The sequence below is a fragment of the Streptomyces sp. NPDC006208 genome (genome assembly GCF_040613775.1).
In the GTDB taxonomy this organism is placed as follows: Bacteria; Actinomycetota; Actinomycetes; order Streptomycetales; family Streptomycetaceae; genus Streptomyces.
The window spans coordinates 115344-171416 of record NZ_JBEXSW010000009.1; the positions used below are offsets into that span (position 1 = coordinate 115344).

54 protein-coding genes and 2 riboswitches (2 of these 56 running past the window's edge) are annotated in these 56073 nt (G+C 70.2%); of the genes, 19 read left to right on the forward strand and 35 right to left on the reverse strand.

What is annotated here, in order from left to right:
• Positions 1-342, reverse strand: the 5' portion of a protein-coding gene (locus ABZ208_RS09540; protein ID WP_328401630.1) for an Rv2175c family DNA-binding protein. It extends 24 nt beyond the left edge of the window; only the first 342 of its 366 coding nucleotides appear in the window; its start codon is at positions 340-342; its stop codon lies beyond the left edge, outside the window.
• 43 nt (positions 343-385) lie between these two features.
• Positions 386-1561 carry an FAD-dependent oxidoreductase gene (locus tag ABZ208_RS09545; protein ID WP_356909016.1) on the reverse strand — a complete coding sequence of 392 codons (1176 nt, stop codon included), beginning with the start codon at positions 1559-1561 and terminating at the stop codon, positions 386-388.
• 312 nt (positions 1562-1873) lie between these two features.
• Positions 1874-1986: riboswitch (TPP riboswitch) on the forward strand.
• Here ABZ208_RS09545 and thiO point away from each other — a divergent pair.
• The 6 genes from thiO (at position 1984) to ABZ208_RS09575 (ending at position 7665) form a co-directional block, all read left to right on the forward strand.
• Positions 1984-3141, forward strand: coding sequence for a glycine oxidase ThiO (gene thiO, locus ABZ208_RS09550; protein WP_356908937.1), 1158 nt, complete (start codon positions 1984-1986; stop codon positions 3139-3141). It overlaps the preceding riboswitch by 3 nt.
• Positions 3138-3353, forward strand: coding sequence for a sulfur carrier protein ThiS (gene thiS, locus ABZ208_RS09555; protein ID WP_356908938.1), 216 nt, complete (start codon positions 3138-3140; stop codon positions 3351-3353). The genes thiO and thiS overlap by 4 nt, the downstream gene beginning before the upstream one ends.
• A 4-nt stretch (positions 3354-3357) precedes the next feature.
• A complete protein-coding gene (locus ABZ208_RS09560) occupies positions 3358-4152 on the forward strand; it encodes a thiazole synthase (protein ID WP_328401624.1) in 795 nt (264 codons plus the stop codon).
• Positions 4153-4291: 139 nt separating this feature from the next.
• Positions 4292-6223 carry a Stk1 family PASTA domain-containing Ser/Thr kinase gene (gene pknB / locus ABZ208_RS09565; protein ID WP_356908940.1) on the forward strand — a complete coding sequence of 644 codons (1932 nt, stop codon included), beginning with the start codon at positions 4292-4294 and terminating at the stop codon, positions 6221-6223.
• A 4-nt stretch (positions 6224-6227) separates the two neighbouring features.
• A complete protein-coding gene (locus ABZ208_RS09570; RefSeq protein WP_356908941.1) occupies positions 6228-7076 on the forward strand; it encodes a deoxyribonuclease IV in 849 nt (282 codons plus the stop codon).
• A gap of 85 nt (positions 7077-7161) precedes the next feature.
• On the forward strand, positions 7162-7665 hold the full coding sequence (locus ABZ208_RS09575) for a DUF4396 domain-containing protein (RefSeq protein ID WP_356908942.1): 504 nt from the start codon (positions 7162-7164) through the stop codon (positions 7663-7665).
• Between the two features lie 44 nt (positions 7666-7709).
• Here the strand turns inward: ABZ208_RS09575 and ABZ208_RS09580 are convergent, their stop codons facing one another.
• The gene (locus ABZ208_RS09580; protein ID WP_356908943.1) at positions 7710-8342 is read right to left on the reverse strand and encodes a sulfite oxidase-like oxidoreductase; all 633 of its coding nucleotides are present in this window, start codon (positions 8340-8342) and stop codon (positions 7710-7712) included.
• Between the two features lie 154 nt (positions 8343-8496).
• Between ABZ208_RS09580 and bfr the strand changes: the two genes are divergently transcribed.
• Positions 8497-8976 (forward strand): bacterioferritin, encoded by a 480-nt coding sequence (gene bfr, locus ABZ208_RS09585; protein ID WP_328401614.1) that lies wholly within the window; start codon positions 8497-8499, stop codon positions 8974-8976.
• Between the two features lie 33 nt (positions 8977-9009).
• On the opposite strand, the gene ABZ208_RS09590 is transcribed toward bfr, so the two are convergent.
• Positions 9010-9270: a (2Fe-2S)-binding protein gene (locus ABZ208_RS09590; RefSeq protein ID WP_356908944.1), complete on the reverse strand. Its 261-nt coding sequence runs from the start codon at positions 9268-9270 to the stop codon at positions 9010-9012.
• Positions 9271-9437: 167 nt separating this feature from the next.
• Positions 9438-10787: a class II 3-deoxy-7-phosphoheptulonate synthase gene (locus tag ABZ208_RS09595; protein ID WP_356909017.1), complete on the reverse strand. Its 1350-nt coding sequence runs from the start codon at positions 10785-10787 to the stop codon at positions 9438-9440.
• Positions 10788-11095: 308 nt separating this feature from the next.
• Here ABZ208_RS09595 and ABZ208_RS09600 point away from each other — a divergent pair, with 308 nt between their 5' ends.
• Positions 11096-12970: an anthranilate synthase family protein gene (locus tag ABZ208_RS09600; protein ID WP_356908945.1), complete on the forward strand. Its 1875-nt coding sequence runs from the start codon at positions 11096-11098 to the stop codon at positions 12968-12970.
• A 17-nt stretch (positions 12971-12987) separates the two neighbouring features.
• On the opposite strand, the gene ABZ208_RS09605 is transcribed toward ABZ208_RS09600, so the two are convergent.
• From ABZ208_RS09605 to ABZ208_RS09625, 5 genes are all read right to left on the reverse strand, one after another.
• A complete protein-coding gene (locus ABZ208_RS09605) occupies positions 12988-13986 on the reverse strand; it encodes a 2-hydroxyacid dehydrogenase (protein WP_356908946.1) in 999 nt (332 codons plus the stop codon).
• A 109-nt stretch (positions 13987-14095) separates the two neighbouring features.
• A complete protein-coding gene (locus ABZ208_RS09610) occupies positions 14096-15124 on the reverse strand; it encodes a 6-phosphofructokinase (RefSeq protein ID WP_356908947.1) in 1029 nt (342 codons plus the stop codon).
• Between the two features lie 183 nt (positions 15125-15307).
• Positions 15308-15982, reverse strand: coding sequence for a response regulator transcription factor (locus ABZ208_RS09615; RefSeq protein WP_356908948.1), 675 nt, complete (start codon positions 15980-15982; stop codon positions 15308-15310).
• Complete coding sequence (locus ABZ208_RS09620; protein ID WP_356908949.1) at positions 15979-17187, reverse strand: DUF5931 domain-containing protein; 1209 nt, start codon at positions 17185-17187, stop codon at positions 15979-15981. Before ABZ208_RS09620 ends, ABZ208_RS09615 begins: the two co-directional genes overlap by 4 nt.
• Before the next feature lie 31 nt (positions 17188-17218).
• Positions 17219-17974 carry a lysophospholipid acyltransferase family protein gene (locus ABZ208_RS09625; RefSeq protein WP_356908950.1) on the reverse strand — a complete coding sequence of 252 codons (756 nt, stop codon included), beginning with the start codon at positions 17972-17974 and terminating at the stop codon, positions 17219-17221.
• A gap of 172 nt (positions 17975-18146) precedes the next feature.
• On the opposite strand from ABZ208_RS09625, the gene ABZ208_RS09630 reads away from it, so the two are divergent.
• A complete protein-coding gene (locus ABZ208_RS09630) occupies positions 18147-18953 on the forward strand; it encodes an alpha/beta fold hydrolase (protein ID WP_356908951.1) in 807 nt (268 codons plus the stop codon).
• Positions 18946-19491: a hypothetical protein gene (locus tag ABZ208_RS09635; protein ID WP_356908952.1), complete on the forward strand. Its 546-nt coding sequence runs from the start codon at positions 18946-18948 to the stop codon at positions 19489-19491. Before ABZ208_RS09630 ends, ABZ208_RS09635 begins: the two co-directional genes overlap by 8 nt.
• Positions 19492-19566: 75 nt before the next feature.
• Here ABZ208_RS09635 and ABZ208_RS09640 read toward each other — a convergent pair whose 3' ends face one another.
• The 6 genes from ABZ208_RS09640 to ABZ208_RS09665 form a co-directional block, all read right to left on the reverse strand.
• Positions 19567-20325, reverse strand: coding sequence for an endonuclease/exonuclease/phosphatase family protein (locus ABZ208_RS09640; RefSeq protein WP_356909018.1), 759 nt, complete (start codon positions 20323-20325; stop codon positions 19567-19569).
• A 79-nt stretch (positions 20326-20404) separates the two neighbouring features.
• Entirely contained in the window at positions 20405-21346 is a 942-nt protein-coding gene (locus ABZ208_RS09645) for an ROK family glucokinase (protein ID WP_328401596.1), read from the reverse strand.
• A gap of 65 nt (positions 21347-21411) precedes the next feature.
• Positions 21412-21852, reverse strand: coding sequence for a DUF5304 domain-containing protein (locus ABZ208_RS09650; protein ID WP_356908953.1), 441 nt, complete (start codon positions 21850-21852; stop codon positions 21412-21414).
• A gap of 65 nt (positions 21853-21917) precedes the next feature.
• Complete coding sequence (locus ABZ208_RS09655; RefSeq protein ID WP_356908954.1) at positions 21918-23276, reverse strand: ArsA-related P-loop ATPase; 1359 nt, start codon at positions 23274-23276, stop codon at positions 21918-21920.
• Positions 23276-23725, reverse strand: a complete 450-nt coding sequence (locus tag ABZ208_RS09660) for an SRPBCC family protein (RefSeq protein ID WP_356908955.1) — start codon at positions 23723-23725, stop codon at positions 23276-23278. Before ABZ208_RS09660 ends, ABZ208_RS09655 begins: the two co-directional genes overlap by 1 nt.
• A gap of 91 nt (positions 23726-23816) precedes the next feature.
• Positions 23817-24584, reverse strand: coding sequence for a metallophosphoesterase (locus tag ABZ208_RS09665; RefSeq protein WP_356909019.1), 768 nt, complete (start codon positions 24582-24584; stop codon positions 23817-23819).
• A 293-nt stretch (positions 24585-24877) separates the two neighbouring features.
• Between ABZ208_RS09665 and ABZ208_RS09670 the strand changes: the two genes are divergently transcribed.
• Entirely contained in the window at positions 24878-26674 is a 1797-nt protein-coding gene (locus ABZ208_RS09670) for an AMP-dependent synthetase/ligase (RefSeq protein WP_356908956.1), read from the forward strand.
• Between the two features lie 238 nt (positions 26675-26912).
• Here the strand turns inward: ABZ208_RS09670 and ABZ208_RS09675 are convergent, their stop codons facing one another.
• Positions 26913-28526, reverse strand: coding sequence for a GMC oxidoreductase (locus ABZ208_RS09675; RefSeq protein WP_356908957.1), 1614 nt, complete (start codon positions 28524-28526; stop codon positions 26913-26915).
• A 122-nt stretch (positions 28527-28648) separates the two neighbouring features.
• On the reverse strand, positions 28649-29791 hold the full coding sequence (locus tag ABZ208_RS09680; protein ID WP_356908958.1) for a glycosyltransferase family 4 protein: 1143 nt from the start codon (positions 29789-29791) through the stop codon (positions 28649-28651).
• A 101-nt stretch (positions 29792-29892) separates the two neighbouring features.
• Here ABZ208_RS09680 and ABZ208_RS09685 point away from each other — a divergent pair, with 101 nt between their 5' ends.
• Positions 29893-31131 carry a glycosyltransferase 87 family protein gene (locus tag ABZ208_RS09685; RefSeq protein WP_356908959.1) on the forward strand — a complete coding sequence of 413 codons (1239 nt, stop codon included), beginning with the start codon at positions 29893-29895 and terminating at the stop codon, positions 31129-31131.
• Here the strand turns inward: ABZ208_RS09685 and ABZ208_RS09690 are convergent.
• The 5 genes from ABZ208_RS09690 to ABZ208_RS09710 form a co-directional block, all read right to left on the reverse strand.
• Positions 31088-32329, reverse strand: coding sequence for a hypothetical protein (locus tag ABZ208_RS09690; protein ID WP_356908960.1), 1242 nt, complete (start codon positions 32327-32329; stop codon positions 31088-31090). The two genes, ABZ208_RS09685 and ABZ208_RS09690, sit on opposite strands and share 44 nt — an antisense overlap.
• Positions 32330-32398: 69 nt before the next feature.
• Positions 32399-33430, reverse strand: a complete 1032-nt coding sequence (locus ABZ208_RS09695) for an NlpC/P60 family protein (RefSeq protein ID WP_356908961.1) — start codon at positions 33428-33430, stop codon at positions 32399-32401.
• A gap of 200 nt (positions 33431-33630) precedes the next feature.
• The gene (locus ABZ208_RS09700) at positions 33631-34656 is read right to left on the reverse strand and encodes an NlpC/P60 family protein (protein ID WP_356908962.1); all 1026 of its coding nucleotides are present in this window, start codon (positions 34654-34656) and stop codon (positions 33631-33633) included.
• A gap of 321 nt (positions 34657-34977) precedes the next feature.
• The gene (locus ABZ208_RS09705) at positions 34978-36342 is read right to left on the reverse strand and encodes an NYN domain-containing protein (RefSeq protein ID WP_356909020.1); all 1365 of its coding nucleotides are present in this window, start codon (positions 36340-36342) and stop codon (positions 34978-34980) included.
• 49 nt (positions 36343-36391) lie between these two features.
• Complete coding sequence (locus tag ABZ208_RS09710; protein WP_328401574.1) at positions 36392-36634, reverse strand: hypothetical protein; 243 nt, start codon at positions 36632-36634, stop codon at positions 36392-36394.
• A 150-nt stretch (positions 36635-36784) separates the two neighbouring features.
• Here ABZ208_RS09710 and ABZ208_RS09715 point away from each other — a divergent pair, with 150 nt between their 5' ends.
• The gene (locus ABZ208_RS09715; protein ID WP_356908963.1) at positions 36785-37507 is read left to right on the forward strand and encodes a rhomboid family intramembrane serine protease; all 723 of its coding nucleotides are present in this window, start codon (positions 36785-36787) and stop codon (positions 37505-37507) included.
• Entirely contained in the window at positions 37504-37785 is a 282-nt protein-coding gene (locus ABZ208_RS09720) for an Lrp/AsnC ligand binding domain-containing protein (protein ID WP_328401570.1), read from the forward strand. The genes ABZ208_RS09715 and ABZ208_RS09720 overlap by 4 nt, the downstream gene beginning before the upstream one ends.
• A gap of 114 nt (positions 37786-37899) precedes the next feature.
• Here ABZ208_RS09720 and ABZ208_RS09725 read toward each other — a convergent pair whose 3' ends face one another.
• The 6 genes from ABZ208_RS09725 to ABZ208_RS09750 form a co-directional block, all read right to left on the reverse strand.
• Positions 37900-39297 carry an aminotransferase class V-fold PLP-dependent enzyme gene (locus tag ABZ208_RS09725; RefSeq protein WP_356908964.1) on the reverse strand — a complete coding sequence of 466 codons (1398 nt, stop codon included), beginning with the start codon at positions 39295-39297 and terminating at the stop codon, positions 37900-37902.
• A gap of 195 nt (positions 39298-39492) precedes the next feature.
• A riboswitch (SAM riboswitch) is annotated at positions 39493-39609 on the reverse strand.
• A gap of 321 nt (positions 39610-39930) precedes the next feature.
• Positions 39931-40995 carry an anthranilate phosphoribosyltransferase gene (trpD, locus tag ABZ208_RS09730; RefSeq protein ID WP_356908965.1) on the reverse strand — a complete coding sequence of 355 codons (1065 nt, stop codon included), beginning with the start codon at positions 40993-40995 and terminating at the stop codon, positions 39931-39933.
• Between the two features lie 122 nt (positions 40996-41117).
• Positions 41118-42743, reverse strand: coding sequence for a cytochrome bc complex cytochrome b subunit (locus ABZ208_RS09735; RefSeq protein WP_356908966.1), 1626 nt, complete (start codon positions 42741-42743; stop codon positions 41118-41120).
• Positions 42740-43816, reverse strand: a complete 1077-nt coding sequence (locus tag ABZ208_RS09740; protein WP_356908967.1) for a Rieske 2Fe-2S domain-containing protein — start codon at positions 43814-43816, stop codon at positions 42740-42742. Before ABZ208_RS09740 ends, ABZ208_RS09735 begins: the two co-directional genes overlap by 4 nt.
• A complete protein-coding gene (locus ABZ208_RS09745; protein WP_356908968.1) occupies positions 43813-44622 on the reverse strand; it encodes a c-type cytochrome in 810 nt (269 codons plus the stop codon). Before ABZ208_RS09745 ends, ABZ208_RS09740 begins: the two co-directional genes overlap by 4 nt.
• Before the next feature lie 81 nt (positions 44623-44703).
• On the reverse strand, positions 44704-45324 hold the full coding sequence (locus ABZ208_RS09750) for a heme-copper oxidase subunit III (RefSeq protein ID WP_328401558.1): 621 nt from the start codon (positions 45322-45324) through the stop codon (positions 44704-44706).
• A 181-nt stretch (positions 45325-45505) separates the two neighbouring features.
• Here ABZ208_RS09750 and ABZ208_RS09755 point away from each other — a divergent pair, with 181 nt between their 5' ends.
• Positions 45506-45907, forward strand: coding sequence for a hypothetical protein (locus tag ABZ208_RS09755; protein WP_356908969.1), 402 nt, complete (start codon positions 45506-45508; stop codon positions 45905-45907).
• Positions 45908-45976: 69 nt separating this feature from the next.
• Here ABZ208_RS09755 and ABZ208_RS09760 read toward each other — a convergent pair whose 3' ends face one another.
• The 4 genes from ABZ208_RS09760 to coxB form a co-directional block, all read right to left on the reverse strand.
• Positions 45977-47230 (reverse strand): Ig-like domain-containing protein, encoded by a 1254-nt coding sequence (locus ABZ208_RS09760; protein ID WP_356908970.1) that lies wholly within the window; start codon positions 47228-47230, stop codon positions 45977-45979.
• 119 nt (positions 47231-47349) lie between these two features.
• A complete protein-coding gene (locus ABZ208_RS09765; protein WP_356908971.1) occupies positions 47350-47748 on the reverse strand; it encodes a cytochrome c oxidase subunit 4 in 399 nt (132 codons plus the stop codon).
• Positions 47745-49484 carry a cytochrome c oxidase subunit I gene (gene ctaD, locus ABZ208_RS09770; RefSeq protein WP_356908972.1) on the reverse strand — a complete coding sequence of 580 codons (1740 nt, stop codon included), beginning with the start codon at positions 49482-49484 and terminating at the stop codon, positions 47745-47747. Before ctaD ends, ABZ208_RS09765 begins: the two co-directional genes overlap by 4 nt.
• Positions 49481-50452 carry a cytochrome c oxidase subunit II gene (coxB, locus tag ABZ208_RS09775; protein ID WP_356908973.1) on the reverse strand — a complete coding sequence of 324 codons (972 nt, stop codon included), beginning with the start codon at positions 50450-50452 and terminating at the stop codon, positions 49481-49483. The genes ctaD and coxB overlap by 4 nt, the downstream gene beginning before the upstream one ends.
• A 271-nt stretch (positions 50453-50723) precedes the next feature.
• Between coxB and ABZ208_RS09780 the strand changes: the two genes are divergently transcribed.
• Positions 50724-52103, forward strand: a complete 1380-nt coding sequence (locus ABZ208_RS09780; RefSeq protein ID WP_356908974.1) for an aminotransferase class V-fold PLP-dependent enzyme — start codon at positions 50724-50726, stop codon at positions 52101-52103.
• Between the two features lie 127 nt (positions 52104-52230).
• Here the strand turns inward: ABZ208_RS09780 and ABZ208_RS09785 are convergent, their stop codons facing one another.
• A complete protein-coding gene (locus ABZ208_RS09785) occupies positions 52231-53205 on the reverse strand; it encodes a carbohydrate kinase family protein (RefSeq protein WP_356908975.1) in 975 nt (324 codons plus the stop codon).
• A gap of 130 nt (positions 53206-53335) precedes the next feature.
• On the opposite strand from ABZ208_RS09785, the gene ABZ208_RS09790 reads away from it, so the two are divergent.
• Both ABZ208_RS09790 and ABZ208_RS09795 read left to right on the forward strand, forming a co-directional pair.
• A complete protein-coding gene (locus tag ABZ208_RS09790) occupies positions 53336-53542 on the forward strand; it encodes a hypothetical protein (RefSeq protein ID WP_356908976.1) in 207 nt (68 codons plus the stop codon).
• Between the two features lie 126 nt (positions 53543-53668).
• Positions 53669-55180: a hypothetical protein gene (locus tag ABZ208_RS09795; protein WP_356908977.1), complete on the forward strand. Its 1512-nt coding sequence runs from the start codon at positions 53669-53671 to the stop codon at positions 55178-55180.
• A 69-nt stretch (positions 55181-55249) separates the two neighbouring features.
• Here the strand turns inward: ABZ208_RS09795 and ABZ208_RS09800 are convergent, their stop codons facing one another.
• Positions 55250-55606, reverse strand: coding sequence for an iron-sulfur cluster assembly accessory protein (locus ABZ208_RS09800; protein ID WP_356908978.1), 357 nt, complete (start codon positions 55604-55606; stop codon positions 55250-55252).
• A 242-nt stretch (positions 55607-55848) separates the two neighbouring features.
• Between ABZ208_RS09800 and nadA the strand changes: the two genes are divergently transcribed.
• Positions 55849-56073: the 5' portion of a quinolinate synthase NadA gene (gene nadA, locus ABZ208_RS09805; RefSeq protein WP_356908979.1), read on the forward strand. Its footprint extends 966 nt past the window's final position; the window shows 225 of its 1191 coding nt (coding positions 1-225); its start codon is at positions 55849-55851; its stop codon lies off the right edge, out of view.

Sequence of the window (56073 nt, forward strand, 5' to 3'; positions counted from 1 at the left end):
GCGCTTCACCTCCGTGCCGCGATTCTCGCCGAGCGCCTGCGCGGGGGTGCCCGGCAGGGTCGGGTCCGGAGTGAAGAGCCACTCCAGCATTTCTTCGTCGGAGAAGCCGTCGTCCCGCAGGAGCGTCAAGGTCCCGGAGAGGCCCTTGACGACCTTCGTGCCGTCGATGAAGGCGGCCGGCACCTGCAGGGTCCGGTTCTCACCGCGGCGCACGGCGATCAGCTGGCCCTCCTTGACCAGCTGCCGCACGCGCGTCACCTCGACATCGAGCATTTCCGCGATGTCCGGCAGGTGAAGCCAGGCGGGGACGAGGGCATCGATCTTTGCGTCAATCTCGGTCACAGGACAAGCCTGCCATCCGGGACTGACAGTCGGTAGCCGGAAGCTATCCGACAGCCGCCTTCAGAGGGACGGACGGGTCCGCGGCCCGCCCCGCGTCGAGGCGCGCGCCGGACTGGATGAGCTTGCGGCCCTGCGCCAGGTCGCGGGCCCTGCCGACGGCCAGCAGGGCGACCAGCGCGCCGTCGCGCAGCCACAGCACCGACCAGGTGTCCTGGGCCCGGTCGCCACGCCACAGCAAGGCGTCGGCCGCGGCGTGATGACCGGCGTACTGCACGAAGCGCCCGAACTGCTCGGACCAGAAGTACGGCACCGGGTCGTAGACCTCCGGCTCCGCGCCGCGGGCGTCGGCCATGACATTGGCGGCGACGGTACGCGGACCCTGGAGCGCGTTGTCCCAGTGGTGCACCAGCAGCCGTTCGCCGTAGCGCCCCGAGGGGAAGGAGGCGCAGTCCCCGACGGCGTACACGTCGGGCACGGAAGTGCGCAGATACCGGTCGGCCTCGACTGCGCCGTCCGCGCCGAGAGTGATTCCCGAACCAGCGAGGATGCCGGTGGCGGGCCGGGCGCCGACGCCGACGACGACCGCACCGGCCGGGATGCGGCGCCCGTCGGCCAGGGCGACGCTGCCCTCCTCGATCGCGGCCACGCGAGCGCCGGTGACCAGGTCGACGCCGTAATCGGCGTACCACTCGGCCATCGGGGCGGCCACCTGCGCGGGAAGCGCACCGGCCAGCGGCCGGTCGGCGGCCTCGAGAACGGTGACCGCGCAGCCTGCCTCGCGGGCGGCCGTCGCGAACTCGGCACCGATCCAGCCCGCGCCCACGACCACGATCCGGTGCTGCTCCGCCAGGACCGGGCGCAGCCGCGCCGCGTCGTCGAGGGTGCGCAGCAGATGCACCCCGGGCACCCCCTCGGTGCCGGGGAGGGTGATGGGCTCCGCGCCCGTCGCCAGCACCAGGACGTCGTACGGAACGGGCCCGGCGGCCGTGTCCAGTTCATGTGCCGCGGGGCGCACGCCGGTCACCTCCACACCCAGCCTCAGCTCGACCTCGAGCGCCTCGAAGTCGACGTCGAAGGCCGAGCCCTCGGCCTTGCCGAGCAGGACCGCCTTGGAGAGCGGGGGCCTGTCGTACGGCTGATGGGGTTCGGCACCGATGAGGGTGACGGGGCCGGTGAAGCCCGCCTCGCGCAGGGCCACCGCGGTCTGCACGCCGGCCATGCCCGCGCCGACGACCACCACTCGCCGTACGCCCTGTGCTGTCTGCTGCTCGCTCACCCGACAACCTTACGTACCTGACGGTTCGTCAGGAGGGTTCTTGCTCCAGGACCTGCTGGACGGCGCTCCTCACGCCGCCCTTCCGGGCCGGCCCGGATCAGGCCCTCTTCCTCGTGGTAGGTGACCCTGGTCCGGGTTCGGGGCACGGCCCGAGGACCGGTCCGCCACGGGTGCCGGCAGGAGTCCGCGGAGCGGCCTTGCCGGGCCTTCGGCTCCCTTACTTCGCTTCGGGGCGTGGGGCTATGGTGGCCACCGTAAAGCACTCGCGGGAGCCCGGACGGACCGGGCTGAGAGGGAGGCTGGCCGGCCTCCGACCGTACGAACCTGATCCGGGTCATGCCGGCGAAGGGAGGGGCTGGACGCCCATGTCTCGTTCACCAGACGTCCTTGTCATCGGGGGCGGAATCATCGGTCTGGTCACGGCCTGGCGGGCGGCGCAGCGCGGACTGCGTGTGACCGTCGCCGATCCGCAGCCCGGCCGCGGCGCCGCGCAGGTCGCGGCCGGCATGCTCGCCGCCGTCACCGAACTCCACTACGGCGAGCAGACCCTGCTCGCCCTCAACCTCGAATCCGCGCGCCGCTACCCCGCGTTCGTCGCCGAACTCGAGGACGCCGCCGGCGAGCGGGTCGGCTACCGCGCCTGCGGCACACTCGCCGTCGCCCTCGACTCCGACGACCGCGCGCATCTGCGCGAACTGCACGCCCTGCAGCGCCGGTCGGGCCTCGATTCGCAGTGGCTGACGGGCCGCGAGTGCCGGCGCCTCGAGCCGATGCTCGCACCCGGTGTGCGCGGCGGCCTTCGGGTGGACGGCGACCACCAGGTCGATCCGCGGCGGCTGGCGGCGGCTCTGCTCAAGGCCTGTGAGCGGGCCGGCGTCGAACTGCGCCGTACGTGGGCCGAGCGCCTCGTCGTGGTCGGCGACCGGGCGGTGGGCGCGATGCTCGCTGACGGGTCGGAGCTCGGCGCGGACCAGGTGGTGCTGGCGGGCGGCAGCATGAGCGGCCGGCTGGCGGGTGTACCGGACGATGTGCTGCCCCCGGTGCGCCCGGTGAAGGGCCAGGTGCTGCGGCTGACCGTGCCGCGCGCGTACGCGCCGTTCCTGTCGCGCACCGTGCGGGCGGTGGTGCGCGGCAGCCACGTCTATCTCGTGCCGCGCGAGAACGGCGAGCTGGTCGTCGGCGCGACCAGCGAGGAGCTCGGCTGGGACACGACCGTCACCGCGGGCGGGGTGTACGAGCTCCTGCGCGACGCCCACGAGCTCGTGCCCGGGATCACCGAGCTGCCGCTCACCGAGACGCTCGCCGGGCTGCGGCCGGGGTCCCCCGACAACGCCCCGCTGCTCGGCCCGACCGCTCTGCCCGGTCTGCTGCTGGCCACCGGCCACCACCGCAACGGGGTGCTGCTCACGCCGGTCACCGGCGATGCGCTGTCCGCCGCGCTGACGGACGGCGAACTGCCTTACGAGGCCCGCCCCTTCACGCCCCGCCGCTTCTCCCCCGTCCCCCAGGAGCAGCCCGCATGAACGTCTCCGTACTGAACGTGTCCGTCAACGGCGAGGCCCGCGAGTGCGCCGCGGGCACCACTCTGGACGCGCTCGTCGCCGCGCTCACGGCCGCGCCGTCCGGGGTCGCCGCCGCCGTCAACGAGACGGTCGTGCCGCGCAGCCGGTGGGCGGGCACCCGGCTCGGCGACGGAGACCGCGTCGAGGTCCTCACCGCCGTGCAGGGGGGCTGACGCCATGGCCGACGACCGTCTCACCATCGGCGGGACCACCTTCACCTCCCGCCTGATCATGGGCACGGGCGGAGCGCCCAGCCTCGATGTGCTCGAACGTTCCCTGGTCGCGAGCGGCACCGAACTGACCACCGTGGCCATGCGCCGTCTCGACCCGACCGTCCAGGGCTCGGTGCTGTCCGTCCTGACCCGGCTGGGCATCCAGGTGCTGCCGAACACGGCGGGCTGTTTCACGGCCGGCGAGGCGGTGCTCACGGCCCGCCTCGCCCGCGAGGCCCTCGGCACCGACTGGATCAAGCTCGAGGTCGTCGCGGACGAGCGCACGCTGCTGCCCGACCCGGTCGAGCTGCTGGACGCGGCGGAGGTCCTGGTCGACGACGGGTTCACGGTGCTGCCGTACACGAACGACGATCCGGTGCTCGCGCGGAAGCTGGAGGACGTGGGCTGTGCGGCGGTCATGCCGCTGGGCTCACCGATCGGGTCCGGCCTCGGCATCCGCAATCCGCACAACTTCGAGCTGATCGTCGAGCAGGCGCGGGTACCGGTGGTGCTGGACGCGGGCGCGGGCACCGCTTCGGACGCGGCGCTGGCGATGGAGCTGGGATGCGCGGCGGTGATGCTGGCGTCGGCGGTCACCCGGGCGCAGGAACCGGTGCTGATGGCGGAGGCGATGCGGCACGCCGTGGAGGCCGGGCGCCTGGCGTACCGGGCCGGCCGGATCCCGCGGCGCCACTTCGCCGAGGCGTCCTCGCCCCACGAGGGGCGTGCGGCGCTGGATCCGGAGCGGCCCGCGTTCTGAGGCGGGACGGCTCCGCTCCCGGGCGCGCCCGGGAGCGGGGCCCCGGACCGCTGCACGCTGTCACAGCTCGGCTTCAGTACCGCTGCGGTCCTGCCAGACCCGTAAACCGCTGTCCGTCACGGATCGTAGACTCGACGGCGTGGATACGACCCTTCAGGACCCCCTCGTCGGGCAGGTGCTCGACGGCCGCTACCGAGTCGATGAGCGCATCGCCGTCGGCGGCATGGCCACGGTCTACCGGGCCGTCGACACCCGTCTCGACCGGGTGCTCGCCCTCAAGGTGATGCACCCCGACCTCGCCACCGACGCCTCCTTCGTGGAGCGCTTCATCCGAGAGGCCAAGTCGGTGGCGCGGCTGGCCCACCCCAATGTGGTGGCGGTCTTCGACCAGGGAGCCGAGGGCGCGTACGTCTACCTGGCGATGGAGTACGTGGCCGGGTGCACGCTGCGCGACGTGGTACGCGAGCGCGGGGCGCTCCAGCCGCGCGCCGCGCTCGACATCCTGGAGCCCGTGCTCGCGGCGCTCGGCGCCGCGCACCGGGCCGGGTTCGTGCACCGGGACATGAAGCCGGAGAACGTGCTGATAGGGGACGACGGCCGGGTGAAGGTCGCGGACTTCGGCCTCGTACGGGCGGTCGGCTCGGTGACCAACACCTCCGGCACGGTGCTCGGCACGGTCTCCTATCTCGCTCCCGAGCAGATCGAGCACGGCACCGCCGACACCCGCGCGGACGTGTACGCCTGCGGTGTCGTCCTCTACGAGATGCTGACCGGCACGAAGCCGCACACGGGTGACACACCGGCCCAGGTGCTCTTCCAGCACCTGAACGAGGACGTCCCGGCGCCCTCCGCACGCTTTCCCGGCCTCGCCGTCGAGCTCGACGAGCTGGTGGCGAGCGCCACGGCCCGCAACCCCGATGTGCGCCCGTACGACGCCGTGGCGCTGCTGGCCCAGGTACGGGGGGCGCGGGCGGCACTCAGTGAGGAGCAGCTGGACGCGGTGTCACCGCAGGCACTCGCCGGCGAGGGTGGCGTCCTGGGGGCGGCACCCTCCGAGGACCGAACGGATGTGATCCCGCGGGTGGTGCCGCGTGAGGAGCCTGGGGCCAGTCACACCGCCCGGCTGGCGATGCCGCCGTCGGCGCCGCCGTCCGCACCGCCACGGCCGGCCCGCCCTGCCGTCCCCCGGCGGGGGGTGATCGCGGCGGTGGTCGCGGTGCTGCTGGCCCTCGGGATCGGCACGGGTGTCTGGTACATCAACTCCGGACAGTTCACCCGCGTCCCGGCACTGATCGGCAAGACCGAGCAGGACGCCAGGCAGGCGCTGAAAAAGGCCGGACTCGAGGTGAAGCAGGTCCGCCGCGACTTCAGCGAGACGGCGGCTCGCGGCACGGTCATCAGGTCCGTGCCCGGCACGAACGAGCGCATCCGCGGCAACGGCTCGGTGACGATCATCGTCTCGCGCGGCCCGGAGATCGTGAAGGTCCCCGAACTGAAGGGCAAGCCGCTCGCCCAGGCGCAGCGTGAGCTGCGCAGGGTCGGACTCGCGCCGGGCGTGATCACCAAGCGGTTCGACGACGGGGTCCCGCAGGGCGCCGTGATCAGCACGGAGCCGGGCGCGGGCAGCGGACGCAGCCCCGACACCGCGGTCTCACTGGTGGTCAGCAAGGGCACCCCGATCGACGTCCCGGACGTGACCGGGGAGTCCGTCCAGGACGCCACCAGCACGCTGGAGGACGCCGGGCTGAAGGTCAAGGTCGCCGCCGAGCAGATCCACTCGCCCGAGGACGCGGGCACGGTCGCGCGGCAGTCGGCGGGCGAGGGCAGCCGCCTCGCGCGCGGTGACACCGTCACGCTGACCGTCTCCAAGGGCCCGCGGATGATCGAGGTCCCCGATGTCGTCGGCGACAACGTGGACGACGCCACCAGCGCGCTGGAATCGGCAGGCTTCGAGGTGGAGGTCGAGAAGAACTTCCCGTTCCTCGGCGACGAGGTCGCGAGCCAGTCCGTGGCCGGCGGTGACGAGGCTCCCGAGGGCAGCACGATCACGATCAAGACCAAGGGACTGTAGTCGGATGCGCAACCCCGTCGGCGGCCATGTCCCCGTGGCCGGCGGCCTGGCGAGGACCGGGCTCGCCTACGCCCGGGAGCTGGAGGCGGAGACCGTCCAGGTCTTCGTCGCCAATCCGCGGGGCTGGGCGACTCCCGCGGGCAACCCCGCACAGGACGAGCTGTTCCGCGCCGAGTGCGCCGCCGACGGCATGTCCGCGTGGGTCCATGCCCCGTATCTGATCAACTTCGGCTCGCACACCGAGGCCACGGCCGAAAGGTCGGTGGAGTCGCTGCGGCACTCGCTGCGCAGGGGGCGCCGGATCGGGGCGCGGGGCGTCGTGGTCCACACGGGCTCGGCGACCGGAGGCCGCTCCCGTGAGGTCGCGCTGGCGCAGGTCCGGGAGCGGATGCTGCCGCTGCTGGACGAGCTGACGCACGACGACGATCCGTTTCTGCTGCTGGAGTCGACGGCGGGCCAGGGCTTCTCGCTCTGCTCGAAGGCCTCGGACTTCGGTCCGTACTTCGATGCCCTGGACCACCATCCCAAGCTGGGTGTCTGTCTGGACACCTGTCATGTCTTCGCGGCCGGTCACGATCTGACCGGGCCGGACGGGATGAACCGGACGCTGGACCTGCTGGTGGACACGGTCGGCGAGGGACGGCTGAAGCTGATCCACGCCAATGACTCGAAGGATGTGGCGGGGGCGCACAAGGACCGTCACGCCAACATCGGCGCGGGACACATCGGCGAGGAGCCGTTCCGCGCGCTCATGTCCCACCCGGCGACGGAGGGGGTGCCGCTGATCATCGAGACCCCGGGCGGCAAGGAAGGGCATACGGCCGACGTGGCACGGTTGAAGAAGCTTCGCTGATTTCGCCTCCCCGAGGGAATACCCCTGGGGGGTATGCGGTTCTTGCTGTCGGCAGGAACCGCTACCTGACGATGGGGGTACAGCCATGGAGCACGACACACACACCGAGCACACCGAGCAGCACGCGCCCCACGAGCAACACCACCCCGGACCCGTCAGCTGGTCGGCGGCGGCCCGGGCCACCCTGCACTGCCTCACCGGATGCGCCATCGGCGAGGTGCTCGGCATGATCATCGGTACGGCTCTGGGCTGGGGCAACGCCCCGACGATGGTCCTCGCGATCGCCCTGGCGTTCCTCTTCGGCTACACACTGACCCTCTGGGCGGTCACACGCGCGGGACTGGGCCTGAAGGCCGCCATCGGCGTCGCACTCGCCGCCGACACCCTCTCGATCATCGTGATGGAGACCGTCGACAACGGCGTCCTGCTGCTGGTCCCCGGCGCGATGGACGCCCATCTCTCGGACGGACTGTTCTGGAGCGCGCTGGCCCTGGCCTTCTTCGCCGCCTTCCTGATCACCACGCCCGTCAACAAGTGGCTGATCGGCCGCGGCAAGGGCCACGCCGTGGTCCACCGGTACCACCACTGACGCCGGGGCCACGATCCGCCCCACGGGAGGAGGGGGATCCGCCCTTACAACTCGGGGCCGTCCCCCGGCTCCTCCTGGTAGGAGTAGCGCTGCTCGCGCCACGGGTCGCCGATGTTGTGATAGCCGCGCTCCTCCCAGAAGCCACGGCGGTCGGCAGTCATGTACTCCACGCCCCGGACCCATTTGGGCCCCTTCCAGGCGTACAGATGCGGGACCACGAGCCGCAGCGGAAAGCCGTGCTCCGCAGTGAGCAGCTCACCGTCCTTGTGGGTGGCGAACATCGTGCGCTCGGCGAGGAAGTCGGAGAGCCGGAGATTGGCGCTGAAGCCGTACTCGGCCCACACCATGACATGGGTGACGGTCGGGGCCGGCGGGGCGAGTTCGACGATCGTCCGGGCGGGCACACCGCCCCATTCGGCTCCCAGCATGCTGAATTTCGTGACGCAGTGCAGATCGGCGACGACGGTGGAAAAGGGCAGCGCCGAGAATTCCTCGTGATTCCAGCAGCGCTTGTCACCGTCGGCAGTGGCACCGAAGACCCTGAACTCCCAGCGGTCCGGCTTGAACTTGGGTACGGGGCCGTAGTGGGTGACCGGCCAGCCTCGCTGCAGTCGCTGTCCCGGCGGAAGCCCGGACTCCTCTGATGCGCGGTATTCCCGGCTTTCCGGCTGACCCATGCCATCAATGGTGACAGACCAGCAGGGGTGGTCATGACCAGGTCTGGGCCGATTCGGGCAACTCGTAGTAAGGAGGCACTTACTGGACTGCCTCCGATCACGGTGCGAGGATGCGCCCACCTGCCCAGTCACACGCGCGGAAGGAGCCTCTGCGATGCAGGGCGACCCCGAGGTCATCGAGTTCCTCAATGAGCAGCTGACTGCCGAATTGACCGCGATCAACCAGTATTTCCTGCACGCGAAGATGCAGGAGAACTTCGGCTGGACGAAGCTCGCCAAGTACACCCGGGCCGAGTCCTTCGACGAGATGAAGCATGCGGAGGTCCTGACCGACCGCATCCTCTTTCTCGAGGGCCTGCCGAATTACCAGCGGTTGTTCCATGTGCGCATCGGGCAGACGGTCACCGAGATGTTCCAGGCCGACCGGCAGGTCGAGGTGGAGGCGATCGACCGCCTCAAGCGGGGCATCGAGGTCATGCGCACCAAGGGCGACATCACATCGGCGAACATCTTCGAGTCGATCCTCGCGGACGAGGAGCACCACATCGACTATCTCGACACCCAGCTCGAGCTGGTGGAGAAGCTCGGCGAGGCGCTGTACATCGCCCAGCTGATCGAGCAGCCGGAGAGCTAGAACCTGCCGGGCGGCCGTCGGGCGGATCGGACTTCAGGCGGCTTCGCCGAGTTCACTGCCGGACTCGGGGTCGGCGGCCAGGACGACGGCGCCGTTGCCCTGGTCGAGCAGTTCACGGCGGGGGCAGGCGCCCCGGCCGAGGATCCCCTGGATCCGGCGTACGCACGATCCGCAGTCGGTGCCGGCCTTCGAGACGGACGCGATCTGGCGGGGGGTGCAGGCGCCGGCCGCCGCGTGCTCCTTGACCTGCTTCTCCGTGATGCCGAAGCACGAGCAGACGTACACGCGGTTCACCTCCCGGCGCGATGAAGCGGATCGACGGTGGAATCGATGAGGCGCCGTCCCGACTAATCGGTGAGGCTAACCTAACCTTACCCGCCGCTCGCGGAAGTCAAAAGCCCTGAATATGCCGCTGGGGCGTGGATCACATCGATCCACGCCCCAGCGTTGTTGATCCCTCACTACTGGTCGCGGTACATCTCCGCGACCAGGAAGGCCAGGTCCAGGGACTGGCTGCGGTTCAGCCGGGGGTCACAGGCCGTCTCGTAGCGCTGGTGCAGATCGTCGACGAAGATCTCGTCGCCGCCGCCCACACACTCGGTGACATCGTCACCGGTGAGCTCGACATGGATGCCGCCCGGGTGGGTGCCCAGCGCCTTGTGGACCTCGAAGAACCCCTTGACCTCGTCGAGCACGTCGTCGAAGCGGCGGGTCTTGTGGCCGGAGGCCGCCTCGAAGGTGTTGCCGTGCATCGGGTCGGTCACCCAGGCCACGGTCGCGCCGGAGGCGGTGACCTTCTCGACCAGCTCCGGGAGCTTGTCCCGGACCTTGTCGGCGCCCATGCGGACGATGAAGGTCAGCCGGCCCGGCTCGCGGTCCGGGTCCAGGCGGTCGATGTACTGCAGCGCGTCGTCGACCGTGGTGGTGGGGCCGAGCTTGATGCCGATCGGGTTGCGGATCTTCGAGGCGAACTCGATGTGCGCGCCGTCCAGCTGACGGGTGCGCTCGCCGATCCAGACCATGTGGCCCGAGACGTCGTAGAGCTGTCCCGTGCGCGAGTCCACGCGGGTCAGCGCCGACTCGTAGTCCAGCAGCAGCGCCTCGTGGGAGGCGTAGAACTCGACCGTGCGGAACTCCGCCGGGTCGGTGCCACAGGCCTTCATGAAGTTCAGCGCGTTGTCGATCTCGCGGGCGAGCTGCTCGTAGCGCTGGCCGGACGGGGACGACTTCACGAAGTCCTGGTTCCAGGCGTGCACCTGGCGCAGGTCGGCGTAACCGCCGGTGGTGAAGGCGCGCACCAGGTTGAGCGTCGAGGCGGAGGCGTTGTACATCCGCTTGAGGCGCTCGGGGTCCGGGACGCGGGCCCCTTCGGTGAAGTCGAAGCCGTTGACGGAGTCGCCCCGGTAGGTCGGGAGCGTGACGCCGTCGCGGGTCTCGGTCGGCTTCGAGCGCGGCTTGGAGTACTGGCCGGCGATCCGGCCGACCTTCACGACCGGCACGGACGCGGCGTACGTCAGTACCGCACCCATCTGGAGCAGGGTCTTGAGCTTCGCACGGACGTGCTCCGCGCCGACGGCGTCGAAGGATTCGGCGCAGTCGCCGCCCTGCAGCAGGAACGCCTCACCACGGGCGACGGCTCCCATGCGGGCGCGCAGCTGGTCGCATTCGCCCGCGAAGACGAGCGGGGGATAGCTCGCGAGGTCCGCGATCACATCGCGCAGAGCCTCGGCATCGGGGTACTCGGGCTGCTGCGCCGCGGGCAGGTCTCGCCAGGTCGCCATGGCGGCGACGGCTTGGGAATCAGCGTTCACGGTCACGACTCAACAGTACGTGGTCCCGCGGACCGGGACCCTCGGCGCCCGCCTGGTGAGACAGAACGGTCGGAACCGTCTCACCACGGCATCCCCGTATCGCATCAGGGCACGCCGAGTTGTGCGCTAGGATCCGCGTCATGTTCGCGCTGCAGACCCAGAGCTGGTGGTGGACCGCATTCCGGCGGCCCACCTCCTGATCGCGCGCACACCGATCGCGAAGGCCGCCCGAGGGGCGGCCTTCAGTGTTTCCCGGACCGTGATCCGGAAGGCGGCGGCCGTTCCTCCCACTCGGAAGGAACCACCCGATGCCCATCAGCAGACTCCTCGACGACGACTGCCCGCCCTTCGCCCTGCTGCGCCGCCGCACACCGGGCCGTGACCACGACACCGTCGAGGTACTGATCGGCCGGGTCCATACGGCCGAGCGCCTCGCCGACATCCCGGTCACGGACCGTCCCTCGCTCGCCCTGGTCCCGTTCCGCCAGATCGCGGAACGCGGCTTCGACGTACGCGACGACGGCACGCCCCTGTCGGTGCTGGTCGCCGACGAGTGCCATGAACTGCCGCTCGCCGAGGCCCTCGAGGTGCTGCCGCAGCATGCCGTACAGGTGGAGGACGGAAGCTTCGACGTCGACGACGAGGAGTACGCCGGCATCGTCCGCCGGGTCATCGAGGACGAGATCGGCCAGGGCGAGGGCGCGAACTTCGTCATCCGCCGCACCTTCACCGGGCAGATCCCCGGCTTCGGCCGGGCCGACGCGCTGGCGCTGTTCCGGCGGCTGCTGGCGGGCGAGCGGGGCGCGTACTGGACGTTCGTCGTGCACACGGGCACGAGGACACTCGTCGGCGCGAGCCCCGAGGTCCATGTGCGGATGAGCGGCGGCACGGTCGTGATGAACCCCATCAGCGGTACGTTCCGCTATCCGCCCGAGGGTCCGACCCCCGAGGCGCTGCTCGGCTTCCTGGCCGACCGCAAGGAGCGCGAGGAGCTCTCCATGGTCGTCGACGAGGAGCTGAAGATGATGTGCACCGTGGGCGACATGGGCGGCGTCGTGATCGGGCCGCGGCTCAAGGAGATGGCCCATCTGGCGCACACCGAGTACGAGTTGCGGGGCCGTACGTCACTGGATGTGCGGGAGGTGCTGCGGGAGACCATGTTCGCCGCCACGGTGACCGGATCCCCGGTGCAGAACGCCTGCCGGGTCATCGAGCGCCACGAGGTGGGCGGCCGCGGCTATTACGCGGGCGCGCTGGCGCTGATCGGCACGGACGCGGGCGGTTCGCAGACCCTCGACTCCCCCATCCTGATCCGTACCGCCGACATCGACGCCGCGGGCGGGCTGCGGGTGCCGGTCGGCGCGACGCTGGTGCGGCACTCCGACCCGGCGGGCGAGGTCGCCGAGACGCACGCCAAGGCGGCCGGCGTACTGGCCGCGCTGGGGGTGCGGCCCGGGCGCGGGGACGAGCGGCAGGCCGTGCCGCGCCTTGCCGAAGATCCTCGGGTACGGGAGGCACTCGACGCCCGGCGCGCGGATCTCGCGCCGTTCTGGCTGCGGATGCAGGACCGGTCCGCGCCGACCGGCAGGCGCGCCCTGGTCGTCGACGGCGAGGACACGTTCACCGCGATGCTGGCGCATCTGCTGCGTTCGACCGGCCTGGAGGTGACCGTGCTGCGCTATGACGAGCCGGGCCTGCAGGAGCGCGTGCGCGCGCACGACGGGCCGGTGGTGCTCGGCCCCGGCCCCGGTGATCCGGCCGACGCGGCCGACCCGAAGATGCGCCTCCTCAGGACGCTCACCGCCGAGCTGCTGCGCGAGCACCGCAGCGGGCTGCTGGGGGTGTGCCTCGGCCATGAGCTGATCGCGGCGGAACTGGGCCTGGACATCGTCCGCAAGGACGCGCCGTACCAGGGTGCGCAGGAGCGGATCGACTTCTTCGGGCGCGAGGAGACGGTCGGCTTCTACAACAGCTTCACGGCGCGCTGCGACGAGGCGGCGGCGGGACGGCTGCTGGCGCGGCACGCGGTGGAGGTCAGCCGGGACGGGGTGACGGGCGATGTCCACGGACTGCGCGGAGAGGCGTTCGCCTCGGTGCAGTTCCACCCCGAGTCGGTGCTGACGCTGGACGGCTCGGGCATCGTGGCCGAACTGCTCGCGGGGGTGCCCCTGGGACAGCGCTGACGGGCCGGCCCGAACGCCTACGGCGCAGCGGGGACCAACACGTTCTCGCTGCGCCGTCCGTCCATGTGGTCATCGATGTTGCGGACCGTCGTCGCGACGATCTGGCCGACCGCGTCCTTCGTGTAGTACGCCTGGTGCGAGGTCACCAGGACGTTCGGGAACGTCATCAGGCGGGCGAGCGTGTCGTCCGTGACGGCCTCCAGGGACTTGTCCAGGAAGAACAGTCCGGCCTCCGCCTCGTACACATCGAGTCCGACGCCCGTGAAGCGGCCCTTGCGCAGTTCGGCGACGAGGGCGTCGGTGTCGATCAGGCCGCCGCGACTGGAGTTCACCAGGATCGCGTCGTCCTTCATCGCACCCAGCGCCTCTGCGCCGATCAGACGCCGGGTCCCGGGCAGCAGCGGCACATGCAGGCTGATCAGATCGGCGGCGGCGAACAGCTCCTGCTTCTCGACGTACTTCATGCCCAGCCCGACGCAGGCGGGGTTCTCGGCGATGTCCCAGCCCAGCAGTCGCATGCCGAAGCCGTGGGCGATCCGGGTGAAGGCCTCGCCGATCCTGCCGGTGCCGAGAACCCCGGCGGTGCGGCCGTGCAGGTCGCGGCCCATCAGTCCGTTCAGCCGGAAGTCGAAGTCGCGGGTGCGGCCCGCGGCGCGGACGATGCGCCGGTTGACGGCGAGCGCGAGGGCCCAGGCGAATTCCGCGACCGAGTGGGGCGAGTAGGACGAGACCCGGGCGACGGTCAGGCCGAGCCGCTCGGCGACGTCGAGATCGATGTTGTTGAAGCCGGTGGAGCGCTGGGCGATCATCGTCGTCCCGCCGACGGCGAGGGTCTGCAGCACCTGGGCGCTCAGCCGGCAGTTCACGCTCGTGGAGATCGATTCGTGGCCGGCGGCGATGGGGGCCGTGTCCTCGGTGAGGAAGACGTCCAGACAGCGGATCCCGTGATGCCCCTTGAACGCCTTTTCGAGGAGCGGCTGCTCGTCGGCCTGGACACCGAAGGCAAGGACTTCCATGGTTTCTCCCGTAGTAGGAGCCATGGGCCGGATGTCGCGAACAGCTCCGGACTGTCGCGAATATACGGCCCACGGCTCACGGACGCGTCCCGCCCTGCCGCTCTCCGGGTCAGCCGAAGAAGACGCTGACCTCCTGGTAGAGCGCGGGCTCGACCGTCTTCAGCCTGGCCGTCGCCTCGGCGATCGGCACCCGCACGATGTCGGTGCCCCGCAGCGCGACCATCTTTCCGAAGTCCTCCTCCCGCACGGCGTCGATCGCGTGCAGCCCGAAGCGGGTGGCCAGCCAGCGGTCGAAGGCGCTCGGGGTGCCACCGCGCTGGACATGGCCGAGGACCGTGGTGCGGGCCTCCTTGCCGGTACGGCTCTCGATCTCCTTGGCCAGCCACTCCCCGACACCGGAGAGCCGGACATGGCCGAACGAGTCCAGGGAGCCGTCCTTGAGCACCGCCTCGCCGTCCTTGGGCATGGCACCCTCGGCGACCACCACGATCGGGGCGTAACTGGCTTTGAAGCGGGAGGTCACCCAGGCGCAGACCTGGTCGACGTCGAAGCGCTGTTCGGGGATGAGGATGACATTGGCGCCGCCGGCCAGCCCGGAGTGCAGGGCGATCCAGCCGGCGTGACGGCCCATCACCTCGACCACGAGAACCCGCATATGGGACTCGGCCGTGGTGTGCAGCCGGTCGATGGCCTCGGTGGCGATGCCGACCGCGGTGTCGAAGCCGAAGGTGTAGTCGGTCGCGGACAGGTCGTTGTCGATCGTCTTGGGCACCCCGACGCACCTGATGCCGAACTCGTCGTGGAGCCGCGCCGCGACGCCGAGCGTGTCCTCGCCGCCGATCGCGACCAGGGCGTCCACCTCGTGCTTGACGAGGTTCTCCTTGATCCGGCGGACGCCGTTCTCCACCTTGAACGGGTTGGTACGCGACGAGCCGAGGATGGTGCCCCCGCGGGGCAGGATGCCGCGGACGGCCGGGATGTCGAGGGGGAGGGTGTCGCCTTCGAGGGGCCCTCGCCAGCCGTCCCGGTAGCCGACGAACTCGTACGCGTACTCCTGGACACCCTTGCGGACGAGTCCGCGGATGACCGCATTGAGGCCGGGGCAGTCGCCGCCCCCGGTCAGTACTCCGACGCGCATGGAAAACTTCCCTTCACCTGGTGAGCGTGATGACCGTCACGCTAATGGCGATCCAGGTCACTCAGGGATGGGGCGAACGGTCAATTCCTGTACGTCACACGTCGGTTGACCGACCGTCTTTCACTCGTACGGGTAAGGTCCGCGGCCGGGCTCGCCACCTCGGGCCCTCAGGCGGCCGGACGGTCAGGCGTCGTCCAGGCCGCGCTCGATCGCGTACCGCACCAGCTCCACGCGGTTGTGGAGCTGGAGCTTGCCGAGCGTGTTCTGAACATGGTTCTGGACCGTGCGGTGGGAGATGACCAGCCGCTCGGCGATCTGCTTGTACGACAGCCCCTTGGCGACCAGCCGCAGTACCTCGGTCTCCCGGTCGGTCAGCTGCGGCGCCTTCGGCTCGCCGGCCCCGACTGACGGGACGGGCTCGGAGGCGAGGCGGCGGTACTCGCCGAGCACCAGCCCGGCGAGACCCGGGGTGAAGACGGGGTCGCCGACCGCGGTGCGCCGCACCGCGTCCGTCAGTTCCTCCGTGCTGGCCGACTTCAGCAGATAGCCGGTGGCACCGGACTTCACCGCCTCCAGGACATCCGCGTGCTCACCACTGGCGGACAGCACCAGGACCCGCAGCGCCGGCAGCGAGCCGACGAGCTCCTTGCACACCCGGACGCCCGGCATCCCTGGCAGATTGAGGTCGAGCACGAGCACGTCCGGCACGACGGCGCCCGCACGGCGTACCGCCTGCGGACCGTCGCCCGCCGTGGCGACGACGTCGAACCCGGCCGCGGCCAGGTCGCGGGCGACCGCGTCCCGCCACATCGGGTGGTCGTCGACGACCATCACCTTGATCGTCTGCTGGTCCGTCATGTGCCTGCCTTCCCCCGTGGAACCTTCAGTTCGACTTCTGTGCCCTGACCCGGGACCGAGATCAGCTCGGCGGTGCCGCCGAGGTCCCGCAGCCGGCCGCGGATGGACATCGCGACCCCCATCCGCCCCTCCCCCTCGGCCTGCGCGAGCCTGCCGTCCGGGATGCCCGGTCCGTCGTCCCGGACCGTCACCACCACCTCGTCCGGCCAGTCCTCGACCAGGATCCAGGCCTGGGCGTCCTCGCCGGCATGCCTGCGGACATTGTCCAGCGCGGCGCCGACTGCTGCCGCCAGCTCGCGTGCCGCGGGCTCATCGAGCAGCACCGGAGCACCCGGCTCGGACAGGGTCACCTTCGACCCGGCGTGCGAGGCGAGCAGGGTACGCAGATCGTGCGGGCGCGCCGGCTCGTCGTCGTCGGGCACCTCCACGACCCGTACGACGGCTCCCTGCGACTCGTCCTCCGAGACACGGGATGCGGTCACCAGACCGCCCGCGACCAGGGTGCGCAGGGCCACCTCCTGCTCGCCCGCCATCCGGCCGAGCTCGGCGGCCTCGCCGCCCAGCGCCGTACCGCGCCGCTGCACCATGGCCAGCACCTGGAGCACGCTGTCGTGGATGTCCCGGGCCAGGCGCTCCCGCTCGCGGGTCGCGGCCTCGATCTCCAGGGCGCGGGCGAGGGTGCGCTCGGAGGCGCGGGCCACCTCGACCACGTATCCGATGGCGATGGAGGCGACCCAGACGAGCAGGACGTTGTGGAACGTGTCCCGGCTGGGCTCACCGCGCTCGACGATGTTGGCGACCGCGACGAAGGACGAGGCGACCCCGGCCCAGCGCCAGCCGCCCTTGATGGCGAAGGCGAGGACCGAGCCCGCCGTCCATATCGACGGCAGGGTCGGGCCGTCGACCTGCTGGGCGTGGGCGTCGGCGAGGGGCGTGAGCATGATGCCGGTGAGGGCGATCGTCAGATCGGCGACCAGGAAGCGCTTGGTGCAGCTCGCCGCGCCCGTCACCTTGTGGAGCGTGGCGAGCGTCCAGACGGACATCACCGCGAGATAGGCGATCGCGATCCCGGGGCGCTCGAAGTTCTGCCGGGTGAAGAGGAACAGCACTACCGCGTAGATCATCGTCAGGACGCGGTACGCGGTCAGGGCACGCCACAGCGGCAGCTCCACCGACATCCGCACGACGCGCTCGCGCCTGGCCATCTCCCTACCCCACCCCTGACCGACGGCGCGGCTAGGCAGCCGGCCGGTGCGACTTCTTCTGGGCCTTCTCGGCCTCCGCGCGGGCCGTCTTCTCGGCCTTCTCGGCCTCGGCGATCTGGCGCTTGGCGGCCGTCGCGTAGACGTCCACGTACTCCTGGCCCGAAAGCTTCATGATCTCGTACATGACCTCGTCGGTCACCGAGCGCAGGATGAAGCGGTCGTGCTCCATGCCGTGATAGCGGCTGAAGTCCAGCGGCTTGCCGACCCGGATCCCCGGGCGCATGAGCTTGGGGATCACCTTGCCGGGCGGCTGGATCTTCTCGGTGTCGATCATCGCGACCGGGATCACCGGCGCGCCGGTGGCGAGCGCCACGCGCGCGAGGCCCCCGGGCTTGCCGCGGTAGAGGCGGCCGTCCGGGGAACGGGTGCCCTCCGGGTAGATCCCGAAGAGACCGCCGGACTCGATGACCTGGATACCGGCCTTGATCGCCGCCTCGCCGGCCCCGCGGGCGCCCGAGCGGTCCACCGGCAGCTGTCCGACGCCCTTGAAGAAGGCGGCGGTGAGCTTGCCCTTCACGCCCGGCGAGGTGAAGTACTCGGCCTTGGCGATGAAGGTCACCTTGCGGTCGAGGACCGCCGGGAGGAAGAACGAGTCCGAGAACGACAGGTGGTTGCTCGCGAGGATGGCGGGCCCCTCGGCGGGAATGTTCTCCAGACCCTCCACCCAGGGCCTGAAGGCAAGCTTCAGCGAGCCTCCGATGGAGAACTTCATTGCGCCGTACATCAACTCGGGTGCCTCCTGTGTGCTGTCGAACAGACCTTAACCCGTGGTGGGCCCGGCGCCGCTGCCCCGGGGTCGGCCGGGAGTACGGACGGCCCTGGTCGGTGTCGGTCCGGTCGCGTACCGTGAAGTACACCCATCGACCCTCATGCAATGTCCTCACGAACGGGAGACCCTGGTGCCGGTCGTTCCTGGAGCCGAGCCGTACCGCCATATCGGCGGCGACGTCGGCGTCCTCCTCTGTCATGGGTTCACCGGTTCCCCGCAGTCGCTGCGCCCCTGGGCCGGGTATCTGGCGGAGCGCGGGCTCACGGTGTCCCTGCCGCTGCTGCCCGGTCACGGCACGCGCTGGCAGGACATGCAGGTGACCGGCTGGCAGGACTGGTACGCGGAGGTGGACCGCGAGCTGCGGTCCCTGGTCGAGCGGTGCAGCCGGGTCTTCGTCTTCGGTCTGTCCATGGGCGGGGCGCTGACGCTGCGGCTCGCCGCCAAGCACGGTGACGCGATCGCGGGCATCGTCGTGGTCAACCCGGCCAACAAGGTGTGGGGGCTTGCCGCGCACACGCTTCCGGTGGTGCGCCACCTGGTGCCCTCCACGAAGGGCGTGGCCAACGACATCGCCAAGCCGGGCGTCGACGAGGGCGGGTACGACCGCACGCCGCTGCACGCCGCGCACACCCTGCGCCAGTTCCTGAAGCTGGTCGACGGCGAGCTGGCGCAGGTCACCCAGCCGATGCTGCTGCTGCACAGCCCCCAGGACCATGTGGTGCCGCCCGCCGACTCGGCCAGGATCCTCAGCCGGGTCTCCTCGACGGACGTCACCGAGATCCTGCTGGAACAGAGCTACCACGTGGCGACGTTGGACCATGATGCGGAGCGGATCTTCGAGGAGAGTCACGCCTTCATCGAGCGGCTCGCTCCGGGTGCCGGGACCATCGGGTCCTCCGCGCAGGGAGCCTTGGGAGGGAGCACGACCGGTGGCTGAGCAGCACGACGCGGACCGCGAGCCGCAGCCGATCGACGAGGAGGCCGTATGGGCGGCCATCATCGCCGGTTACGGCGATGAGCCGGCCGACCCGCCGGGCGCCAAGCCGTTCAAGTCCGTTGAGGACCTCGCCCTGCTCGAGGAGAAGGCGAGCCTGCCGGACGACTCCGAGGAGCCGGAGGCGGACCGGCCGGCGCTCGGCAGCTCGATCACCTTCGCGCCCGGGGTCGGCGGCCCGCGCGACTACCGGCTGGAGCAGGCCAAGGACGACGACCTCGACGAGACGGACGAGGGCCACTTCGTGCCCCCGGAGCCGCCGCCCCTGCCGGAGGCGGACGTCACGTCCAAGTTCGCCTGGCTCGCGGTGGTCGGCGGCCCGGTCCTGATGCTGATCGCGGTGCTGCTCCAGTGGGACATGACGTGGTGGCTGACGACGCTGTGCATCGGCGGCTTCCTGGGCGGGTTCGCGACGCTGGTGGCGCGGATGTCCCACGGCGACGACGAGGACGACGACCCGGGCCGCGGCGCGGTGGTCTGAGTTCCGGTTCCGGTTCCGGTTCGGGTTCCGGGGTGCGGCAGGGCCCCGTGCGAGGGTCCGGGCCCGGGCGCCGCGTCACTCCCCCGCAGGGATGCGCAGGGCTGCCAGGACCGGGAGGTGGTCCGTGGCGGCCCTGAGGTCGCGGTCCGTGATGCCCATCTGGCCGCTGGGGACTCCGCAGGCCAGGACCTCCACGCCCCGCGTGGCGAAGATCGCGTCGATGCGCTGGTGCGGGTCGGCAGGGGTGGAGGTGTACTCGCCGCCCCAGGGGCCGGCCGCCCAGCAGTCCTGGAGCTCGGCCGCCAGTCGGGTGAAGCTCCGCCCGCCGGGGCGCTCATTGATGTCGCCCGCCGCGATCGCGTGCGGGGTCTGCAGCGCGGCCAGCCGGTCCAGCAGCATCCCCGCCTGGGCGTAGCGCTCGTCGGTCTGCAGGCTCAGATGGCAGCTGAGCAGCCCGATCCGGGCTCCCCCGATCCGTACCACGGCGGTGGCGAAGCCCCGTCGGTGCAGACCAGGGGTGAGCGGCAGCAGCACGTCCTCGGTCCGCTCCACGCTCGCCCGCAGCGAGCACAGCAGCATCGGCCCGGCCGCGGTCGCGCCGCCGGAGAGCATCACCAGCTCGCTCCTGGCCGCGAGGCGTGCCGCGTGCTTGCGCCAGCGGAAGAATCTGGGGGCCTCCTGGACGAACACCAGATCGGGACGGCACGCGCGGATCACCCGGGCCAGTGCCTCCTCGTCGTCGCGCATCGAGCGGATGTTGTAGCAGAGAACCCGGATCACCACCGAACCGTCCGGCTCGGTACGGGAGTTGGGCAGCGTACGCGCCGTGCTCATCACCATGCGGATCAACATACGACGGTGCCCGCCGCAACCCCAGAGGGCGCGGCGGGCACGGTGCCGTACGGGTGTGGGTTCAGCCCTGGCGCGCCAGGTCCGCCGCGCCCACCAGGCCGGCCTTGCCGCCCAGCTGGGCGGCGAGCACCTGGGCGTGCGGACGGAACTTGCCGCCCACCAGCCAGCGCCGGAAGGACTTGCGGATCGGGTCGAGGACCAGCTCCCCTTCGTCGGAGACACCGCCGCCGACGATGAACGCCGAGGGGTCGAAGAGGGAGGCCAGGTCGGCCAGGCCCGCACCCGCCCAGCGCGCCAGCTCGCGGAACGAGTCGAGCGCGACGGCGTCGCCCTGCCGGGCGGCCTGGCTGATGTGCTTGCCCTGGATGCCCTCGACGGTGCCGTCGCCGAGCCCGAGGAGCACGGTGGCGTTCTCCGGGGTGGCGTTGGCGCGCTGCTTGGCGTACCGCACCAGGGCGCGGCCCGAGGCGTACTGCTCCCAGCAGCCCTGGCTGCCGCAGCCGCACAGCAGACCGTCCGGAACCACCCGGATGTGGCCGAACTCCGCGGCCACGCCGAAGCGGCCGCGGCGCAGCTTGTTGCCGATGATGATGCCGCCGCCGAGGCCGGTGCCGAGGGTGATGCAGATGACGTCCTCATGGCCCTGGCCCGCGCCGAAGCGGTACTCGCCCCACGCGGCGGCGTTCGCGTCGTTCTCGACCACGACAGGAAGGCCGACGCGCTGCTCGACCTTGTCCTTGAGCGGTTCGTGGCGCCAGTCGATGTTCGGAGCGAACAGGACGGTGGCACGCTTGTCGTCCACATAACCGGCGGCGCCGATGCCGACGGCCTCGATGTCATGCCCCTCGCCGGCCCCGGCGACGGCCGAGCAGATCGCGTCGACGATGCCCTCGGGAGTCGACGGGGTGGGCACCTTGTGCGTCTCGAGAATGGTGCCCTCTTCGTCGACCACTCCCGCCGCGATCTTCGTGCCGCCGATGTCGACGCCGATGGTGAGTCCCATGTGTCCCTCAGTTTTCGGTCGAGCCCCGCTACGGCCAACCGTACCCGAGGGCGGGCACGGCCTCGTCAGTCCAGGTCGATGTGCTCGCTCGACGCGGGACCCTCGTCACGCGGGTCGCGGTCGTCCTCGGCGGCGGTCGGCCCCTGCGTCCAGCGTCGCTCATGGCCCTCGACAGCGGATCGATAAGCGGCGAGCAGCTCGTTGCCGGCGGCGGCGAGGTGGTCGAAGACATGGGGGTTGCGCTCGATGACCGGCTCGACGGCGGACCTGGCCTGGTCGACCAGCTGCTGTACGGCGCTCTGGGCGGCCATGCCCGGCAGCGAGGTCTGGAACGCGGAGACCTTGTCGGCGACCGCTTCGAGGAGCTTCTTCAGTTCCTCGGCGGCCGAGCCCGGCTGGGACCCGTATTGCGCGCGGCGACGGGCCTTCTCCGCCTGGAGATCCTCCTCGCACGCCGTCGCCCAGGCGTCGTCGTCGACGGCGGGACGCTCGGTGGGATCACTCATGGCGTACTCCTGCGGCAGGACTGAGGGTTTGTACGCTCGACGTTACCCGAATGGGGGTACTACGTTCAGCGACCGCGGGGCCACAGATCGGGATCCGGTGTGAAGCGGACGCGCAGTACGCCCTCCTCGAGCGCCGCGCCCGCCACGGTGCAGCGCCGCAGCGCGGACGGCAGCGGGAAGATCCTCCGGAAGGGCCCGACCGTGATGAGTAGTTCATCCCCACGGCGGACCAGGGCGAGCTCCTCCTTGACGGCGCCGGGCAGCCGGAGGTGCAGGACGAGGGTGCCGTCGTCGACAGGGTCCGGTTCCGCGGGGAGGACCCCGTTGCGGCCGTGCCAGTGGTTGTCGGTGTCCGCGAGCGCCTCGATCTGCCTGGCCCGTTCGGCGGCCGTCGCGTAGACGTCCTCGACCCACCAGGGGTCCGGGCCTCGCTCCTCGCGGTCCCAGTGGAGGGCCAGGACGAGCGAGCCGAGGCGCGCGTCGTCCTCGGTGTGGAAGTGGCTCTCGTCGGAGGCGCAGTTCGCCTCGGTCTCCAGGAGCGCGAGATCCTCCAGGCCGCGCGGGTCACGGCCGAGATGGGGCATTTCGCAGACCTGCGCCTGGCCTCGTACGACCCAGTCGGTCACCCACTGGTCCACGCACTTGCGCTGCTGGGCGGCGAGCCCGGCGGCCCACGTGTCGGGCGAGCCCTCCGGGACGCAGCGGTTGGCCACGATCATCTCGACGTCCAGGCCGTGCAGGCTCAGCCCGGCGCGAGCCGTGCGCAGGGCGTCCGCGGCGGCGGGGCCCGGCTCGGCGACCACGGTCACATTGGTGTTCGAGGATTCGATCACCGACTGGACACCGGCCAGCTCGGTGTCCCAGCGCTCGGCCGTCTCGTACAGCCACTGCGCGGGCATCGGTACGCCGGCGAGCTGGGCGAGCATCGGCCGCAGCGCCCTGGCGGCCTGCCGCTCGCGCGGCAGCAGCCGGCGCAGATAGCGGCGCAGCTGGTCGGGCAGGGCCAGCAGGGCGATGGTCTCGCGCAGCGGCGGCATGTCGACGACGGCGACGTCCCAGGGGCCGCGGGCCGCGACCGTGAGTGCCCGCAGCAGCGCGAACTGATCGCTGCCGGGCAGGTCGGTCAGCTCCTCGTCCTCCAGTGGCCGGGCGCCCAGCAGATCGAGCGCGGCGGAGCTGCGTTGCTGGAGGGAGAGGAACTCCGCCCGGAAATCGGCTCCGGGCTCGATACGGGCAGCCCACAACGTCTCCGCGACCGCGGCCGGGGCGTCCACCCGGCCGGCGACGGGTGCGCCCAGAACCTCGCCCGGCTCTGCCGACAGGAACAGCGTGCGCTTGCCGGCCCGGGCCGCGGCCAGTGCGGTGGCTGCGGCGACGGTGGTACGGCCCGCGCCGCCGAGGCCGGTGACGAGGACCCGGCGCATCAGGCGGCGGCGCCGCTCTCGACTCGCTTCTTCAGACCGGCGAGGGCGCGGTCGATGATGACCTTCTCGGCCTTGCGCTTGATCATGCCGAGCATGGGGATCTTGACGTCGACGGTCAGCTGGTAGGTGACCTCGGTGCGGTCGCCGCCGCCGACCGGTGCGAGGGCATACGAGCCGTCGAGGGCACGCAGCATCTGGGACTTCACCAGGGTCCAGCTGACCTGGTTCTCGCCCTTCCAGGTGTAGGCGAGAGTGTGGTCGTCCTTGATCGCTCCGGCGTCCAGCACCAGCCGGACCTGCTCCGCGCGGCCATCGGCGTCGCGGGCGAGCACCTCGGCCTCCTTCACCTCGCCGGTCCATTCGGGGTAGCGGGCGAAGTCGGAGATCACTCCCATGACATCGGCCGGCGCCGCATCGATCGTGATGCTCGAGCTGGTGTGTTCCGCCATCGCTGCGGCTCCTCACATGCGGTACGGCCGGGAGTGGTGTGGTGGTGTGCAGGCTATCGCGACCGGGCGGCCCGTCAGTGACGGGCCCGGGTCACCATGTCAGGGACCAGGGACGTCCGGTGGAGGCGAAGTGTCCGACGTTGACGCACTCGGTGGCGCCGATGCGCATCCGGCGGACGAGGGGCTGGTGGACATGCCCGAAGAGGGCGTACCGCGGCCGGGTGCGCCGGATGGCGTCCAGCAGTGCACGGCTGCCGCGCTCGAAGCGGCGCGCGACCGTGTCATAGGTCAGTTCGGGTACCTCGGGCGGAATGTGGGAGCACAGCACATCGACCTCGCCGACCGCCTCGATCTTGGCGGCGTACTCCTCGTCGGAGATCTCGTAGGGGGTACGCATCGGGGACCGCAGTCCGCCGCCGACGAAGCCGAAGAGAAGGCCGCCGATCTCGGCACGCTCACCGTCCAGCACGGTGGTGCCGGGGCGGGCGTACTCGGGCCAGAGTGTCGGGATGTCGACATTGCCGTAGGTGGCGTACGTCGGCGTGGGAAAGGCGGCGAACAACTCGGCGTACTGACGGCGCACCGCGGACTCGATGGCGCTCTCGCGGTCCATCCCGAGCTCGGCCCAGAGCCTGCGGCCCAGGTCACGTGCCTCGTCGAAGCGCCGCGCGGTGCGCAGCTCCACGATCAGATCGGCGTTCTCGACGCCGAAGAGGTCGGGAAAGATGCCGCGCGAGTGATCGGCGTAGTCGAGGAAGAGCACCAGGTCGCCGAGGCAGATCAGGGCGTCGGCGCCGTCACCTGCGGTCGCAAGGTCTTTTGCATTGCCGTGCACGTCACTGACCACATTGACTCGCATGCCACGCATGACGATCACCCTAGAGCGCAGGTTTACCGCTTGGGTAGACGGGGGCGGGCCTGCGATTGTTTCCGGGGCGGTACCGGCGTGGACTACCCTGCGCGAAGTACATCCATGAACGTGTGACGCAGCGAACATCTGGCCGGGACCCCCTATCGGGAACCCAGTACTGGTGGGTAACGTCCGGGCAGTCCAGTCGTGCTCGCCCCCACCCGAGCACCTGCCCGATCTTGGACCGCAGCCGGTGCATCACACAGAGCCGTGGCGCCGGAGCCCGATGAGGAGCAGCAGTCTTGCGCGAGTTCAGCCTTCCGGCCCTGTACGAGGTCCCTGCGGACGGCAACCTGACGGATCTCATCCGCCGCAATGCCACGCAGCATCCCGATGTCGCCGTCATGAGCCGCAAGGTCGCCGGTGCCTGGGCCGACGTCACCGCGCCTCAGTTCCTGGCCGAGGTACGGGCCGCCGCCAAGGGCCTGATCGCCGCCGGCGTGCAGCCGGGCGACCGGGTCGCGCTCGTGTCCCGCACCCGCTACGAGTGGGTGCAGCTGGACTTCGCGATCTGGAGCGCCGGCGCGGTCACCGTCCCTGTGTACGAAACGAGTTCGGCCGAGCAGATCCAGTGGATCCTCAGTGACTCCGGCGCGGTCGCGGTGATCGTGGAGAGCGCGGCGCACGCCGCCGCCGTCGAGTCGGTGCGGGCGTCGCTGCCGGCCGTCAAGCATGTGTGGCAGATCGAGCAGGGTGCGGTCGAGGAGCTCACCGCCGCGGGGGCGGAGGTCTCCGAGGAGACGGTGGACGAGCGCAGCGCGGCGGCCAAGGCCGACGACCCGGCGACGATCGTCTACACCTCGGGCACCACCGGACGCCCCAAGGGCTGTGTGCTCACCCACCGTGCCTTCTTCGCGGAGTGCGGCAACCTGGTCGAGCGCCTCAAGCCGCTGTTCCGTACGGGCGAGAGCTCCGTGCTGCTCTTCCTGCCGGCCGCCCACGTCTTCGGCCGCATGGTCGAGCTCGCGGCCGTCATGGCACCGATCAAGCTCGGCTGCGTGTCGGACATCAAGAACCTCACCGACGAGCTGGCCAGCTTCCGGCCCACCCTGATCCTCGGTGTGCCGCGCGTCTTCGAGAAGGTCTACAACTCCGCGCGGGCGAAGGCCCAGGCGGACGGCAAGGGCAAGATCTTCGACAAGGCCGCCGACACGGCGATCGCCTACAGCCGGGCCACCAGCACTCCGCAGGGCGCACCGCTCGGCCTGAAGATCAAGCACAAGGTCTTCGACAGGCTCGTCTACAGCAAGCTGCGAGCGGTGCTGGGCGGGCGCGGCGAGTACGCGATCTCCGGCGGCGCGCCGCTGGGCGAGCGTCTCGGCCACTTCTACCGCGGCATCGGCTTCACGGTCCTGGAGGGCTACGGCCTGACCGAGTCGTGTGCGGCGACCGCGTTCAGCCCGTGGGACCGGCAGAAGATCGGCACGGTGGGGCAGCCGCTGCCGGGCTCGGTGGTGCGGATCGCGGACGACGGCGAGATCCTGCTGCACGGCGAACACATCTTCCAGGGCTACTGGAACAACGAAGCCGCGACGGCGGAGGCGCTGACCGACGGCTGGTTCCACACCGGCGACATCGGCACCCTGGACGAGGACGGCTACCTCGCGATCACGGGCCGCAAGAAGGAGATCCTGGTCACCGCGGGCGGCAAGAACGTCGCTCCCGCGGTGATCGAGGACCGCATCCGCGCCCATGCGCTGGTCGCGGAGTGCATGGTGGTCGGCGACGGGCGCCCGTTCGTGGGCGCGCTGGTCACCATCGACGAGGAGTTCCTCGGCCGCTGGGCCGCGGACCACGACAAGCCGGCCGGTTCGACGGCGGCGGCGCTGCGCGACGACCCGGAGCTGCTGGCCGAGATCCAGAAGGCGGTGGACGACGGCAACGCGGCCGTCTCCAAGGCGGAATCGGTGCGGAAATTCCGCATTCTCTCCTCCCAGTTCACTGAAGAGGCGGGCCACATCACGCCGTCGCTGAAGCTGAAGCGCAATGTGGTGGCGAAGGACTTCGCCGACGAGATCGAGGGGCTCTACCGGGGCTGAGCGGGGTGGCTTGCACCGGGGGCGCCGCCCCCGGATCCCCGCGCCTCAATCTCCCCCGGAATTCGTTCGGGAGCACTCCAAGAGCTTGATCTGCTCCCCGCAGCCTTTGCGCCGCCGGGCTGATTTCCGTCCGCAGGGCGGGAGTCGGCCCGTCCGGCGTTCGAGGACACTCCCCCTGCGGGCGTGGGAGGACGGAACAGCGGAACAGCTCTGCGCGGCGGCCGTCCCGCACGTGCTGTCACGCGTCCTCCGCGATGATCCTGGCCATGTTCCGCTCGGCGAGTGCGGTGATGGTGACGAACGGGTTCACGCCCAGAGAGCCGGGGATCAGGGCCCCGTCGGTGACGTACAGCAGTGAACTCCCCTTCACCCGGCCCCAGTCGTCCGTCGCGCGCCCCAGCACGCAGCCGCCCAGCGGGTGGTACGTGAAGTCGTCGGCGAAGATCCGGTTGCCGCCGAACAGGTCGTAGCGGTGGATCGTCGCGTTCGCCCGGTTGATGCGGTCGAACAGCGACTTCGCCGCGGTGACCGACGGCTGGTTCTGCGACCGGCTCCAGTTGAGTTTCGCGGAGTCGCTCGCCACGTCGTATGTGAAGGCGCCGCGTTCGGGGTTCTTGGTGATCGCCAGGTAGAGGCTGATCCAGTGCTCGAACCCCATCGGCAGCGGCGCGATCTCGGCGAAGACCGGATGCGTGGGGTTCGACCAGTCGTCGATGCCCATGGCCGGCATGGTGGCCTGGTTCGCACCGACCGTGTCCCACACGTGCATCGCACGGCCGGTCATCACATTGCCGTTGTGGCCCCAGCCCCGGCCCACGTCCGGGCCGAGGCCGGGCAGCGCGCCCGTCTCCCGGGCGCGCAGCAGGATCTCCGTGCTGCCGAGGCTGCCCGCGCCGAGGAAGAGCTGCCGGCAGCCGACTTCGACGGTTCTCGCGACCCGGCCCGACGCATCCGTCTCGTCGACGGTGAGCACATAGGTGCCGTCCGGTTCCCGGCGCACGGCCCTGACCCGGCTCATCGTCCTGATGGTGACCTTCCCGGTGCCGAGCGCCCGGGCGAGATAGGTCTTGTCGACGCTGCGTTTGCCGTGGTTGTTGCCGTAGATGACCTCCCCGGCGAGCGCCGACTTCACCGCCTGGCCCGCTGCTTCGCGCTGCATGTAGCCGAAGTCGTAGACGCTGGGCACGAAGACGGTCCGCAGTCCGGCGTTGTGCGCGTGCCTGCGGGCGATCCGCGAGAAGCGGTACCACTCGGTCGCCTCGAACCACGCCGGGTCCACGGTGTTGACGCCCAGCATCTGCCGGGCGCGGGGGAACCAGGTGCCGTACATCTGGTCGGCGTCGACCTGGGGCAGCACCTCGGTGAAGTACGCACGCGGCGGGGTCACCGCCATCCCGCCGTTGACCAGGGACCCGCCACCGACCCCCCGTCCCACGAACACGGACATGTCGGCGTACCGGACCCGGTCGAGCACGCCGGGGTAGAGGCTGATGTTCTTGTTGACGACGTCCAGCCACAGGAAGGTGGCCAGCGGCGCCTCGGTGCGGGTGCGGAACCACATGGACCGCCGGTCGGGCGCGCTCGTGCTGCAGAAGACCTTGCCGTCCGGACCCGGGGTGTTCCAGAGCCGGCCCATCTCGAGGACGAGGGTGTCGATCCCCGCCTCGCCGAGGCGGAGCGCGGCGACGGCCGCTCCGTAGCCGGAACCGACGACGACAGCGGGTGCGTAGTCGGTGGCCGGGGGCTCCACGGCGGATGCCGCGGAGAGACCGATGCGGGTGAAGCCGAACGCGGAGGCCGCCTGCAGGGCAGCGATGCCCAACACGTGACGTCGCGTCAGATTTGGTGTCATGTCCGGAGCATGGGCGGAATTTCATGCTCCGCCCAGGTCCTGCACACCCCCGGAACTGATGATCCGTCAAAAAGTGTTGACGCAGTTCAGAGAACTGTTCAGGGGCCCCGGCCCGGGACGGGTCAGAGCAGCGTTCTGAGCTTCTCCGCCAGCAGGTCCCAGCGCCATTTCTCCTCGACCCAGGCCCGGCCGCGCTCCCCCATCCGCCGTCGCAGGTCCGGATCCCCGAGCAGCGTCACGATCCGCTCGGCGGCCGCCGCCTCGTCGCCGCCGGGTACCACCCAGCCCGTCTCACCGTCGAGCACGGCGTCCGGCGCTCCGCCCGAGTCGCCTGCCACCACCGGCAGCCCGGTCGCCGACGCCTCCAGGTACACGATGCCGAGGCCCTCGACGTCCAGTCCGCCCCTGCGGGTGCGGCACGGCATGGCGAACACATCGCCCGCCCCGAAGTGCGCCGGCAACTCCGCCCAGGGCACGGCCCCGGTGAAGTGCACGGACCCGGCGACCCCGGTCCTGTCGGCGAGCGCGCGCAGGTCCTTCTCGTACGGACCGCCACCCACGATCAGCAGCACCGCGTCGGGCTCCCGCGCCAGGATTGCGGGCATCGCGAGGATCAGGGTGTCCTGCCCCTTGCGCGGCACCAGCCGCGACACACACACGACGACCGGCCGGTCGCTGAGCCCGAGCCTGCTGCGGATCTCGTCGCCGCCCGAGCCGGAGTGGAAGGTCTTCTCGTCCACACCGGGCGGCAGCTGGACCATGCGCCCGGCCGCCGCCGGGGTCAGGGCCGCGGCGATACGCGAACGCGTGTACTCGCCCAGATAGGTGATCGTGTCCGTGCCCTCGCCTATCCGGCGCAGCAGCTGCCGGGACACGGGCAGCTGCGCCCAGCCCGCCTCATGGCCGTGCGTCGTGGCGACCAGCCGCCGTGCGCCCGCCTTGCGCAGCGCGGGCCCCATCAGCCCGAGCGGGGCCGCCGCCCCGAACCACACGGACTCGCACCCGTGCTCGCGCAGCAGCTCCACCGCCCGGCGGGTGACGCGCGGCGTCGGGAGCAGCATCGTGGTGCGGTCCCGTACGACGGTGAACGGCTGCTCGGCGTCGAAGGCCGCGGTCGCCTCGATGCCTTCGCTGCTGTGCTTCCAGGTGGAGGCGTAGACGACGATCCGTTCCGGGTCCAGCCGCAGCGCCATGTTGTGCAGGAACGCCTGGATGCCGCCGGGCCGCGGCGGGAAGTCGTTGGTCACGATCAAGGTCTTGTGCATCGCCGACGACAGTACCGAACGGCCCCGCCTCACCGCTCCCGGCCTTCCCCGACCGGCATCATGGGCACCCACCGATCCCGTACGGAACGGATGCGATGCTCATGGCGGACGCAGCCGGCGCGCGGTCTCCCGGCCGCCTGTGGATCCTCACCTGGCTCCTCACCAGGACCGCGCTGCTGCTCTGTGTCTTCAAGGCGGTCACGGTCCCGGGCCCGGACGTCACCCTCGACGTCTCGGTGATCTACCAGGGCTGGTACGAGGTGCTGAGGGCCGGTACGTATCCGCTGGACGATGTCACCTGGCAGTACCCGCCCGGCGCCGCTCTCGCCATCGGCTCCCCCGCCCTGCTGCCGTTCCTGCCCTATCCGGCCGCCTTCTTCGTCCTCGCCCTGCTGTGCGATCTGCTGGTCCTGTGCATGCTGCGGCACGCGGAGCGCCACGGCGGCGGGCGCGCCCGCTGGACCTGGATCGTGGGCCTGCCGCTCCTCGGCCCGACCGTGTACGCCCGCTACGACGTGATGGTGACCGCCGTGGCGGTGGCCGCCCTCCTCGCCGGAGCCCGCCGGCCCCGCGCGCTCGGGGCGCTGGCCGGTCTCGGGGCGCTGCTGAAGGTCTGGCCGCTGCTGCTGCTCGTGGGCACCGCGCGCGGGCACACGACCCGGCGCTCCTGGACGGCCGCGGCGGCAGCGGCGGGCGGGCTCACCCTGCTGCTGTGCGCTGCGATGCCCGGCGGGACGGCCTTTCTCACCTTCCAGCGCGACCGGGGCACCGAGGTGGAGTCGCTGGGCGCGCTGGTCTTCCATGTGGCGCGGCACTTCGGCTGGCCGGGGCAGGTGGTGCTCAGCTACGGGTCGGTCGAGTTCACCGGCCCGTACGTGCCGCTCGCGGGCTCGGTCGCGCTGGGGCTCTCGGTGGTCTCGTTCCTGTGGCTGGCCCTGTGGCGGCTGCGGGCGCGCGGGTCCGGGCCCGGCATGGTGTGCGACGCGGCCTTCGCCGCCGTGCTGCTGTTCACCGTCACCAGCCGGGTGATCAGCCCGCAGTACCTGGTCTGGCTGGTGGGCCTGGCCGCGGTGTGCCTGGTCCACGCGGACAGCCCGATGGTGCGGCCGGCACGCCTGGTGCTGGCCGCGAGCGCGGTCACACTGCTGGAGTTCCCGGTGTGGTTCGGCCATGTGGTGGCGAGCGATGCGCTCGGGGTGCTGCTGCTCGTGCTGCGCAACGGGCTGCTGGTCGCCGCGGCGCTGATCGCGTGCGCACGGCTGTGGCGCCGGACGGTCCCTGGCCCCCCGCAGGCCGTCAGTCCAGCCGCTCGTGCAGATAGTCCCGCCACAGCGAGGTGAACTCCTGCAGCGTCGTGCCCAGCACCTCGCCGAGCGCCCTCTCGACCGAGCCGTCGCGGTGCTCGGCGCCCCCCACGGACGCGTAGAACGCCGTGAGCGCCTCTTCGCCCCAGCGGTCGGCAATCAGCTCGCAGGCCAGCCAGCCGCCCTCGTACGCACGCGCCAGGGCCTTGGCGTCCCCGCCGAAGGCGAACTCCTCGTCGGACGGCAGCTCCGCGGGAACATCACCGCCCCGGACCGCGTCCCGCAGGTCCGGGGCGCTCTCGCCGGCGGAACGGCCGACGCCGCGGTAGGCGGCCCAGTCCGCGAAGCCTTCGGAGAGCCACATGGGTGTGGCGGCGGACGTGTGCGCCCGGGTGGCGACATGGGTGGTCTCATGCGTCAGGACGACCCGCCGGCCGAACTCGCCGAGCACCGCGTACGCGTCCGGGTTGACGATCACCCGATCGGCCGACGAGGCCCCGGAGGGTCCCCTCTCCCCGGTGGTGACCGCGGCGATGCCCCGGTACCCCGCCGCCGGGGCGCCCAGCAGCCTGCCCATGGCCTCCACGGACGAGGGCACGAGCACGACGACCCGGCCGGTCCACTTCGAGGGCCAGGCGGCCGAGACGGCGGGCACGGCGCGATCCGCGGCCGCCGCGAGGGCGCGCAGATGCCTGCCGTCCTGGCCCACGCCGAGGACGAGGCTGCGGCTGCCCCGTACCACCTGGACATCGCCCTGCTGCCACAGCTGCTGGGAGCTGCCGGTGCCGGCGCGGTCGGATGTGACGTACCAGCGGCCGTCGTCCGCACGCAGCTCCAGCGTGCGCGAGGTGGTCACCGGGGCGGAGTCGTAGCCGGCGAACCGGTAGCGCAGCTCGGTGTCGGCGACGGCGCGCGTGCCCTGGTGGCGCACGCCCTTGATGCGGTACTCCCAGGTGCTCAGCGGCACGTCCTCGAGCTGGTCGAACTCCTTGTGCTGCCGGGCACGCAGCGTGGCCGCCGCCGGGTCGAGAGCGGCCAGATACCCGTCCAGGTCATGGCGGAGCACGGCGTCCGCGCGGTCGTCCAGCGCCTCCTGGATGCCCCGCAGCGTGGTGTCCGCCCGGTCGGGGGCTGCGGTGCAGCCGGACGCCAGCAGCAGCGCGGCGAGACCGAGTCCCGCCGTACGCCGTATCGCCGCGCGCCTGGTGCGCCGTGCGTGCCTCTGACCTGCCACCCTGCCGATCGTACGGAACACGCGGGTGAAGGGGCGGGGAAAGCGGCGGGGTCCGGCCCGCGGGGCGGTTCAGACCCGGGTGACGGCATGGACGGGCATCATGCCGACCGGGTCGTAGCGGACGGAGGCCCCCGGATAGGGCGCGTGCACCACCCGGCCGTTGCCGACGTACAGGGCGACATGGCTGGCGTCGCTACGGTACGTGACGATGTCGCCGGGCCGGGCCTCGGACAGCGGCACCCGCCGGCCGGCGTTCGCCTGCGCCTGCGAGGTACGCGGCAGCCCCACGCCTGCCTGGGCGTACGACCACTGGACAAGCCCCGAGCAGTCGAAGCCGGAGGGACCGTTGGCGCCCCACACGTACGGCCGGCCGAGCGCGCTGCGGGCCGACAGCACCGCGGCGCCGGCGTGCGGGGAACCGGGCCCCAGGCCCGGCACGTCGGGCAGCATCAGGTCGCGGCCCGACCGGGAGGCGCGGTCGAACGCCGCCCGCTCGGCGTCCGGCAGGGAGTTCAGCAGCCGGCGGGCCTCGCCCAGCTTGCGCTCCACGGCGCGTTTGTGCCGCGCCACGGCGGCACGGCTGCGCTCCAGCTCCAGCAGATCGCGCGAGGCCTCGGCGCGCTCCTGCCCGAGGTCGCGCTGCGCCCGCCGCAGATCGCGCAGCGCGGTGGCCTGGCGCTCGGTGATGCGGTCCAGGGTCTGCGCCGCCTCCAGGTAGCTGTCAGGGTTCTCGGAGAGCAGCAGGGCGAGGGCCGGGTCCATCCCGCTGGAGCGGTACTGGGCACCGGCCACCGAACCCAGCATGTCCCGCATGCCGTTGATGCGCTCCTGGCCGCGGGCGACGCGGTCCTGGGCGTGCTCGACCTCCTCGCGCAGCCGCGTCACGCGCTCACCGGCCCTGTTGAAGCGCTCGGTGGCCCGCTCCGCCTCCTCGAAGAGCCGGTCGAGCCTGGCGCGGGTGGCTGCCGCGGAGTCCCGCGGGTCGGCGCCGGCGGGTGCGGCGCCGAACGCCGCCGCGGCCGTTGCCGCCGCAGCGGACAGGACAGTGACCCGGGCCCCTCGGGTGAGGCCGGACTGTGCGGGTCGGCGATGGGACACCACAGGCCGCGCTCCCTTCCGCAGGTACTGGTGACAGTGCGCGGCAGAGAGTAACCGGGCGACCACGCGGCGGCCAAAGAGCGCACCGGGCACACAAAGTGACGCCCCGCCGGAGACCACAGGTCACCGGCGGGGCGCGTCGTCAGCAGGGTCTGACCGAATTCCCCCGTTCGGGCGGGCGTGAACGCCTTCCGAACGATTCGTCAGATACGGACGCCGAACTGGAACGGCATGTTGTTGATCGACTCGTAGCGCACGCTCGCACCCGGCTTGGGCGCGTGCAGCACCTGGCCGTTGCCGGCGTAGAAGCCGACGTGGTGCTGGTCGCCGTAGAAGATCACCAGGTCGCCCTGCTCGAGGGCGCTCTGGGAGTAGATGCGGGTACCGGCGTTGGCCTGGGCCTGGGAGGTCCGCGGTATGGAGACACCGGCCTGCGCGTACGCCCAGGAGGTGAGGCCGGAGCAGTCGAAGGAGCTCGGGCCGGAGGCGCCGTACACGTACGGCGAGCCGATCTTGGACTGGGCGGCGGCGAAGGCGGCGCCCGCCCGCTGCGAGGCGGGGACGGCGTTGCCGAGGTCCGCTCGCGAACTGGCGCGGTTGGCACGGGAGTCGTCGGCGGAGAGCGCGGCCCGCTCCGCGGCGGTGAGGGAGTTCAGCAGCTTCTGCGCGGCGGCGAGCTTGGTCTGGACTTCCTTCTTCTTGTCGCCGAGCTCCTTGCGGGTGTCCGCGAGGTCGCCGAGCTTCTCCTTGGCCTCCTGGCGCTGCTGCGCGAGGGTGCGCTGCTTGGCCTGGATCTCCTGGATCGCCTCGGTCTGCTTGGCACCGAGCTGGTCGAGGGCCGAGGCCTTGTCGAGGTAGGTGTCCGGGTCGCCGGAGAGGAAGAGCTGCACGGAGGGGTCGATGCCGCCGGTGCGGTACTGGGCGCTCGCGACCGAACCGAGACTGTCCCGCAGGGTGTTGAGCTCTTCCTGACCTCGCGCGACCTTGTCCTGCAGCGCGTCGATCTGGTTGTCGAGCTTCTCCTGCTGCTCCTTGGCCCCGTTGTACTTCTCGGTGGCCTTCTCCGCCTCTTCGTAGAGCTTGTCGACCTTCTCCTTGACCTCGCTCTTGCTCGGCTTCGGGTCGGCCTGGGCGCTCTGGGCGGTCAGGGCGACAGCCGCAGCGGCGGTCGCGGTGAGCACGGTCACGCGGGTGCGGCTCGGCTGCTTGGGTCGACGGTGGGACGCCACGAAGGCGAGCTCCTTCTTCCTCGAGCCGCCTACCGGGCTGTGGGGGGTTCAATCCCCGGCGTCCGCGCGTCGGATCCCCCGGGGGAAAAAGGGGCGAACTACGCGAACTCGGCGGTGCCTTCGCTGTCGCCCCGGATGGACGATCAACCGCGCGAAGGTTCGAGGCCAGACCTTAGTGACCTTCTTGTGATCAGTTCAAATCCTCACGAGAAAATTCTTGCCCGCCACGCGCATTCTTTACTTGCATCACACGCGTAGTAATGGCCACTTGACGCAACGTCCCACCCGCGATGGCACAAATTCGGGCATATATGACGAGAGTTACGAGAGCCGCGAAAGCCGCTTCAGCAGCAATGCGGACGCGACCGGCCGGGCGCCCGCCTTGGCCACTCCGTCGGCGACCTCACGGTCGGTGGAGACCACCACCACCGGCCGGCCGGGCGGCTCGGCCCGCACCAGCTGACGGATCAGCTCGTCCGCGGTCACCCCCGGCTTGGAGAACAGCACCCGCACTCCGCGCGGCGGCGCCAGCAGCACCGGAGCGGCCAGCTCCGCACCGTCGAAGACACAGGTGATCTCCGCACCGGTCTGGGCGGCGAGCACGGAAAGACCGCCCAGCAGCCGCAGCCGCTGCTTCTCCAGCGGCATCGTCGGATAGCCGGTCTTGGTGACGTTGTAGCCGTCGATCACCAGATGCGCCTGGGGCAGTGCGAGCAGCTGGTCGAGCAGGGCCGGATCGGTCTCGGACAGGGCCCGTGCAGCGATGTCCTTGGGCGACATCCTGCCGGGCTCCACGGCGTCCACGGTGTCCGCCGGGTGGATCCCGGCCGGCGGCAGCGCCAGCTCGCGACGCAGCCCCTGGGCCGCGTCCAGGACCGTGTCCAGCAGCAGACGCAGACGCATGTCCTCGATGGAACGCCCCTCACGGGCGGCCCGGCGGCCCGCCTCGACCGCGGCCTCCGCCTCTGCCAGCCGCGCCTTGAGCCGCCGGCTCTCACTCTCGGCGGCCGACACCTGGGCGGCGGCCTGCGCCTTGATCGCGTCGATCTCGCCCGCCGTACGGCGCAGGGCGGCCTCACCGCGCTTCACATCGGCCTGGGCGCTGCGCAGTTTGCGATGCAGCGACTCGGCGTCCTTGCGGGCGGCGTCCAGTTCGGCACGCAGCCCCTCGGTCTCGCTCCTGATCTGGCCGCGCGCCTCGGCGAGCTCCGCGCGCAGCCGCTCCAGCTCGCGCCGGGCCTCTTCGTCGGCGCGCTCGGCATCGGCGCGCTGGGCCTCCTCGCCCGCGGCGGCGACCAGTTTCACCCACCCGACGGGACGCAGGACATAGGCCGCGGCCGCCACATCGACGGGATCGGCTGCCGCGGGCGGGGATCCGGACTCGAGCGCATCGGCCAGCTCGGGCTGGGCCTTGCCGATCCGCTCGCCGATGCGCTGGCGGAAGACCGGGTCGCCCTCGAGCGCGGCAGCCATCGCATTGCCGGCGAACTTGGCGCGCCGAGTGGGGGTGAAACGGGCGTACTGCCGCAATTGGGACGGCAGTTCGGCAACCGTCAGGCCGCCGAACGCGTCCGAGACCAGAGCGACGACCCGCCGCCGCACACTTTCCGGCAGCGGGCGGTCGAGCGCCTCGGCAGCGCCACCGGCCGCATCGGCCGGCTCAGCGCCGCTGTGTGGCTGCTCCACCATCCGTCACCCCTACTGCCTGTCGTCTGCCCGCTGCCCGGGCCGCTGCTCAGGAAGCCGCGCCCGGCCTGTCCACCAGCTCGATCTGATCCACCGCGTTGCACCAGCGGCAGCGGACCGATTCGATGGTCTCACTGACCACCTCGCGCTCCTCCACCTTCGATTCCCCGGCCAGGTCCAGATGCACGTACTCGACGACCTTCGACGAGCGCGTGACATCGAAGCGGGTCAGGTTGCCGCACAGTGTGCAGCGCCACCGGGTCTCGGGGGTCGGCGAGGGAACCGTCGTCATCGTGCCGTCCTTCTTCGTGGTGCGGATGCGGGTGCCGCGGTGCGCCGTCGAACTGCGGATGTACTGCCCGTAACCCTACGGCCTCGCGGGTACCCGGTGTCGCGGCGAGGCACTCTGTGCCGGTCGGTCCACCTACGGCATGATCTGTCCGTGATCGATTGGTGGGGTGCGATCCGGAACACGGCCAAGGGGCCCGCCGTGACCTACGGCGCGATCGCCGTCTGCTGCGCGGTCTTCCTCGTCAGCCCGGTCTCCGGACTCAATCCGGTGTACGGCACGGGCGACCGCTTACTCGTCGCGCAGAGCGCGTACTTCGAGCAGTGGGGCGTGATCCCGGCCGAACTGCTGAAACGCTCCCCGCACGCCCTGCTCACCCCGCTCACGGCCCTGTTCGTCCACGGCAGCTGGCTGCATCTGCTCGGGAACATGCTGTTTCTCTTCGTCTTCGGCGCGATGGCCGAGGAGCGGATGGGCCGGCTGCAGTTCGCCCTGTTCTATCTGGGCACCGGCTACCTCGCACTGCTGGTGTACGCGGCCGTCAACGCCGATTCGGCGCAGACCCTGGTGGGGGCGTCCGGGGCGATCTCGGGCGTGCTCGGCGCCTTCCTGTTCCTCTTTCCGAAGGCCCGCGTCACCAGCCTCTTCCCGTTTCTGTTCTTCCTGCCGCTGCGGTTCCCCGCCTGGGTCGTGCTGATCTTCTGGTTCGCGCTCCAGTGGCTGGCCGCGAGGAACGCGGGCAGCGGGCCCGGCGTCGCCTATCTGGCGCATCTGGTGGGGTTCTCGGCGGGCTTCCTCTACGCCTGGGGCCGGTTCCGCAGTGGGACTAGAGTGAAGGCCCAAGCAGCGGCCACCGAGGGAGAACGCCAACCGTGATCACCGCGATCGTGCTCATCAAGACCAGCGTGGACCGCATCCCCGAGATCGCCGAGTCGATCGCCGCGCTGGACAGCGTCAGCGAGGTCTTCTCGGTGACCGGTACGTACGACCTGATCGCCATGGTCCGTGTGGCCAAGCACGACGACCTGGCGGACGTCATCCCGGGCAGCATCAGCAAGATCCCGGGCGTCGAGGCCACCGACACGCATGTCGCGTTCCGCACCTACTCCCAGCACGACCTGGAGGCGGCGTTCGCCATCGGCCTGGACGCCTGACGCCTCGCGCATGCGGGGCAAGCACCCGTCCCGCGGTGGGGGGACGCAACCGCGACGACAGCGAGCCCGCGCCGAAGGCGCGGGCTCGTCGGATCCGGGGCACAACCCCGAGCGTCACACGGCCGGGACGCAGCGGCCGTCCTCCGTGCGGTAGGTCCACTTCGCACCCTCGCGCACCAGCTCCCGCACCGCCCGGACGAAGCGTTCGACATGCTCGTCCGGCGTCCCCGCGCCGAAGCTGACGCGGATCGCGTTCAGCGACCGTCCCCCGGTCTCCTCGGGGGCGCCGCACTCGCCCGGATCCTGGGTCTCACCGCCCAGCAGCGTACGCACCAGGGGATGGGCGCAGAACAGGCCGTCGCGTACCCCGATGCCGTACTCCGCCGACAGCGCCGCCGCGAAGTGCGAGCTGTTCCAGCCGTCGACGACGAACGAGATGACGCCGACGCGCGGGGCATCGGCGCCGAACAGGGAGAGCACGCGCACCTCGGGCACCTCGGCCAGCCCCTCCCGCACCGTTGCGATCAGCTGCTGCTCCCGTGCCACCAGCGCGTCGAAGCCCGCTTCGGTCAGCGCCCTGCACGCCGATGCGATGGAGTAGACGCCGATGACGTTCGGCGAACCGGCCTCGTGGCGCGCGGCCGTGGTGTGCCACTCGACGTCCACGCCGCCGTCCGTGCGCCGCGCGACCGTGCGCGAGGCACCGCCTCCCGCGAGGTACGGCTCCGCCTCCCGCAACCAGTCCGCGCGCCCGGCGAGCACGCCGGAGCCGAACGGCGCGTACAGCTTGTGCCCGGAGAATGCGACCCAGTCCACGTCCAACTCCCGTACCGACACGGGGTGGTGGGGCGCGAGCTGGGCGGCGTCGAGGACGATCCGGGCGCCGTGGGCGTGGGCCACGGCCGCGAGCTCCTTCACCGGCCACAGTTCACCGGTCACATTCGACGCGCCGGTGACGCAGACCAGGGCGGGCCCGTCCGCGTCCTGAGCGGATGCGGTCCGGTCGGCAAGCGCCCGCTCCAGGGTGGTGACGGCCTCTTCGGGAGTGCGCGGCGCGTCCAGGAAGGTCACCTGGGCCTGACGCCAGGGCAGCAGGGAGGCGTGGTGCTCGGTCTCGAAGACGAACACCCGGCAGCCGGCGGGGAGCACGGAGGCGAGCAGGTTCAGCGAGTCGGTGGTGGAGCGGGTGAAGACGACCTGATCGCCGTCACGGCAGTCGAGGAAGTCGTGGACGGTCGCCCGGCTGTTCTCGAACAGGTCCGTGGACAGCTGCGAGAGGTAGCCGGCGCCACGGTGCACGCTGCCGTAGTACGGGGCGTACGCGGCCACGTCGTCCCACACGCGCTGCAACGCGGGCGCGCTCGCCGCGTAGTCGAGGGCGGCGTAGACGGCTTCGCCGCCGGTCACCAGCGGAACGGTGACGTCCCGGCCGAGGACCGGGAGCGGGGCGGCACAGCACGGGTCGGCGACGGCGTCAGGGGTGGCAACGGCGGCGTTCGGGCATGCGGACATGGCGGTATCTCCCGGCAGGAAAAGGCGAATCGGCTTCAAGAACACCCGGATCACGGGTGTGCCTCGGCGCACGGACACGACCGTGCGGAGGATGTGCTGAAGAGGGGGCTACGCGCCCTATCGCATTCGCTTGCTCACGAGACTGCTCCCTTGAGGACCAGGACCCCGGGGCTGTGACATCCGACGATGTCCAGGGGTCCGCGCTTGCCACAGACCTCGCTGCCTGCGACCTGGTCTTCACCCGGGGCACCCCGCCACGGACGGAGGGTTGCCGGACAGCGGGCCGGGGCCTCGTCGCTGTCACTCATGACCTGTCGAAGAAACTACGCGACGTGATCGCCGTCCCGCAACCCGTGTCCGGATTCCGGGACAGGCAGGGGACGGCACACCACGTCGGCGTCCGCGTAGGCCCTGTCCGGGCGATCTTCGAGGATCAGTCTGCGGCGTCAGATGCGTGGGGCCTCCCCAGGCCCACCAGGGCCGAGGCATGGGGCCTCCCCAGGCCGCCAGGGCCGAGGGGACGCATCGCAAAGCGGAGCATCGCCCTCGTACTGGACGTACTCGGGCGACTCCGACAACACAGCGAGGTGCCGCAGCTGTCGCCGCGGCCCGACGAGATCGCCCGGACAAGGCCTAGGAGTTGCTCACGGAGACCCAGCGGTCCAGTGCGGCCTTGGCCGCTCCCGAGTCGATGGACTCGGCCGCCTTGTCCATACCGGCCCGCAGCTGCTGCGCGAGCGGGCCGTCGCCCGGCTCCAGGGCCACCAGCGCGGCCGCCGCGTTCAGCAGCACCGCGTCGCGGACCGGACCGGTCTCGCCGCCGAGCAGCCGCCGCGCGACATCCGCGTTGTACGAGGCGTCCGCGCCACGCAACGCCTCGACGGGCACCAGGTCGATGCCCGCGTCGCGCGGGTCGAAGGCCTCCTCGCGCACCGCGCCGTCCCGTACCACCCACACCTTGGACGTGGCGGTCGTGGTCAGCTCGTCCAGACCGTCGTCGCCGCGGAAGACCAGCGCGGACGATCCCCGTTCGGCCAGCACACCGGCCAGGATCGGCGCCATCCGGGCGTCCGCGACACCGGTCGCCTGGGCCTTGACCCGCGCCGGGTTGGTGAGCGGACCGAGGAAGTTGAACACGGTGCGGATGCCCACCTCCTTGCGGGTGGCCGCCACATGCCGTAGCGCCGGGTGGAACTTGACCGCGAAGCAGAAGGTGATGCCGGCTTCCTCGGCGACCTCGGCGACGCGCCGCGGGGTGAGCTCCAGATTGACCCCGAGCTTCTCCAGGACGTCGGAGGCGCCGCTCGCGGACGAGGCCGCGCGGTTTCCGTGCTTGACGACCTTCGCGCCCGTACCGGCGACGACGATCGCCGACATCGTCGAGATGTTCACCGTCTTGGCCCCGTCGCCGCCGGTACCGACGATGTCGACGCTGGGGCCTGGCACCTCGATCAGGTTGGCGTGCGCGTACATGGTCCGCACAAGGCCGGTGATCTCGTCGACGGTCTCGCCCTTGGCGCGCAGCGCGACCACGAAAGCGGCGATCTGCGCGTTGGTGGCCTCGCCGCTGAGGATGCGGTCCATCGCCCATGCGGTGGCGTCCGCGCTCTGGTCACGGTTGTCGAGGAGGGCGTTCAGCACGCCGGGCCAGGAGTGGTCCGCCACGCTGTTGCCGCCGACCGGGGTCACAACGTTCATGGTCCGCTCCAGGGTCCACAGCCGATAGGGATGGGTCCACCCTATCCAGGTGCGGGCACAGCAAAGAGCCCCGTCCGACGAATGGACGGGGCTCCAGCTGTGGCGACCTTCAGGTCAGGTGATCAGTGGTGGCCGTGGCCGCTGGTGATCTCCTTGTACTCCTCGGCGGTGGGCTTGGCGATCTGGTTCTCCTCGCCGTAGTAGCCCTTGCTGAGCTTGGCGCGCAGCTTCTCGGAACGCTTCACCTTGCGCTCGACGCCGTTCTCGTCGACCGTCGGGCCGATCTCGGCCGGCTTGTACTGCTCGTGCGCGGTGAGCTTGTACAGGTCGCCCTGCGAGAGCGGCTCGTGGATCTCGACGAACTCACCGTGCGGCAGGCGCTTGATGATGCCGGTCTCGCGACCGTGCAGCACCTTGTCGCGGTCGCGACGCTGCAGGCCCAGACAGATGCGCTTGGTGAGGACGAACGCGAGAACCGGTCCGACGAAGTAGGTGATGCGGACGAACCAGGTGATCGCGTTGATCGACAGGTTGAAGTGGGTGGCGAAGATGTCGTTACCGCCACCCAGCAGCATGATCACGTAGCCGGTGACCCAGGCGACACCCAGCGCGGTCCGGGTCGGCGCGTTACGCGGCCGGTCCAGGATGTGGTGCTCGCGCTTGTCGCCGGTGATCCAGGACTCGATGAACGGGTAGACCGCGATCGCTCCGAGGACCACACCGAAGATCACCAGCGGGATGAACACACCCAGGACGAGCGTGTGGCCCCACAGATTGATCTCCCAGCCAGGCATCACACGGACCAGACCCTCGGCGAAGCCCATGTACCAGTCGGGCTGGGCACCGGTGGACACCATGTCCGGGCGGTACGGGCCGAGCGCCCACACCGGGTTGATCGTGAAGGTCGCCGAGATGAACGCGATGACACCGAAGACCAGGAAGAAGAAGCCTCCGGCCTTGGCCATGTAGACCGGCAGCAGGGGCATGCCGACCACGTTCTTGTTCGTCTTGCCGGGACCCGCCCACTGCGTGTGCTTGTGGTAGAAGACCAGGATCAGGTGGGCCACCACGAGGCCGAGCATGATGCCCGGCAGCAGCAGGATGTGGATCGAGTAGAACCGGGCCACCATGTCGTGGCCGGGGAACTCGCCGCCGAACAGGAAGAACGAGATGTACGTGCCGACGATCGGCATGGACAGGATCGCGCCCTGGGTGAAGCGGACACCCGTGCCGGACAGCAGGTCGTCGGGGAGCGAGTAACCGGTGAAGCCGGTGAACATGCCGAGGACGAACAGCAGGAAGCCGAACAGCCAGTTGATCTCACGCGGCTTGCGGAACGCGCCGGTGAAGAAGACGCGCATCATGTGCACGAACATCGCGGCGAGGAAGATCACCGCGGCCCAGTGGTGGATCTGCCGGATGAGCAGACCGCCGCGGACGTCGAAGCTGATGTGCAGGGTCGAGGCGTAGGCCTCGGTCATGCGGATGCCCTGCATCGGCACGTACGAGCCGTGGTACTCGACCTCGTTCATGCTCGGGTGGAAGAACAGCGTCAGATACACACCCGTGAGGATGATGATGATGAAGCTGTAGAGCGCGATCTCGCCGAGCATGAAGGACCAGTGGTCCGGGAAGATCTTCCGCATGTTGGCCTTGGCCAGGGAGTAGATCCCGAGCCGGCCGTCCGCCCAGTCGGCCACCCGCTCGCCGGCGGGCGCCTTCTTCTTCGTGTCTGTTGCAGTACTCATCCGCGCTCCCAGAAGGCAGGACCGACGGGCTCTTCGAAGTCGCCCAGCGCCTCGAGGTTGCCTTCGGCGTTGACGCCGATACGCAGCTGCGGAAGCGGGTGACCGGCCGGACCGAAGATGACGCGGGCGCCGTCGGAGAGGTCGAAGGTGGACTGGTGGCACGGGCAGAGGACGTGGTGCGTCTGCTGCTCGTACAGGCTGATCGGGCAGCCGACATGGGTGCAGATCTTGGAGAAGGCCACGATGCCGTCGACCGACCACTCCAGCTCGCGCTTGTCCTTGATGTCATCCGGCTGGATACGGACGACCATCAGGGCTGCCTTGGCGATCTGGTTGTTGAAGTCGTGGCTGCTCTCCTCCAGGCCCTCGGGCATGACGAAGGTGAGCGAACCGACCGCGACGTCCTCGGGACGCAGCGGCTCGTTCGTGTTCATGTTGATGAGCTCTTTGCCCTTGGCCCACAGGGTCTTGCGGAGCTTGTTCTCCGGCAGCGGACCGAGCTCGCGCAGCAGCACCACACCGGAGAGCGGCACCATGGCCAGCGCTCCGAACATGGTGTTCCGGATGAGCTTGCGTCGGCCGATCGCGGAATCCGCGGCGCCGTCGGCGAAGTCGGCCATGACCTTGGCCTTGACCTCGGGGTCGGCCTCGATCGGGTGGCGGTCGTCCGGGGTCTCCACGTCGGACATCAGGGTGCGGGCCCAGTGGACCGCGCCCGCGCCGATGCAGAAGAGCGCGATGCCAAGCGTCGTACCCAGCGCGAAGTTCAGCGCGCCGATGTGACCGAGCGGCCAGATGTACACGATCGTGTCGACGCCGATGGTCACGAACGAGGCGATGAAGCCGATCGTGGCCAGCATCGACAGCGTGAACATGAAGGCGACGGCACGCTCGGAGCGCCTCGCGGCACGCTCGTCGATGTCCTGGATGCGCGGCTTGTGGGCCGGCAGTCCCGGGTCGGCGAACGGGGCGTCCTCCGTGCGCTGGGCGACGGCAGCGCCGCCGTGGGCCGCGCCGTGCGCGGCGTCCTGCTCTGCGGGCAGGTTCTCGTCTGGAATCTCTTGGCTACTCATGACTTCTTGGCCTTAGCGGTGTGGGCCGCGACCCAGATGGCAACAGCGATCAGCGAGCCGAGACCGAAGATCCAGCCGAACAGACCCTCGGCCACCGGGCCGATGCCGCCCAGCCCGAAGCCGCCGGGGGTGGCCGTCTCTTCGCTGTTCACGGTCTTGACGTACGCGATGATGTCGCGCTTCTCCTGCTCGGGCAGCGTGGTGTCCGGGAAGGACGGCATGTTCTGCGGGCCGGTCTGCATGGCCTCGTAGAGGTGCTTCGGGCTGACGCCCTCCAGGCTCGGGGCGTACTTGCCGTCGGTCAGCGCGCCGCCTTCACCGGTGAAGTTGTGGCACTGGGCGCAGTTGTTGCGGAACAGCTCGCCACCCTTGGCGATGTTCGCGCCCTCCGGGTTGTACTGCTTCTCGGTCGGCGTGATCGGACCGGCTCCGAGCGAGGCGACGTACGCCGCGAGCTGGTCGATCTGGGCCTGCGAGTAGATGACCGGCTTCTTCGGCACCTGCGCGCCGGGCTGCTGGGCGGGCATACGGCCGGTGGCGACCTGGAAGTCGACGGCTGCGGAGCCGACGCCCACCAGGGACGGGCCGTCGGTGGTTCCCTGACCGCCCATACCGTGGCAGCTGGCGCAGCCGACGGTGTAGAGCTTCTGGCCCTCCTTGATGGCGAGGGACTGGGCGGTCTCATCGGCCTGCGCCTTGTCCGCGGGTGCGAACGCGGCGTACAGCCCCCCAGTGGCCGCCAGCGCGAAGAGTAGGACGACGACCGCCGCCAGCGGATGGCGTCGTCGTACGGAGAGCTTTTTCACGGATTACCCCGGTGTCAGGATTTTCTGCGTCGATGCTTCTGGACTATGTCTGCTTCAGACGGCGGGTGCCGTCCGCGCCGATTACTTGATCATGTAGATCGTGGCGAAGAGGCCGATCCAGACGACATCGACGAAGTGCCAGTAGTAGGACACGACGATGGCGGCGGTTGCCTGCTCGTGGGTGAATCGCCGGGCCGCGTAGGTGCGGCCGAGGACCAGCAGGAAGGCGATGAGACCGCCCGTCACATGCAGGCCGTGGAAGCCGGTGGTCAGGTAGAACACCGAGCCGTACGGGCCGGACGAGAGGGAGAGCCCCTCGTGCTTGACCAGCTCGGTGTACTCGTAGACCTGGCCGCCGATGAAGATGGCACCCATCACGAAGGTGATGATGAACCACGTCCTGAGCTTCTTCACATCGCCCCGCTCCGCGGCGAAGACGCCGAGCTGGCAGGTGAGGGAGGAGAGCACCAGGATCGTGGTGTTGGTCGCCGAGAACGGGAAGTTCAGGAACGAAGCCTGCTCTGTCCAGTACTCGGCACCCGTCACCGATCGCAGGGTGAAGTACATCGCGAAGAGGGCCGCGAAGAACATCAGCTCGGAACTCAACCAGATGATGGTTCCGACACTGGTGAGGTTCGGCCGATTGACCGTCGGGTGCGCGTGCCCGGTTTCTACTGTCGTTGCTGTCGCCACGACCGACATTATGTCGGTCGCTTATCCCGCCCTCACTCCGGGGGGTGCCGTTCGGTGTGTTCCTGGTCCGTGTCCAGCCCGAACGGCCCATCGAAGGCCTGTCCGAACCGGTGTTGACCGGGAGTCGGAGCGAGTAGCATCCGCGCCAGAACACATGCATCTGCACCTGATCGAACGAGGCGGAGGAACCATGCAGTCGAGCGCCACGGTCCTGGTCTACAGCGACGACTCCAACACGCGCGAGCAGGTCAGGCTGGCGGCGGGACGCAGGCCGGCCGCGGATCTGCCGCCCGTCGAGTTCCTCGAGTGCGCGACGCTGCCGGCGGTCCTGAAGGCCCTGGAGGAGGGCGGCGTCGATGTGTGCGTGCTGGACGGCGAGACGGTTCCGGCGGGCGGTATGGGGGTCTGCCGGCAGATCAAGGACGAGATCTTCAACTGCCCGCCCGTACTGCTGCTGATGGGCCGCCCGCAGGACGCCTGGCTCGCGACCTGGAGCCGTGCGGAGGCGGCGGTGACCCTGCCGGTGGACCCGGTCGAGTTCGCCGACGCACTGGCCGCGCTGCTGCGCAGCCGGCTCGCCGTGGACTGCTGAGGACCGCTGAGGACTGCTGAGGCCCCCTGAGGACCGCTGGGGATCGCCTGCCGAAGACAGGGGGCAGGCTCAGACCTGGGGCCGTAGCCGTGCCGCTTCCGCGAAACCGCTGGTGTCCTGGATGCCGCCGGTCAGGGCGCTGCCCTGCTGCCACGTGCTCCAGGACAGGTTCCAGTCGCCGAAGCCGTTTCCGAAGCCTTCCATCATGTTGCCGAAGCTGTTGACGACCTGGACGATGTCGCCTTCCCGGACGGTCTTGAAGAACCAGGCGGCGTTGGCGGTCGACATCCCGGTGCAGCCGTGGCTGACGTTCGCGACGCCCTGTGAGCCGACGGACCAGGGTGCGGCGTGGACGTATTCGCCGCTCCAGGTCACCCGGGTGGCGTAGTAGACGGGCAGGTCGTACGACTCGGAACTGCCCTCGGCTATGCCGATGCTGGTACCGCGCATCCGTACGAAGTACTCCTTGCCGAGCACGACCTTGATGCCGTTGCGGGTGGAGAAGCCGGGCTTGCCGGTGGTCACCGGAATGGTGTTGATCACTTCGCCGTTGCGCTTGACCACCATGGAGTGCGCCGCGGCGTCGGTTATCGCCTCGACACGGTCCCCGATGGTGATGCTCAGCGCTTTCGAACGGCCGCCGTAGAGTTTGCCCGCGACCTTGACGCCCTGCAGGTTGCTGGTGGCCCGGACGTTCGCTCCGGTGGGCCAGTACTCCTTCGGGCGGTAATGCAGGGTCTTGTCGTCCACCCAGTGCCAGGCGCCTTCGACCGCGGGCTTCGAGGTGACCTTGAGGGCGCGTTCGACCACACGCCGGGCCTCCTTGCCCGTGACGGCGGAGTTGAGGGTGGCGGTGACCGGCTGGCCCACGCCGTACGTGCCCGCCTTGGGGCCGAACTGGGCAGTGAGGAAGTGCTTGGCGGGCGCGGTCTCGAAAGTGACGGTCCGGGCGCCGGGGGCGCCGTCCTCGTCCTCCGTGGACACCTTGACGGTGTATTTGGCACCTGCCGACAGCGGGGCCGTGGAACGCCAGCGGGCACCGTCCGCGGAGAGTTCGCCCGCGAGGTGGTGCCCCGCGTCGTCGGTGACGGTGACGTCGGTGATCCGGCTGCTGTCGCTCTTGGCGGTGACTTCGAGCGGCTTGTCCGGATTCGCCTTCGAGCCGCTTCGGGGGGCGTTGAACGCGACCTGCTGCGCCGCGTCGTAGGGCTCGCCGGCCAGCGGATTGTCATCGGGCCCGCCGCACGCGGTCGCTACCAGCCCGAGGGCCACGAGGAGCACGGTGCAGCTGAAGACGGTGCGGAAGTGCGGCGTGTGGTTCATAAGCACACGCTATGAACAGCTGTCAGCAGCGGCGCGCTGGATGACTCCAAACGAGGGGCCCGGATTCCCTCTTCTGGAGTGGGGAATCCGGGCCCGTCCCGCGCTGTGCGGATGCAGTGTTACTGGTTCTGGCTCTCACCGCGGTAGTACTCGAACACCCAGCCGAAGAGGCCGATCAGGATGACGGGGATCGAGAAGTACAGCAGCCACCAGCCGATCGCGACACCGAGGAAGGCGAGCGCACCGCCGATGCCCAGCGAGAGCGGCTGCCAGCTGTGCGGGGAGAAGAAGCCGACCTCGCCGGCCTCGTCCGCCACATCGGCTTCCTTGTTGTCCTGGGCCATCTCGTCGACGCGCCGGGCCGTGAAGGCCAGGTAGTAGCCGATCATGATGCTCAGGCCGAAGGCCAGGAACAGCGCGGTGGTACCGGCCGGCTCCTTCGACCAGACGCCGTACAGGATGGCGACGGCCAGAATGAAGACGCTCAGCCAGAGGAACATCTTGCCCTGGATCTTCACTTGCTCTCCTCCTTGCCACCGGCGAGCACGCTGGCGCCGTGGCCGCCGTGCTCGAGCTGGTCGAGAGCCGCGATCTCCGGGTGGTGCAGATCGAACGCCGGGGATTCACTGCGGATCCGCGGCAGGGTGAGGAAGTTGTGCCGCGGCGGCGGGCAGGACGTCGCCCATTCGAGCGAACGGCCGTAGCCCCACGGGTCGTCGACCTCGATCTTCTTCCCGTACTTGGCGGTCTTCCAGACGTTGTACACGAACGGCAGGATCGACATACCGAGCAGGAACGAGGCGATCGTCGAGATCGTGTTCAGCGCGGTGAAGCCGTCGGCAGCCAGGTAGTCCGCGTAACGACGCGGCATGCCCTCGGCACCCAGCCAGTGCTGCACCAGGAACGTGCCGTGGAAGCCGATGAACAGCGTCCAGAAGGTGATCTTGCCGAGCCGCTCGTCCAGCATCTTGCCCGTGAACTTCGGCCACCAGAAGTGGAATCCGGCGAACATCGCGAAGACCACGGTGCCGAAGACGACGTAGTGGAAGTGCGCGACGACGAAGTACGAGTCGGAGACGTGGAAGTCCATCGGCGGCGAGGCCAGGATCACTCCGGTGAGACCACCGAAGGTGAAGGTGACCAGGAAGCCGATCGTCCAGAGCATCGGTGTCTCGAACGACAACGAGCCCTTCCACATGGTGCCGATCCAGTTGAAGAACTTCACACCGGTCGGAACCGCGATGAGGAACGTCATGAAGGAGAAGAACGGCAGCAGCACACCGCCGGTGACGTACATGTGGTGCGCCCACACGGTCACCGACAGACCGGCGATCGCGATGGTCGCGCCGACCAGACCGATGTAACCGAACATCGGCTTGCGGCTGAAGACCGGGATGATCTCCGAGACGATGCCGAAGAACGGCAGGGCGATGATGTACACCTCTGGATGGCCGAAGAACCAGAAGAGGTGTTGCCAGAGCAGGGCACCGCCGTTGGACGAGTCGAAGATGTGCGCACCGAACTTGCGGTCCGCCTCCAGCGCGAAGAGCGCGGCGGCCAGCACCGGGAAGGCCAGCAGGACCAGCACACCGGTCAGCAGCACGTTCCAGACGAAGATCGGCATCCGGAACATCGTCATGCCGGGAGCGCGCATGCAGATGATCGTGGTGATGAAGTTGACCGAGCCGAGGATGGTGCCGAAGCCGGAGAAGGCCAGACCCATGATCCACATGTCGGCGCCTGCACCCGGCGAGCGGACCGCGTCCGACAGCGGGGAGTAGGCGAACCAGCCGAAGTCGGCCGCACCCTGAGGGGTGAGGAAGCCGGCCACCGCGATGAGCGAGCCGAAGAGGTACAGCCAGTAGGCGAACATGTTCAGCCGCGGGAACGCCACGTCGGGCGCGCCGATCTGCAGCGGCATGATCCAGTTCGCGAATCCGGCGAACAGCGGCGTCGCGAACATCAGCAGCATGATCGTGCCGTGCATCGTGAACGCCTGGTTGAACTGCTCGTTCGACATGATCTGCGTGCCGGGGCGGGCGAGCTCGGCGCGCATGAAGAGCGCCATCACACCGCCGATGCAGAAGAAGAAGAACGACGTGACCAGGTAGAGCGTGCCGATGGTCTTGTGGTCGGTGGTGGTAAGCCACTTCACCACGACATTGCCGGGCTGCTTGCGCCGTACCGGCAGCTCGTTCTCGTACGAGTCGTCAGCTGCTTCGGCGGCACCCTGAGGTTCGTTGAGGATGCTCACAGTTGGTTCTTCTCCGCATTCCTGGCCGGGTCCGTCTGCTCAATGCCTGACGGGATGAAGCCGGTCTGCCCCTTCTCGGCCAGCTCCTTCAGGTACTCCCGGTAGCGCTCCGGGGAGACCACCTTGACGTTGAAGAGCATCCGGGAGTGGTCGACGCCGCAGAGCTCGGCGCACTTCCCGAAGAAGGTGCCCTCCCGGCTCGGCGTCACCTCGAAGACGTTGGTGTGACCGGGGATGACGTCCTGCTTGAACAGGAAGGGGACCACCCAGAAGGAGTGGATGACATCACGGGAGGTCAGGATGAACCGGACCTTCTCCCCCTTCGGCAGCACCAGGGTCGGGCCCGGGTTGCCCGTCTGGGGGTTCCGGTCTCCCGGGATGCCTGCCTCGTAGACGCCCTCGGCACCCTTGGGGAAGTCGTTGTTGTACTTGTCCGGAATCGCGTTCAGTTCCTTCTGGGCCTGAGCGTCACCGGTGGCGGGGTTGCCGTCCACGTCCTCGAGGTAGTTGAAGCCCCAGCTCCACTGGTAGCCGACCACGTTGATGGTGTGGGCGGGCTTGTCGGAGAGAGCAAGGAGCTTCGTCTCGTCACGCGCGGTGAAGTAGAAGAGCACCGAAACGATGATGATCGGAACCACGGTGTACAGCGCCTCGATGGGCATGTTGTACCGGGTCTGCGGAGGTACCTCCACCTTGGTGCGGCTGCGCCGGTGGAAGACGATGCTCCACAGGATCAGGCCCCACACCAGCACACCCGTGGCGAGCGCCGCCGCCCACGAGCCCTGCCAGAGGGAGAGGATCCGTGGAGCCTCCTCCGTCACCGGGGTGGGCATACCGAGGCGGGGGAAGTCTTGCCAGTTGTACGAGCAACCGGTGGCTGTCGCCAGGATCAGGCCCGCAAGCAGCACCTGCGGCAGCTTCCGCCGCATCGGGCGCCGCGACGAGCGGTCGGAGCCGTTGGGACTCACGTAGCGCCTTCCCGAGAGTCTCGGCCCGCGCGACCGGCTGCGGCCGTCTCGCTGGTCGGTCGCCGGCCCTGACGCGGGCAGGGGTTTGGATGTTTATGCGGACCAAACCCTACTGGACGCTATTTGGGGTCGCGCGGGGAGGGTGCCCAACGCGCCGTCCGACACCCCGAAGGGATGGCTGAGCCTTCCGGGGGACGTCCCATGGACCCTGGAATGCCCGCTTCCGGCAGTCATCTGACGGCCCCTTGGCAATCAGGAGTTAGCGTGAGGCGTGGCCTACTTCGACACCGCTTCATCAGCTCCTTTGCACCCCGTCGCCCGGCAGGCGCTCCAGGCGTCCCTGGACGAGGGCTGGGCGGATCCGGCCCGGCTCTACCGCGAGGGGCGGCGCGCCCGGCTGCTGCTGGACGCCGCACGGGAGGCCGCCGCCGAGGCCGTCGGGTGCCGCCCGGACGAACTCGTCTTCACTCCTTCGGGGACGGCCGCGGTCCACTCCGCGGTCTCCGGCGCCCTCGCGGGCCGACGGCGTGTCGGCCGCCATCTCGTACTCTCCGCGGTCGAGCACTCCTCCGTACTGCACGCGGCGGCCACGCACGCGGCGGACGGCGGCACCGTGAGCGAGGTCCCGGTGGACCGGTCAGGGGCCGTGTCCTCGGAGGTCTTCGCCGCCGAGCTGCGCGGCGACACGGCGCTCGCCGCGCTGCAGTCCGCCAACCACGAGGTCGGCACCGAGCAGCCGGTCGCGCAGGTGGCCGAGGCCTGCCGGGCGCTCGGGGTGCCGCTGCTGGTGGACGCGGCGCAGTCGCTGGCCTGGGGGCCGGTGGAGGGTGCCTGGTCGCTGCTGGCGGCAAGCGCGCACAAATGGGGCGGCCCGGCGGGCGTCGGCCTGCTCGCCGTACGCAAGGGCGCACGTTTTGCCCCGCAAGGTCCCGCGGACGAGCGGGAGTCGGGGCGCTCGGCCGGCTTCGAGAACATCCCGGCGATCGTCGCGGCGGCGGCCGCGCTGCGGGCGGTGCGGGCCGAGGCCGCGGAAGAGGCGGCGCGGCTGCGGGCCCTGGTGGACACGATCCGCGCGCGGGTGCCCGAACTGGTCCCGGATGTGGAGGTGGTGGGCGATCCGGTGCACCGCCTCCCCCACCTGGTGACGTTCTCCTGTCTCTATGTCGACGGAGAGACAGTGCTGCACGAACTGGACCGGGCGGGGTTCTCCGTGTCGTCCGGCTCGTCGTGCACCAGCAGCACGCTGACGCCGAGCCATGTGCTGCGGGCGATGGGAGTGCTGTCGGAAGGCAATGTCCGCGTCTCGCTGCCGCCGGGCACACGGCGGGAGGACGTGGAGGGGTTCCTGGAGGTGCTGCCGGGGGTGGTGGCCGGGGTACGCGAACGTCTCGGCGCGCCGGTCGGCGCGTCCGGCGGGGGCACCGAGTCGTCCCTCGTCGTGGACGCGGTCGGCAAGCTCTGTCCCGTCCCGGTGATCGAGCTGGCGAAGGTGATCGGGGACGTACCGGTCGGGGGCACGGTGACCGTGCTCGCGGACGACGAGGCGGCGCGGCTGGACATCCCGGCCTGGTGCGAGATGCGGGGCCAGGAGTACGTCGGGGAGCGGGCGGCGGAGCGCGGGGTGGCGTACGTGGTGCGGCGGGTGTCGTAGGAAGCGGCTTGCGGGACGCCGAGCAGCGTCGGGTACGCCCCCGGCCGCGCCTCGGCCGCCGGTGGGGCTGGGATCAGCCCCACCGGCGGCCGAGGCGCAAGAACCAGGGGGACGGCGCCCCTACAGGTCAGGCCAGGTGTCCGCGGACGTCCGATGCCGCGTCGTCGCCGTACGCCTTCGTGAAACGGTCCATGAAGTGCGCACGCCGCAGCGTGTACTCCTGGGTGCCGAGCGTCTCGATGACCAGCGTCGCCAGCATGCAGCCCACCTGCGCCGCGCGCTCCAGGCTCACACCCCAGCTGAGGCCGGACAGGAAGCCCGCGCGGAACGCGTCACCGACGCCCGTGGGGTCGACCTTGGCGTCCTCCTCCGGGCAGCCGACCTCGATCGTGTCGATGTCCGTGCCCTCGATGCGCACACCGCGCGAGCCGAGGGTGGTGACGCGGTGGCCGACCTTGCCGAGGATCTCCGCGTCGCTCCAGCCGGTCTTGGACTCGATGAGTCCCTTCTCGTACTCGTTGGAGAAGAGGTACTCGGCTCCGTCGAGCAGTATCCGGATCTCGTCGCCGTTCATGCGGGCGATCTGCTGCGAGAAGTCCGCGGCGAACGGGATGCCCCGCGAGCGGCACTCCTCGGTGTGGCGCAGCATCGCCTCGGGGTCGTCCGCACCGATCAGTACGAGGTCCAGGCCGCCGACCCGGTCGGCCACCGACTTGAGCTCGATCTGCCGTGCCTCGCTCATCGCGCCGGTGTAGAAGGAGCCGATCTGGTTGTGGTCGGCGTCGGTCGTGCACACGAAGCGCGCGGTGTGCAGCACCTCGGAGATACGGACGGAGGTGGTGTCCACACCGTGCCGGTCGAGCCACGCGCGGTACTCGTCGAAGTCGCTGCCGGCCGCGCCGACCAGGATCGGCCCGGTGCCCAGCTGGCCCATGCCGAAGCAGATGTTCGCGCCGACACCGCCCCTGCGCACATCGAGGTTGTCGACCAGGAAGGAGAGGGAGACCGTGTGCAGCTGATCCGCGACCAACTGGTCGGCGAAGCGGCCGGGGAAGGTCATGAGGTGATCGGTGGCGATGGAGCCGGTGACTGCGATACGCACGGGAAGGCGCTCCTGGGGAGGGCTGGCAGTGACAGTTCACGCTACCGGGTTCGCGGCCCGTAACCGAACCACGGAAACTACCCGATAGTAGGGCTTTTTTACTGGAGCCCCAGGTGCATACGGTGCGGCTATGACGAAGCAAAGCGCCCTGCGCGAGCCGCGAGAGACCGAGATGAGCCTGGCCCAGCTGCGCGGTGACTGCGCACGCATGGCGCCGCACTGGATCGTCCCTGCCATCACAGCGCCCGCACCCGTGTCCCCTTCGCTCATCCACGGTGTCGTGGTGCCGGCCGCGTCGGCACGACTGGTCGGCTCGATGTCCATATACGGCGACTGAACCGGCGCCGTTCACGGCACAGCACACTCGCGCGACGCTCCGGCGCGCGGGAGGGAACCGCACGCTCCCCCGCTCCGTCCCATCCGTGCCCTCCCCAGCACAGGGCACGAGACAAGGAGCGATGCGGTGAGCAGCACGGAGAACACCACGCACGACACCCCGCGCCGTCGGCGTTCCCCGCTCGTCGTCGCCTCGGTGGCGGCCGCGGTGCTCGTCGCCGGCGGTGGCGGGGCGTACTTCGCGACCGCCGGCTTCGGCGGCTCCGGCGCCCCGGACGCCAGGAGCGGTGCTCCCGGCGGCGACAACGATCCGCCCCCGCTCGCTCTGGACGGCTACACGGAGAGGGGCGGGGCAGGCGGTATCGCCCCCGGTGAGCCGGACCCTTCCGGCGGCCCGGTCCGCTACAAGGCCGCGGGCGACCTGCCCGACGGCCCCGACGACGCCGCCGTCCACCGGGCGAGCGGCACGGTCACCGAGGCGGAGGTGACCCGGCTGGCCAGGGCGCTCGGACTGCCGGGCACGCCACGTCTGGTGGGGCCGACCTGGAAGATCGGGGCGGACAAGGACGGCTCGGGGCCGCTGCTGCAGGTCGGCAAAGACGCTCCGGGCACCTGGACGTTCGCCATGTTCGGCGCGTCACCGAGCGGCGACAACTGCCTGAAGGGCAAGTCCTGCCCGTCGGGCGGTGACACCCCGAGCGGCAACACCTCCGGGGGCAGCGCAGGTCAGGCGGTGAGCGAGGAGGCCGCGAAGAAGGCCGCGGCCAAGGTGCTCGACGCTGTGGGCCAGGGCAAGGCCGATCTGGACGCGAAGCAGCTGATGGGCGCGGTACGGGTGGTGAACGCCGACCCGGTGGTCGGCGGGCTGCCGACCTACGGCTGGGCGACGGGGATCCAGGTCGGCCCGGACGGAGACGTGGTCGGCGGCAGCGGCCTGCTGAAGAAGCCCGAGAAGGGCGACAGCTATCCGGTGATCTCCGCCGAGGACGCACTGAAGCAGCTGAACGAGGCCGGTGCGGGTACCGACCCGGTGCGGATCGGCGGCTGCGCCACACCGGTCCCGGCGGAGGGCGAGAAGCAGCAGGACGGCGAGCTCAAGCCGTCGGCGCCCTGCGGGCCCGAGGGCTCCAAGGCCGAGCCCGAGCAGGTGACGGTCAGCAAGGCCGTCTTCGGGCTCGCCGCGCAGTATGTGGAAGGCCGCCAGACGCTGGTGCCGTCGTGGCTGTTCGAGGTGGTACCGAAGGACGCCGACCGGCCGTTCACGATCACGCACACGGCGGTGGCCCCGAAGTTCCTCACGGCGCCCGAGCCGCCGCAGCGGGACATCACCCCGACCGAGCCCCCGAAGGACCCGGCGGTGCCCGGGGACGGGATGAGCCTCACCTCGTACAGCGTGAGCGGCGACGGGCGGACGCTGTCGCTGACGTTCTGGGGCGGTGTGTGCAGCGACTACGCGGCGAAGGCCACCGAGAGCGGCAAGACGGTGCGGGTCCGTGTCGTGGAGACGAATCCGGACCCCAAGCGGGTCTGTATCGCCCTGGCCAAGGAACTGACGGAGTCGGTGACCCTGGACAAGCCGCTGGGCGACCGGAAGGTCGTGCGGGCGGACACGGGTGAGGCAGTGCCCCAGAAGCGCTGACGGCGCCGCGGGCAGATACGCCGAAGGCGGCGGTCCCGGAAGGGGACCGCCGCCTTTCCGTGGCGCGACCTAGCTGAACGAGTCTCCGCAGGCGCAGGAGCCCGTGGCGTTCGGGTTGTCGATGGTGAAGCCCTGCTTCTCGATGGTGTCCACGAAGTCGATCGACGCACCACCCAGGTACGGGGCGCTCATGCGGTCGGTGACGACCTTCACCCCGTCGAAGTCCTTGACCACGTCACCGTCGAGCGAACGCTCGTCGAAGAACAGCTGGTAACGCAGACCGGAGCAGCCGCCGGGCTGAACGGCGACGCGCAGCGCCAGATCGTCACGGCCTTCCTGGTCCAGCAGGGCCTTGATCTTGGCCGCGGCGGCGTCGGACAGGAGGATGCCGTCGTTCACCTTGGTGGTCTCGTCCGATACGGACATCTGCTTCTCTCCCGGGTAGTACGGAGACTGCTTGCCGACGGTTGCAACCGGCCGGGTCCCGGATTCATTCCGGGCGAGCCCTAGTCTTTCCCTTTCATGCTCGCACACCGGCCGAGGTGGGACACCGACCTGTCGACAGGGGGTGCGTCACATCGACGCTATGGACATCGTCAAAGTGACGTGAAGCGGTTATGATAGATAACGTCAAATAGACGAAAAGGTCTGTCTGCAGAGAAGAAAGGGTGCGTGTCGTGACCACCGCCCAAACCCGCCCTGAGCTCGACGTCCAGCCGACGCCGCTCGCCCTGCTGCTGCTCGGCCGCGAAGCCGACCCCAGGAGTGAGCGCGGCGTGGAGTGCCCCGGCGACCTGCCGTCGCCGTCCGACCCGGACCTGGTGGCGCGCGCCCGTGCGGCCAAGGAGAAGCTCGGCGACAAGGTCTTCGTCCTCGGCCACCACTACCAGCGT

Bases quoted from the DNA above. Each gene is read 5' to 3' on its own strand.
- ABZ208_RS09605 (WP_356908946.1), bottom strand. From the start codon at position 13,986: ATGGAAGTCCTTGCCTTCGGTGTCCAGGCCGACGAGCAGCCGCTCCTC.
- ABZ208_RS09665 (WP_356909019.1), bottom strand. From the start codon at position 24,584: ATGCGAGTCAATGTGGTCAGTGACGTGCACGGCAATGCAAAAGACCTT.
- ABZ208_RS09675 (WP_356908957.1), bottom strand. From the start codon at position 28,526: ATGACACCAAATCTGACGCGACGTCACGTGTTGGGCATCGCTGCCCTG.
- ABZ208_RS09800 (WP_356908978.1), bottom strand. From the start codon at position 55,606: ATGTCCGTATCGGACGAGACCACCAAGGTGAACGACGGCATCCTCCTG.
- ABZ208_RS09685 (WP_356908959.1), top strand. From the start codon at position 29,893: ATGGCGGACGCAGCCGGCGCGCGGTCTCCCGGCCGCCTGTGGATCCTC.
- ABZ208_RS09680 (WP_356908958.1), bottom strand. From the start codon at position 29,791: ATGCACAAGACCTTGATCGTGACCAACGACTTCCCGCCGCGGCCCGGC.
- ABZ208_RS09725 (WP_356908964.1), bottom strand. From the start codon at position 39,297: ATGTCCGCATGCCCGAACGCCGCCGTTGCCACCCCTGACGCCGTCGCC.
- ABZ208_RS09755 (WP_356908969.1), top strand. From the start codon at position 45,506: ATGCAGTCGAGCGCCACGGTCCTGGTCTACAGCGACGACTCCAACACG.
- ABZ208_RS09580 (WP_356908943.1), bottom strand. From the start codon at position 8,342: ATGGGTCAGCCGGAAAGCCGGGAATACCGCGCATCAGAGGAGTCCGGG.
- ABZ208_RS09600 (WP_356908945.1), top strand. From the start codon at position 11,096: ATGCCCATCAGCAGACTCCTCGACGACGACTGCCCGCCCTTCGCCCTG.
- ABZ208_RS09620 (WP_356908949.1), bottom strand. From the start codon at position 17,187: ATGGCCAGGCGCGAGCGCGTCGTGCGGATGTCGGTGGAGCTGCCGCTG.
- thiS (WP_356908938.1), top strand. From the start codon at position 3,138: ATGAACGTCTCCGTACTGAACGTGTCCGTCAACGGCGAGGCCCGCGAG.
- ABZ208_RS09575 (WP_356908942.1), top strand. From the start codon at position 7,162: ATGGAGCACGACACACACACCGAGCACACCGAGCAGCACGCGCCCCAC.
- ABZ208_RS09640 (WP_356909018.1), bottom strand. From the start codon at position 20,325: ATGAGCACGGCGCGTACGCTGCCCAACTCCCGTACCGAGCCGGACGGT.
- ABZ208_RS09710 (WP_328401574.1), bottom strand. From the start codon at position 36,634: ATGACGACGGTTCCCTCGCCGACCCCCGAGACCCGGTGGCGCTGCACA.
- ABZ208_RS09760 (WP_356908970.1), bottom strand. From the start codon at position 47,230: ATGAACCACACGCCGCACTTCCGCACCGTCTTCAGCTGCACCGTGCTC.
- ABZ208_RS09650 (WP_356908953.1), bottom strand. From the start codon at position 21,852: ATGAGTGATCCCACCGAGCGTCCCGCCGTCGACGACGACGCCTGGGCG.
- ABZ208_RS09545 (WP_356909016.1), bottom strand. From the start codon at position 1,561: ATGGCCGGCGTGCAGACCGCGGTGGCCCTGCGCGAGGCGGGCTTCACC.
- ABZ208_RS09655 (WP_356908954.1), bottom strand. From the start codon at position 23,276: ATGCGCCGGGTCCTCGTCACCGGCCTCGGCGGCGCGGGCCGTACCACC.
- ABZ208_RS09735 (WP_356908966.1), bottom strand. From the start codon at position 42,743: ATGAGTACTGCAACAGACACGAAGAAGAAGGCGCCCGCCGGCGAGCGG.
- ABZ208_RS09750 (WP_328401558.1), bottom strand. From the start codon at position 45,324: ATGTCGGTCGTGGCGACAGCAACGACAGTAGAAACCGGGCACGCGCAC.
- trpD (WP_356908965.1), bottom strand. From the start codon at position 40,995: ATGAACGTTGTGACCCCGGTCGGCGGCAACAGCGTGGCGGACCACTCC.
- thiO (WP_356908937.1), top strand. From the start codon at position 1,984: ATGTCTCGTTCACCAGACGTCCTTGTCATCGGGGGCGGAATCATCGGT.
- ABZ208_RS09660 (WP_356908955.1), bottom strand. From the start codon at position 23,725: ATGGCGGAACACACCAGCTCGAGCATCACGATCGATGCGGCGCCGGCC.
- ABZ208_RS09615 (WP_356908948.1), bottom strand. From the start codon at position 15,982: ATGACGGACCAGCAGACGATCAAGGTGATGGTCGTCGACGACCACCCG.
- ABZ208_RS09790 (WP_356908976.1), top strand. From the start codon at position 53,336: ATGACGAAGCAAAGCGCCCTGCGCGAGCCGCGAGAGACCGAGATGAGC.
- ABZ208_RS09610 (WP_356908947.1), bottom strand. From the start codon at position 15,124: ATGCGCGTCGGAGTACTGACCGGGGGCGGCGACTGCCCCGGCCTCAAT.
- ABZ208_RS09570 (WP_356908941.1), top strand. From the start codon at position 6,228: ATGCGCAACCCCGTCGGCGGCCATGTCCCCGTGGCCGGCGGCCTGGCG.
- ABZ208_RS09560 (WP_328401624.1), top strand. From the start codon at position 3,358: ATGGCCGACGACCGTCTCACCATCGGCGGGACCACCTTCACCTCCCGC.
- ABZ208_RS09645 (WP_328401596.1), bottom strand. From the start codon at position 21,346: ATGGGACTCACCATCGGCGTCGACATCGGCGGCACGAAGATCGCGGCG.
- ABZ208_RS09740 (WP_356908967.1), bottom strand. From the start codon at position 43,816: ATGAGTAGCCAAGAGATTCCAGACGAGAACCTGCCCGCAGAGCAGGAC.
- bfr (WP_328401614.1), top strand. From the start codon at position 8,497: ATGCAGGGCGACCCCGAGGTCATCGAGTTCCTCAATGAGCAGCTGACT.